Origin of the sequence: Synechocystis salina LEGE 00031 (assembly GCF_015207985.1) — a bacterium.
Taxonomy (GTDB): domain Bacteria; phylum Cyanobacteriota; class Cyanobacteriia; order Cyanobacteriales; family Microcystaceae; genus Synechocystis; species Synechocystis salina.
Window position 1 is genome coordinate 1 of sequence record NZ_JADEVV010000022.1, and the last position, 57,671, is coordinate 57,671.

Here is a 57,671-nt window from a genome sequence, read left to right on the forward strand (position 1 = left end):
TTCTCCCATCAAGACCCTGAACCGGCTATGGCTTCCCTTCGTCAGCACCACCGCCGCCTTTATGCCCTTGAGTTTACTCTCCAGGTCTATTCCTACGAGTCCTCTTAAACTTTTGTCAGTCAATCAGTTCTGCCCCATACAACTTTTGTCTTGTACTTAGGATTAAAATAGAAGATGAATTTAAAATATTACTAAAACGAAAAATTGATCTAGTCTCCAAAAAAGCGATTAAAAATAGCAAAAACTGGATTCGCCGTCAAAATATTCTTGATAATGCGGAGATTATTTATGTCCAGTGACCAAGAAGTCATTTTAGATCTTTATCATGCTCTCAATAAAATTCTGGCTTTTACTCAAAATATGGATAAATAGAAATTTATTGATGATGAAAAAACACAATCTTCAGTTTTATCCCAAATAGTGATTATGGGAGAAGCAGTGAATCGACTCTCTGAACAATTTAAAAATCAACATCCCCAAATTCCATTTAATGAAATCCGTGGAATGAGGAACAGAATTGTCCATGAATACAAAGAAGTTGATTGTGATATTATTTGGGAAGCCATCAAAAAAGATATTCCTGCGTTGATTAACTTTATTTCATCAGCCATTGATCATTGATTGATAGGATATAGCCTCCCCCTTACCAATCAAAAACTAATTTGCTTTTGGCATGAACCCAAAATTTGCCGAAATGAATTTCAAATCTCTCCGAACTTACGTCATTGAACATCAAGATGATGATGAAGTTTTTTATGCGTTTGTAGATCGTCTTAAGGCTAATCTTTCGTCTCGGGTTTATCCTCCTCCTAATACTCCTGAAAATGTTGCCATTATGGAGCAAGCAATACTAGTCTAAAGCAAAGTTAATTTACCGGCGATCGCCAAGCCTCTTTCAAACAAATCAAATCTTAAATGAATTTCATCATAAGTACAATGCTAAAACCAACATTCCGCAGGCTCTACCAATAGTTACTAAATTTTCGGGAAAACACTAAATATAGCGTAGTTTTTTCGTATTGACTGACTGGGGGGGCAAGAGGCAAACCCCGAAATAGGCTTGCCGTCGTACTCGATTTCAGACGAAGGTGTACTACGTGCGGAATGTAGGCTAAAAACATCAGAATTCCAAAAAGCCATAAAATCCGTTGAAAACTTGCCCCTTGACGATCAAGAAATTCTCCTTGATATTATCAAAAAAAGATTACATGCAAAAAGAAGAGAATAATTAACCCAAGATATCAAGGAAATCCGCCAAGAAGTTACAAACGGTGATGCTCAGTGTGATTCTGTCGCCCAATTTTTGAAAGCCCTTGATCAAGAATGAAAGAAGATATCAAAATAGCTTGGACATCGAAATCTTTACGCTCATTCAAACGTCTAATTCGTAAAAATCCAGATTTGAGGCCAATGATTGAGAAAGTCTTAAATCAAAAAATCTCAAGTTGACAATTACTTTTGACTTACTGCTACCATCCAACTGAGACACCCTATAGATGAATTATCGGCGATCGCCGTCCTATTTCAAAGAAACTTTCTTACATCTAATGTTGGTAAATATAGCCGGGTTGAGTGGAGAAGATCTATGTACTTTGTCCTCATTTAATGCTTTTTTCATTGGTCTTTCAAGTCCTGTCAGTGAAAAATTGGGGCGGCATTGAAGACTTTTTGCTTCACAATGGAGGGGTTAGGGCTATGTTGATAAAATTCTTTTCACGATCATGGTTAAAAATCAAAGGGTTTGGCTAACTCGGGGACTGGGGGGCTTACTAATCTGGGGGGCCATGGCCACGGTCTGCCGAGCAGAAACCATTCCCTTTACCCTGCTCCAGCTCAACGATGTGTATGAAATTGCCCCCATAGATAACGGCCGTTGGGGCGGCTTGGCTCGGGTGGCTAATTTACGCCGGCAGTTAGAACAAGCTAATACCCACACCTACACCGTGTTGGCAGGAGATTTTCTCAGTCCTTCCGCTTTGGGCACAGCCCTCTACAACGGCGATCGCCTAGCGGGGAGGCAAATGGTGGCGGTGTTGAATGCCATGGGGTTGGACTATGCTGCTGTGGGCAACCATGAATTTGACGTTAGTGCCCAGCAATTTAGGCAACGGATTGCAGAGTCGGATTTCCAGTGGTTATCAGCCAATATTGCCGATGGTGCGGGCAATCAGTTTACGGGCATCAAACCCTACGAAATCTTGACCATCCCCGGAGCGGAAGGGGGAGAAGTGAAGGTGGGCATTTTAGCCCTGACCATTGACAGCAATGCGGCTGACTATGTCACCTATAGTGATCCCATTTCCACGGCCCGCCGCTACATACAAAGTCTGGAGGGAGAAGTGGACGTTTGGGTGGCCCTGACCCATCTTTCCCTAGCCCAGGATTTGGCCTTGGCCCAGGCCATTCCCGAATTAGATCTGATTTTGGGAGGCCATGAACACGAAAATATCCAGCGCAACCATTTAATTATTAAGCCCGACAGTTCGGCAAGTTGTCCCCAGGCCCAAACGCCGATTTTTAAGGCCGATGCCAATGCCCGCACTGTTTATATTCACCAACTGACCTACGACACGGACCGGCAATGTTTGGAAATTGATTCCCAACTCCAACCCATCACTGCGGCGATCGCCGAGGACCCTGCCACAGCCCAAGTTGTTGACCAATGGCAAGAAATTGGCTTTACGGCTTTTCGTCAAGCAGGATTTGAGCCCATGGCGGTGGTAGTTAAAGCCCCCATGGCCCTCGATGCCCTCGATGCCCATGTGCGTAGCAGATCCACCAATCTCACACGACTAATTACCCGGGCGATGCAGTACGAATATCCGGCAGCGGCCATGGTGATGTTCAACGGTGGCATGGTGCGCCTTGATGACTTACTTAGTGCTGGTTCCATCACCCAATACGATATTATTCGCATCTTACCCTTTGGCGGCCGGGTGGTAACGGTGGATATAAGGGGGGATTTGTTACAAAAAGTTTTGACCCAGGGGGAAAAAAATCGGGGCACTGGTGGCTATCTCCAGCTAGCGGGCTTGGCTCCCGCTGACATTGAGCCAGACAAGGTCTATCGGCTGGCATTGATGGAATATTTGTTAACCGGACAGGAAGTGGGCTTGGATTACCTGACAGAAAATACCCCTGGATTAAAAGTGATTGGCTACGGTCGGGATATTCGTTCCATCTTGGTGGATTATCTACAAAATAATGCCCACCAAGCCTTTACTGATTTGGGAGAACCCTAGGTGGGGGGTCGTGGTCGTGAAGTCATTCCCATTCCAGTTAATCAATACAATAAAACCATCATCCAAGGAACTAGTCTGGGTACCAAAACATGCCCTTAATGCCTTCGGGATCCAGCACAAAGCCCAAACGTCGATAAAAATCCACCACCTGGGGATCGGCGAACAGGGTGATATTACTAATGTCGTAATGGCGTAATTTGCGGATGATATATTGCATTAGGGCCTTACCCAAACCCTTGCTCTGAAGACTGGGGTGAATGACCACGTCCCATACGGTGGCATTGAAAGCATGGTCAGAAGTGGCCCGGGCAAACCCCACCAGTCGCCGTCGATTGCCCCGCACTTCCCACATGGTAACCACCAAAAAACTGCACTCTACGGCCTTTTTAACTTTGCGAATCGGACGTCGGGCCCAGCCCACCGCATCACATAACTCCTCCAACTCGTAGAGGTCAATGTCCCGGTCAGTGGTGAAAAATATCCGGCCTTTATCACTGTCATCGGTGGGAAATTCTTCTGCCCCCGTTGGGCCCAGGGATGGTGAACTAGTTGAATCGGGATTGAAAAAGCGTTTCCAAAAAACCATGCCGTTGGGCGTTCAAGAACAAGCTGGGGTGGACAAAGGAAAAAGCAGTGGGGGGGATGGAAATGATGATAATTACTTTCAAACCTTAAGTATAAGCTTTGATCGCATCCCCCTGGTGAATCTCTAAAAGCCTATATCCTCCCTGGCGATCGCCGCTTCAGCCAATACTTCAGCATCGGTCATGCTCGGCCAATCTTGGCAACCAATTTCACTGTAAAACTGCTGGTCATAGGGACGGGTACGCACCACCACCGGCATGGGCACCGCATGGCCCAACACCAACGCCTGTTGTTTGGAATCTAGCTTGGCCAAGACGGAACGCAAATTTTGTCCCCCTGCCACCCCGGTAAAAATTGCTTCAATGTCCTTTTCGTCGTTGAGCAAGCAGGTAATGCGGGTACCAATTTGGGACATAACTTCGTTGTCAATGCCCGATGGCCGTTGATCCACCACCAACAGAGTGACAAAGTATTTCCGCATTTCCCTGGCAATGGTACCAAAAATGGTCTGATGGACGATGGCGGAGTCTAAAAAGCGGTGGGCTTCTTCAATGGTGATCACCAATTGCCTCGGGCGATCGCCAACGTGTTTAGTTTGGAGAAATTTTTCGGCTTTTTTAACGTAAATGCCATGGATACGTCTGGTGATCATATTGGTTGCTAACATATAAGAAAGCAAATTGGATTGAGAACCAAATTCAATCACCACATGTTTCCCTGCTTCCAAACATTGCAAAAGTTGGTCAATGTAGTTGTGGGCGCTAACCTGTTTGAGATACTTTAAATTTTCTAGTCGTTTCAACTTCCGTTGCAAAGACATAATGGAGCCGGGATGGCCCTGTTTTTCTTCACAAAAAACCTTAATTTCTTCATTGGTCATCACCAGTAAACGGGAAATCCAACCAGAGCCAAATTCAGAAAATAAAATATTGGCATTGTCCAACGCCGCCTCCGACAAACCCAACTCAAAGCCTACTAAACGAATATCTTCAATTTCAATTTGGTCAAAACTTAAATAGAGTTCCTGGGCTCCCCTCACCCCCCGCCGTTTGGTGGATTCTGCATCGAGGGTAAAAATTTCCACTTCCCCCGGAAAAAGTTGCCGTAACCCCTTCACAGTGGAAACGGTTTTGCCTTCCCTCATCGCTTCCCAGCCATACTCCGAGTGCATGTCAAACATCAAATTGACTGCCGCTTGCTTGTGGATAATGCCAGAAATAAGTAAGCGGGTTAAAAAGGACTTTCCGGTGCCTGATTTACCAAAAACCCCATTACTTCGTTCCACAAAACGGTCTAAATCTAAGCAGACTGGCACCGCCATGTCCAACGGTTCTCCAATGGCAAAATTGCGCCGAAATGGATCATCTTCCCAACCAAACACTAAACGAAAATCCCTTTCACTGGCTTCAAATACCTGGCTAAAGTGGGCAGGAATAGTTTTTACCGGCAACAATTCCACCTCGGCATTACTATTAGCTTGGTAGGAGGCGAGACCATTGCCATTACTCTGGCGATCGCCATGGCCGTTACTTTGTTCAGTTAAACTTTCGCCATAACCTGGTTCCGTGGCCGACTCCGTTAACATCAACATGGGCGCCAATTCTAACGTGCCGTAGGTACCACTGCCGGCCAAGACATCAATTAAAAAATCATCATTAATATGGGGGGGATTGGCCAAAATTCGGGGGTTGGCAGTGCCCAAGGAAACATCGGTAAGCAAACAAAAAAAGCGCGATCGCCTACCCTGAATAACTAAAAATTTGCCCACCCGCATTTCTTCCACAGAAACATCCGCATGAAGACGTACTTCCAAGCCCTTACTAAGGGAACCTTGGGTAACGGAGCCGAGGGCGTGGTCTGGCATAAATTCTGGGGCGGGTCAAAAATGGGGTGCAATTGTTGCCATCGGTTAATACTCAAACCTCAGCGTTGGTACTATTTTGCCACACTGACAACGGAGCGTGGAGAGGAAAAAATGACTAATTTGCCCTGTAAACCTCATTGTTTTCCCTGATTTTCTTGGGGTTGGGAAGGCTTAATCTTAGTTGGTTGAGCAAGGGGGCTTGGTGAAGTGGAAACAGAGGTGGGGTTAAGGGCCCCCCATTGTTGATAGTAGGAAGCCAATTGCTGTTGATGATCAAGCTGAAAGCGTAATTGTTGACCACTGCGCTCCAGGGTGTGGGCGGTGTAAACCTGGTCTTGGAAATTTTCCGTGGAGGACACCAATTGCCCCAGGCCATCCACCAATTTTCTCAGGTTGTTACGAAAGGCTGGATCGCCAGTTAATTGCTCCACATCGCTGGTGATTTTTTGGGCATTTTCAAAGGTAAGTCGGGCCGCATCCAGGGTTTGCTGGAGGGTCAGCATCAGGGTGGGGTCATTGAGGTCGGCGGAAATTTGCCGGATATTATTGCTGGTGACAGCCGCATTTTCCATCAGCAGGGCCAAATCGTTGGTTACTTTTTGGGCATCGATCGCCGCTAGGCCATGGTTGACGGTGGCGACGGCGGTTTGGATTTCTCGACCGATGGCCTGGAGGTCCCGGTTGGTGGTTTCAATGCTTTTCAGGGTGAGATTGACCTGGGCCCGGTTTTCCCCCACCAGTTGATTGAGGTTAACCATTAACAGGGAAGCTTCTTCGATAGTGCGGTTGATGTGGTCTTGGTTGGTCAGGACCACTTGATTAACTCGACTGGTTAACAGGGAAGCGTTATCGGCGGCCTTGGCGATCGCCTCGGAAGTAAGGCCAAAACCCCGCACCTGTTGATTAGCGGTTTTGCTAAGGGCAGTAATTTCAGCGCTCATGGTGGCAATGCGAGCCGCGGCCAGGTTGGCACTTTTCACGGTGGCGTTAATGTCGGCCACAAATTGCGGCTCACTATAGGCCTGGGCTAAACGAGCCATGCTGTTGGTCAACTGGGTCCCCGCTTGCCCCTTCAACTCGTCGCCATTGCAAAGAATTTTGCCACTTTCGGGACAGTCGGCGCTAAGGGGGTCTAAGGCCAGGGCCGCATCAGACAATTGGCGATCGGGAATCATATCAATGGCCGCTTCCCCCAATAAACCGTAGCGACTGATTTCCACCTGCACATCGGCGGGGATACGCAATTGGGTGGAACTAATCTCCAACTGGGCCAAAATTCCGTTACTGCCGGGGATTAATTTGGCCACCCGACCCACGGGCACTCCCCGATAACGCACTGCCCCCCCCACCTGGAGCCCACTGGCATCGCCAAATTGTACCAACACTTCATAGCCTGGATTGCCAAAACCGCCCCCCCGTAACCATAGGACAATACCACCAATAATAAATAGTCCCAACAGGGCAAACAGACCAACGGATCCTTCTTTGATGGTGCGGGGTCTGAGCATACGCAAGGTCTCAATAGGGCCGAAAAATAAAGCGATTTGCCTAGGGGGGGAGGAGTTCCTTGCCGGGAGGAACGTTCAAAAAGTTAGACCAGCCCACCATCGCCTCTTTTTCTAGGAAACGGTCAGGGGCCAACGGGTTCCCCCATCTTACCGCCGTATTGGTTAATCCAAAATGCGAATGGGACCATCCACTTTGGCTTCAAAGAATTGCCGCACCAAGGGGTTATCGGTCTGGTCGATGGCACTGACTGGCCCCTGCCATTGGATTTTGCCATCGTAGAGCAACACCACCCGATCCGCTGTCCGGCGAATGGTGCTTTCCTGATGGCTAACCATAATATAGGTTCCACAACCTTCCGGGGATTTTTGTAACCTCCGCACCAAATCTTCAATGACAGTGGAGGCGATCGGGTCTAAACCGGCGGTGGGTTCATCGTACAAAATCACCTCTGGATTGTCCTCCGGTTGATGGGGATTGGACATAATCGCCCGGGCAAAGCTAACCCGTTTACGCATCCCCCCCGATAGTTGGGCTGGATAGTAATCTTCAATGCCCGTTAACCCCACCAGGGCCAGTTTGTGGGCCACCTGCTCCCGGATGACTTCCCTGGATAGGGAGGAATGCTCCAGCAAGAAAAAGCCGACATTTTCCGCCACTGTCAGGGAATCAAACAGGGCTGACTGTTGAAACACCAGGGCGATGCGGATGCGCTCATTGTCGTCCTCCACCAAGCCCCGACGGGGTTCCGCTTTGATTAGCACCTGCCCACTGTCCGGTGGCAATAGTCCGGCGATGATCCGCAAAATGGTTGATTTCCCGGTGCCCGACGGGCCAATCACCACCAATGCTTCCCCCGGATAGAGGTCTAAATCCACATTGTCCAAAATTTGGCGATCGCCAAAGGATTTACTAATGCCCCGGAGTTGAATAAGGGGTTCCGTCATTTTGGATAATCCCGCCCCTAATCCACCCGCTCCAACTGCCAGAGAATTTGGTTCCCTTCCCTTCTCACTCTGGAAACAACCCAGTTGCGCCATGACCAATGATCCCCCCGGCTGGTGACGGCACTGGGGTTAATATCCATCAAATCTGCCAACTCTGAACTGGTGATTAAATACCCCTGCTTAGCAATTTCTTCGGCAGCCCGGAGGGTTTCTACTAAATTACGCACCTGGAGAATGCGTTCTTCCCTCGATAACAGATACTCTTCCACATTGTTGACAATATTTTCCATAGCAATGCCTGTAAATAACACTCCAAGAGCGATCTAGAACCATATTCAGGGGAATTTTCCCTTCCACATCTTAACTAGTTTCCCGAAAACAGATGCTCAAATAAAACACTTTTTGCTTTTCTTGGCTGAACCCAGCGAAAATCAGGGGTTTCATTAGAAGGGGGACAAACAAAAATAATTTACTTTTATTCATAGTTTCCCATGGTCAACTCCACCTAAGGGATGGCTATAATGGACAGGCCAAAAAGTCCCTACCCTGGGCTTTGTCGTGGAAATATCGTTCATTTCGCCCCTAATTGCTGTGTTGCACCATAATTTCCGCCTCTTTTGCCTAACTTTACTAGCCTGTTTGTCTGGTTTTGCCCCCCATGCCCTAGCCCAAAATGTCACTGCGGCGAACGATGGCACTGGCACCACCGTTGATACCCAGGGTAATCAATTCAATATTGGCGGCGGTAGTTTGTCAGGAGATGGGCAAAATTTATTCCACAGTTTGCAACAATTTGGTTTGGATCAAAATCAGATTGCCAATTTTTTATCCAACCCCGATATTCGCAATATTCTCACCAGGATAGTGGGGGGCGACGTTTCGATTATTAATGGTCTCATTCAGGTAAGCGGGGGCAATGCCAATCTATTTTTGATGAATCCGGCCGGCATGATTTTTGGGCCCAATGCCAGCATCAATGTGCCCGGAGACTTTGTGGTTACCACCGGTTCGGCGATCGGTTTTGGCAATGACCAATGGTTCCAGGCGATCGCCGACAATAACTATGGGGCGCTGGTGGGTAGTCCGACCCAATTTGCCTTTGATTTAGCGAACCCCGGTTTAATTATTAATGCGGGGGATTTGTCGGTAACGGAGGGCAAAAATCTCGCCTTTTTGGCGGGCAATGTGGTTAACACTGGTTCTTTGACAGCCCCTGGGGGCAATATTACTGTCGCCGCAGTACCAGGACAAAATCGTATTCGCATTTCCCAGCCTGGTAGTTTGTTGAGCTTGGAAGTGGAAGTTTCTCCCCAGATGAATCAGGGGGGATCTTTTTCCGTGTTGGATCTGCCCACCCTATTAACCCAGGGAGCAGGCAATCTCGATTTGGGTTTAGCAGTACAAGCTGATGGTACCGTGACCCAAAATTCCACGGACACGATGGTTTCCCCCCTACCCGGTTCCGTCACTGTGTCGGGCACCATTGATGCTAGTAATACAAATTCTGTTCTCACCCCTGGTGGGCAAGTGGCGATCGTTGGTAATCAAATAGCACTACAAGGAGCGGCGATCGATGTTTCTGGTAATGGTGGTGGCGGCACGGTGCGCATTGGTGGAGACTTCCAAGGACAACCTTCCCTCCCTACCGCAATCCAAACAGTGGTGGATAAAAATTCGGTAATTAAAGCCGATGGTCTACTCACAGGGGATGGGGGCACCGTAATTGTCTGGGCCGATGACTCTACCCGTTTTGGCGGTGCCATTTCAGCCCAGGGGGGAACCATGGGAGGAGACGGTGGCTTGGTGGAAACCTCCGGTGCCAAAAATTTAAGGGTGGATGACACTGCTAGGGTGAACACCTTATCCACCATGGGGGAAACCGGCACTTGGTTGTTGGATCCGGAGGAATTGATTGTTGGTCTTGTCAATAACCCCGGTGCTGAACCAAGCTTAATTTCTGCTTCAACCGTTCAAGGCAATCTAGTCTCAAGCAATGTTGTTCTCCAGGCAGATAAATCCATAGCTGTTATTCAGCGAATATTTCCCACAGGTTCGTCAAATAATCTTACTTTTGATTCACCCTTAATAACCTTAGATGAACGGGTCTCTATCGGAGACGGTTCAATCACTTTTACTAATACTGGCCCTATTAATACTGGCAATACACTAGTTACCTCATCTATCAACGATTTAAATTTTGAGGACAATGTTGAGCTGAATGCCAACACAACGTTTAGCGCACCAGGCTACGAAGTTGTTTTCTTTGACCCTGTAAATGGCAACTTTGACTTATTAGTCGAAGCAGATGGCATCATTTTTTTTGACGGAGCCGGCACCACTACTCCCCTGAAAAGTATTGGTGTTACCATCACCGCTACCACAGGTTTCAATTCTGGTAAAGCCATCTTTGTACAGGATGATATCCTTACCCAGGGAGATCAAGTTTTCGACGGGCAATTCTTTGCATCTGGATTGAACATGGAGTTTAATCCGATGATTAATTTGACGAGTAGTGCAGGCTCAGTGATTTTCACCGGGGATATTACTCTGACAGATGTAGCATTTAAAGTACAGGCCGCCCAAAATATAATTAGTCCCTCCACTTCTGACCTCCGGTTTTCTAGCCTTACAACAGTATCTGAAGTACTGCTTGATGCCGGGCAAAATGTTTCTTTCGGGAATATCAATACCAGTGGTGGAAATTTAGATATACAAGCTTTGGGCAATATTTCTACCGGATCAATAGTTACATCTTCATTTGCCGTACCTGGAGGAGAAATATTTCTCAATGCTGGTGGAAATCTTACGACTGGTTACCTAGAAACAGTAGGAACTGATGGAGGGAACGTCACTCTATTGTCAGGCGGCGATACCAATACCAGTTACATCGATGCTCGGGGAATTGGAGATGATGCGGGAGTAGGAAGCCTAAGCCTGGGGGGAATCATAGGGAGCCTAAACCTGGGGGGAGAAGTTGTAATCAAAAGTAAAGGAGATATTACCACTGCTTTTATTGATACTGGAGCTTATTCAGAGGAAATTCCAAATGAAGGTACAGGGGGAAATGTTTTTCTCACAGCGGACGGTAATATCACAACAAATTATATATTTACCGCTGGTAAAAATGGGGGTGATATTTTCTTTCAAGCCGGTGAAAATGTAGATATTATCGATTATTTAGATACCTTTGGAAGTGAAACTAGTGGAGATGTATATGTTGAGACACCGCTGGATATTTCAATTGGTTCCTACATATTCACTGGAGGGAATGGGGTACCCGGGAATGTGTTCCTGCAGGCGGGGGGAGATATTTCCACTAGCTACATAGATACTTCAGCGGCCAATGGTGGTGATATTTTTATTCAGTCAGGGGGAGACATTGAAGTTAGTTATTTATTCACCCAAGGGAATGAGGGAACAGGAGGGGACATCTATATTGAGGCTGCTCGTTATTTTCGGGCGATCGATGGCTTCTTTATTGGCCCAGAAGGGCCTTTTAGTATCTACACCGCTGGCGCCACAGCTGATGGAGGTGGAGATGTCTACATTCAATTTGGCGGAACTGAACCTTTCATCGTCGGTAATCCCATTACCAATGGAACCCTGGGGGCAATTAGTTCGGGAGACGACAATACTGTGCAAATTGGCACACCGCCAATTTTTGATACCTTTACTCTGGGCAATATAACTATAACTACTGATTCTGAGCCGGAACCTGAACCCGAGCCGGAACCTGAACCCGAACCCGAGCCGGAACCCGAACCCGAGCCGGAACCTGAACCCGAGCCGGAACCTGAACCCGAGCCGGAACCCGAACCCGAACCCGAGCCGGAACCCGAACCCGAGCCGCCAACTCCTCCCATCCCCGTCGAGCCTCCAACTTCTCCAGATGTTGAAGAAATCGATGATGAGAGGCAGATATCGTTTGACATTGAGAGGTCTACCGTTACTAATACCCCCAGTCTGGAAATCCAGACTCAAGACATAGCTCCGGGTATTAATCTTTTCAATACCAACGTTGGCGTTAACTTCCCTACCAATCAGGTTGTTTTGCAACAACAATTAAATCAAAATGTAGAGGAAGGAATTTCTGCACAGTTCACTACTCACCTTAATTTGAATATTGATATTGAGCTGGTCAGCCCCGTTGATGTTTTACAGGAGTTAAATCTCAATACTGGGGTAAACTCTGCCTTGGTTTATATCTATTTTTATCCTCCGGGAACCGCAGGAGAAAATCTTCCCGAATGGCAATTTTCTTCTAATAGTGGGCTGACCATTCCCCCCTTAGCTTCCTATCCCAAAATAAATCATTGGCAAGTAGCCTCCACTGAGCAACTGGTCATTCCCCCCAATAATGATCCGCAACCGGATGATCAGTTAGTAATCGTGCTAGTGACGGCAGATGGTATTGCTAAGCCAATTCCCCTCAATGTCAGCCGCCGGGAAGTGGTTCGTCAGGTGGAAATTTTGAACCGGAACTTAACTGCTCCAGGGCGGGGAGATGACTACCAAGCTCAAGCTTCCCAGTTGTACGACTGGTTTATCAGGCCAATTAAGCCAATTTTGGAGGATAGGAAAATTGAGAATATCAGCTTTATTCTCGACCGGGGATTACGTTCTTTGCCCATGGCGACAATGTATGATCGCCAATTGGAGAGGTATTTGGTTGAGGATTATAGCGTGGGGCTTATGCCTAGCTTGGCTCTGACCAATCGAGAATACACCCCCGTCCAAGGTTCCCAAGTATTGGCTATGGGGGCAGAAACCTTTGCCAGCCAAAATCCATTGCCAGCGGCGGCGGTGGAAGTGGATACCATTACCAATCAATTGTGGCGGGGTAGTGCTTTCCTCAATGACCGGTTCACGGTGGATAATTTTGTCCAGTCCTTGGCGACCAAAGAATATAGCTTAGTACACTTGGCTACCCATGGTGAATTTTTACCCGGCAATCGCAACAATTCCTTTGTGGTTTTCAGTGATCGGTCTTTAGATTTGGACGAATTTGCCAACGTTGGCTTGGATAAACCCATTGATTTGATGGTGTTATCGGCCTGTCGCACTGCGGTGGGAGATTTCGACGCTGAATTGGGCTTTGCTGGCCTAGCCGTGAAAACCGGAGTCAAAACGGCGATCGGTAGTCTGTGGTACGTCAGCGATGAAGGAACTTTTGCCCTGATGACCAGTTTCTACGATCAACTCCAACCAGCCCCCATTAAGGCCAAAGCCCTACAGCAAGCCCAATTAAGTCTGCTCAAGGGAGAAATTCGAGTTGTGGGGGACAATCTGATCCTTGGGGATGGCACAAATATTTCCCTTGTAGATTTACCATCGGATATCCGGCAACGCTTAGCAACGCAGGATTTAACTCATCCCTATTTCTGGAGCGGTTTCACCCTGGTGGGGAGTCCCTGGTAACAAGAACAGAACTTGGTCGGGCCAGTGCTCCCATTTCCTTTGCTTTGCCGTTAACCCATATCGCCATTTGTAATCGCTAAGGCCACTGGGGGTGCCGATCCGTGGCCATAATGGAGGCGAAGACGAATTACAGAAAAACTACCATGTCCTTTGCCAATGCCAATACTCCCCCCCAAGTTGTTGTGTTGGGGGCCGGAGCCTGGGGCTCTAGTCTTGCCTATGTGTTGAACAATAATGACATTCCTACCCAAGTTTGGTCTCGTCGATCGCCGCAGAGCCTAGAATCCATGGTGGCGGGGGCTGATGTAATTGTCTCGGCGGTTTCCATTAAGGGGGTACCATCGGTGGCGGCGAGGTTAGAGGCCATGGACCTCCAGAAGCGGACTATTTTGGTAACGGCCACTAAGGGTTTAGACCCCGAAACCATGGCTACCCCTTCCCAAATTTGGCAAGCCTCCCTACCTTCCCAGCCGATCGCCGTTTTATCGGGGCCTAATTTATCGAAGGAAATTGACCAAGGCTTGCCCGCGGCAACGGTGGTGGCCAGTAGTGACCAAGCCGCGGCGGAAGAAATCCAAACCATTTTTGCAGCGGATAACTTTCGGGTGTACACCAACAACGATCCCCTAGGCACAGAATTGGGCGGCACCTTAAAAAACGTCATGGCGATCGCCGTGGGAGTATGCGAAGGTTTGGGACTGGGAACCAATGCCAAATCCGCCCTCATCACCAGGGCCCTACCGGAAATCACTAGGGTGGGACTGCATTTTGGAGCGCAACCGGACACCTTTTGGGGCCTAGCAGGATTGGGGGATTTATTGGCTACCTGCTCCAGTATGCTCAGCCGTAATTATCGGGTGGGTTATGGTTTATCCAAAGGCCAACCCCTGGAGGAGATTTTAGCCAACCTAGGGGGCACCGCCGAAGGGGTTAACACCACCGACGTACTAATAAAAATTGCCAATCGAGAAAAAATTGCTGTGCCCATCACTAGACAGGTTTACCGTTTGCTCCACGGAAAAATTACTCCGCCCCAGGCAGTGGAAGCATTGATGGAAAGGGAATTGAAAGCAGAATTTGAAGACTTTGATCTTTGACATGATCCTGTTCCCCCATCAACATGATGATTCAGGCCGAGTTAGGGGTCTAAACAAGACGATGATTTTTTCATTGGGAGCAAAATCAGCTCAAAGCTCCCCCATTGCTAAAGTTTAAGCGGCTCCATGGCGACGGGAGCAACGGTTACCCCGATGAACAACTTTTGAGGCGTAGTCCCAAAATCAACAAATCCCGTTCCTGGCCCCCCAACTCCGCCACCTTGGGCAATAGGCCCCACTGCTCAAAACCATGGCGTTGAAACAAACGAATACTGGGCTGATTATGGGCAAAAATGTATCCCAACAAAGTTTTCAGCCCCAACTGGGGGGCCTTGGCGATCGCCGTTTTGAGTAAATACTGCCCCAAACCCCGGTGATGCCAGAGAGGGTCAAGGTAAATACTCAACTCCGCAGTGCGATGGTAGGCAGGACGACCATAAAACCGCTGAAAACCCAACCAGCCCACGATTTGCTTGTGCTCCGTTACCAACACCCAGAGGGGATAGGTGTCTGGCCCATGGTCCGCAAACCACTGACGACGGCTTTCCACCGTAATTGCATCGGTATCGCCGGTGGCTACATTTTGGGGAATGTTGGCATTGTAAATAGCAACAATAGAATCTAAATCCGTAATGATGGCATCCCGTAGGAAAAGGTCAGATGGGATCACAGCAATATTTTAGTACTTGCGGGGTTGATATAGGCACTAGTCTAAATGTTAATGGGAATTGCGATAGTTTCCGTCATTTCTAGGCGATCGCCAGAACGGAGTCGCAAAAATTGGTAGCGAAAAATACATTTTCTAACTACTTGACTCTTTACGATGGATACTCGACGCAGCGCAAAATTGTAATCTATCTGACTGCACTAAGGAGAAAAAATGGCTAAAACCCCCCAGGAAGTCCTCAAGTGGATCCAAGACGAAAAAATTAAGATTATCGACCTTAAGTTTATTGATACGCCGGGAATTTGGCAGCATTGCTCCTTCTATTACGACCAACTTGACGAAAACTCCTTCACCGAAGGTATTCCCTTTGATGGCTCCAGTATCCGGGGGTGGAAAGCCATTAATGAATCCGACATGTGCATGGTGCCAGACCCAAACACCGCCACCATCGATCCCTTCTGCAAAGAACCGACCTTGACCATGATTTGCAGTATCAAGGAGCCCCGCACTGGAGAATGGTATAACCGGGATCCCCGCACCATTGCTGCCAAAGCCGCCGAATATCTCCGTGGCACTGGCATTGCCGACACAGTTTACTTTGGTCCCGAAGCTGAATTTTTCCTCTTCGATGACATTCGCTTTGGCCAAACGGAAAATTCTAGCTACTACTTTGCCGACAGCGTGGAAGGGCGTTGGAACACCGGTCGGGAAGAGGAAGGGGGCAACCTAGGCTACAAACCAGGCTATAAACAGGGTTATTTCCCCGTCGCTCCCACCGACACCGCCCAGGATATCCGCACAGAAATGTTGCTCACCATGGCGGCCTTTGGCGTTCCCATTGAAAAGCATCACCACGAGGTAGCTTCCGGTGGTCAGAACGAATTGGGCATCAAGTTCGACAAGTTGGTCAATTCCGCTGACAACTTGATGATCTATAAGTATGTGATCAAAAACGTGGCTAAGAAGTACGGCAAAACCGTTACCTTTATGCCCAAGCCCATCTTCAACGATAATGGTTCTGGCATGCACGTACACCAGTCCCTCTGGAAAGATGGCCAGCCCCTCTTTGCCGGGGATAAATATGCCGGCTTTAGCCAAATGGGTCTGTGGTATATCGGTGGGATTTTGAAACATGCCCCTGCCCTGTTAGCCTTCACCAACCCCACCACCAACTCCTACAAACGACTGGTGCCCGGTTTTGAAGCCCCCGTTAACTTGGCCTACTCCCAAGGTAACCGTTCCGCTTCTGTGCGGATTCCCCTCTCCGGTGGTAACCCCAAAGCCAAGCGTCTGGAATTCCGTTGCCCCGACGCCACCTCCAACCCCTATCTCGCTTTTGCCGCCATGCTCTGTGCCGGTATTGATGGGATTAAAAATCAGATTGACCCCGGTGAACCCTTGGATGTGGACATCTACGACCTCAGCCCCGAGGAATTAGCCAAGATCCCTTCCACCCCTGGTTCCCTGGAGGCGGCCTTGGAAGCGTTGGAGAAAGACCATGAATTTTTGACTGGTACCGGCGTTTTCTCCGCTGATTTTGTGGAAAGTTGGATTGAGTACAAACTCGACAACGAAGTTAACCCCATGCGTCTACGTCCCCACCCCTACGAGTTCTCCTTGTACTACGACTGCTAAGTCAGTCCATCTCAGCGGGTTTTAGGTAGTAACTAAAATCTGTTTCAACGGCCGGCCCCATACACCGATGGTGGTACTAACTGGGTTGGCCTAGAACTGATTAAAAACCAAACGGCGATCGCCAACCGGACACTTTCTCTGTGGGAAATTCTGGGGGGCGATTTTTCTTTTAGAAAGATTTGTTGAGTCCAATCAATGGTCTAACCAGGGATTTATCATGGTTATAGTGCCACCGTGATGCGAATGAAATCTCCCCTGCGTCGTCTACTACTTTCCCCTCTACTACCACTTCTCATCGGGGCAGGGCTATCGGTCATGACTGTTAATACTTGGTTTTTTCTCTACAACCAAGTTCAACAGCGACTAAAACAAGTTTTGACCAATCGTTTGGTAAATATCCACGAACAAATTGAAAATCAACTCAATATTCACATCCGTCAATTGGAGCAGATGGCCGGACGTTGGGAACGATCGCCAACGGGAACGGAGCAAACAGATTGGGCGTTGGATGCCAGGGCCCAGGCGGAAAGTTTCAGTGGTTATCAGGCGATCCAATGGGTGGATTCAAAATTTGTGGTGCGGTGGGTTGAACCATTGCCCGGTAATGAACAGGAGATTGGCTATGCTAACCACTATCCCCGCCAAATCCAATCCCTAGAATTAGCAGCGAGGCAAAAAACTACCATCCTCAGCAGAGTGGTGGATTTAAATGAGGGAGAGAAGGGGTTTTTGGTGTATGTGCCCCTATTTATCGAAGATAGATTTGACGGTTTTGTAGTGGGGGTTTTCCAACTCAATCAGTTTATCGACGCCATTCGCCCCCTATCCAGTGAAAAACCAGGCCCAGATGGTAGTCTACGGAGCTTTGGCCTACGTATTTTTGAAGACAATCAACTCATATATGACGATATCCCTGCCCATTGGCGCCAGGATATTGTGGTTAACCAAGAATTAGAGTGGGCCGATTCCTTGCCCCAAGCGGAAGCCATGACTAGCCATTGGCAACTGCAATTGGTGCCGGGGCCAGTTCTGCTCGACCAGTACGGTTCCTTTTGGTCGGAATGGACTTTGTTGAGTGGTTTGCTCATGGCCTGGGCGGTGGCGATCGCCGTTCATTATCTGCAAAAAAGCCGTAAACATAGTGAGGAGCTGGGGGAACTAATCAAACAACAGCAAAAAGCTGAAGAGTTTTTACAGTCTACCCTCCAGGAATTAGCTGTCCAAAAAACCGCCTTGGATGAGGCGGCCATTGTGGCCATCACCGATACCGAAGGAGTCATCACCTACGTTAACGATAAATTTGTGGAAGTATCTGGCTATAGTCGGGAAGAACTGATTGGCAACACCCACCGTTTAGTTAACTCTGGCTACCATTCCCGGGAATTCTTTCAGCAGTTTTGGCAGACCATCAGAGCCGGAGAAGTGTGGCATGGACAAATCAACAATAGGACTAAAGCCGACAACACCTATTGGGTCGACAGCACCGTTGTCCCCTTTTTAGATGAAGAAGGCAACCCCTATCAATACCTAGCCATCCGCTTTGAAATCACCTCTAGCAAACAGGCTGAAAAAAGTTTGCGCGAAAGTGAAGCCCGGTTTCGGATGATGGCGGACACCTCCCCCATTATGCTCTGGGTGGCGGATCAGGATAAGAAAATGACCTTTGTCAATCAGTCCTGGTTAGAATTCCGGGGGTCTACCCTGGCGGAGGAATTGGACAATGGTTATCTAGAAGGCATTCACCCCGACGATAAAGGCCATTACCTGGGGGTTTATTACCAAGCCTTTGGCGATCGCCGACGTTTTGAATTGGAATATCGTTACCGTAGGGTGGACCAACAATACCGCTGGATTGTCAATGTGGGGGTGCCCCGTTACCTAGAAGACGGCAAATTTATGGGCTACGTGGGTTCTTGTCTGGACATCACTGACCGCAAACAGGCCCAGGAAATTTTGCAGAAAAAGCTCAATCAAATCCTGTTAATGCGAAAAATTAGCCAGGAGATCCGCCGGAGCTTACAACCAACTTTAATTTTCCAAACCGCCGCCCGCCAAGTGGGCAATGTCTTTGCCGTGAGCCGTTGCCTGATCCACAACTACTCAGAAGCTACGACCGTACAGGTGCCCGTGGTGGCGGAGTATTTGGGAGGACAATTTACTTCCCTGCTGGCCGGAGAAATTGCAGTGGAACATGCCTATGACCGGATTATCATCCAAGGCGATCGGGCCATGGCGGTGGTGGATCTAGACCGAGATTTAAACTCCACTGCAAGCAAAGAATTTTACCAACGGTTCCAAGTAAAATCCCTTCTGGCACTGCGGACTTCCTACCAAGGTAAAGCCAACGGCATCATTGCCCTGCACCAGTGTGACCGACAGCGGGTTTGGACAGCGGACGAAATTGAATTGCTAGAGGCGATCGCCGAACAAATGGGCATAGCCCTGGCCCAAGCCTCCCTGTTGGAAAAGGAACGGGAACGTCGTCGGGAATTGGCCCAGAAAAACCTGGAATTGGAAAAGGCTAAATGGGCCGCCGAAGCCGCCAACCGGGCTAAAAGTGAATTTTTGGCCATGATGAGCCATGAAATCCGTACCCCCATGAACGGGGTCATTGGCATGACGGAATTGTTGATGATGACCGATTTGAATTTACAGCAACTGGATTATGTCCAAACCATCCGCCAAAGTGGAGAGACCCTGCTGACCATCATCAACGATATCCTCGACTTTTCTAAAATTGAAGCCGATAAACTGGTGTTGGAAACCCAAGCATTTGAACTAAGACCCCTAATTGAAATGGTGTTGGAAATGTTTGGTCCCATTGCCCGGGCCAAAAATCTGGAATTGACCTATGGCATTGACCCCCAAACCCCCGCCCGCATTCTGGGAGACCAGGTCCGGTTGCGGCAAATTCTCTCTAACTTGATCGGTAATGCCCTCAAATTCACCGAAAAAGGGGAAGTGGTGTTAACGGTAAAAGTGCAGCCCTTTGACCCAGAAGAGCCATACCACACGATTTTGAATTTACCCCACCCCAGCCATCGCATCTGTTTCAGCCTCAGGGATACGGGCATTGGCATACCGCTGGAGCGCCAAGACCGTTTATTCAAATCCTTTAGCCAAGTGGATTCTTCCACCACCCGGAAATATGGTGGCACTGGATTAGGTTTAGTGATTAGCCAACGCCTCACCCAGATGATGGGAGGAGTGCTGACGGTGACCAGTGAACCAGGGGTGGGCTCCAATTTTCATTTCTGCATTCTCACCACGGCCCAGGCCCCCGCCTTGGCCGAAGCCGATTCGGTGCAACAGATGAAGGGCAAACAGGTGTTGATTGTGGATGACAACGAAACTAACCGGCGGATTTTGCAAGAGCAATGCCAGACTTGGGGGCTAGTGTGCCATTGTTTTACCAGCGGGGAATCGGCCCTGGATTGGTTTGCCCGTTGTTCGGACTTGGATGCGGCTATTTTAGATTTACAAATGCCCCAAATGGATGGCATCACCCTGGCTTACCATCTGCGGCAATTTGCCCAGGGCAAGAATTTGCCCATGATCCTGCTTTCTTCTGGGTTGGTGGCTGGTATAGATGACTTATCCCTCTTTCAAACGGTGCTCAATAAACCGGTGCGCCAATCCTTGATATTTGAAAGTTTAGTCAACCTTTTCCAGGGGTCGGTGGATCTGGCGGACTACCCCCTACAGTTTGAGCGGTTGGATTTACCGGAATTTATCCTGGACGGAGATAAGCCCCCCACAGAAGACAACGTCACCAGTCTGCAACCGGCCCTACAAATTCTCTTAGCAGAAGATAATCTGGTTAACCAAAAAGTAGCCCACCAGATGCTCAATAATTTGGGTTACCCAGTGGCGATCGCCAACAATGGCCAGGAAGTGATCCATGCCTTGGAGGAAAAGTTTTATGACCTAATCCTGATGGACATGCAAATGCCGGTGATGGATGGTCTGACCGCCTGCCGTCACATCCGTCAAACCTTACCGCCGGAACGTCAACCCCGCATTGTGGCTATGACCGCCAATGCCATGCCCAGCGATCGCCAAGACTGCTTGAATGCCGGCATGGACGGCTACATTAGTAAGCCAGTTTCTATTGCCCAACTACGAAAAGTATTACAAGATACTCCGGTCTTGATGGCTTCCCCCCAAGCTGGGGGAGATGCTGTTACCCCAGAGGTCGATATTATGACCGTAGAAGAACAAACCATCGTCAAACCCACCGCTATGACTGTGTCTCCCCTGGACCCCACGGCGATCGCCTTTTTGCGGGACGAACTCTGTGGCGGAGACTTGGACCTGTTTAGGGAAATGGTGGTGTGTTACTGCCAGGAAAGCCAAAAGTTAATACAGGAATTGCTGCAAGGGTTGGAGACAGGGAATTTAGATGTGGTCAAACGCGCTGCCCATTCTCTCAAATCCAGTAGTGCCTCCCTCGGGGCCCAGCAATTGTCTGCTTTCTGCCAACAACTAGAAAAGGATGCTGGATCAGGTAAACTAGGTTCAGAGTCTCCCACCCAGTTGGCTGACCATTGTCAACAATTACACACCGCTGTGGTGGAGGCCCTCACTCCCTTCGCTGTTCCCTAGCTATGAATCTGCCTAAGCCAACGGAAACCCCCGCCGCAAACATTTTAGTGGTGGACGATGATGGTTTTATGCGGATGCAACTGCGGGTTTATCTACAAAAAGAAGGACACCGGGTAGAACTGGCCGAAAATGGGGAAGAGGCCCTGGCCAAATTTGCTGAAATCAAGCCAGAAGTGGTGTTAATGGATGCCCTGATGCCCGTCATGGACGGCTTTGCCTGCTGTCAGACCCTGATGAAAAATTATCAAAACCCTTCTCCATTAGTGCTAATGATTACAGGGCTAGACGATGAAACTTCGGTGGATCGGGCCTTTGAGGCGGGGGCAATCGATTATGTGACCAAACCAATTCATTGGGCAGTACTGCGGCAGAGGGTAAAACGTTTGCTCTATCAAAGTCGTCTGCAACACCAACTGGAATCCGCCAACCAAATGTTGGAACGGTTAGCCAAAATCGACCAACTAACTCAGTTAGCAAACCGTCACCAGTTGGACTTATTTTTGAATACGGAATGGCCCGAGGCAATTCGAGAACAGTATCCTTTTTCTATTTTGCTCTGTGACATAGATTATTTCAAAAACTATAACGACCATTACGGTCACCAGGGAGGGGATGACTGTTTACAACAGGTGGCCAAGGCCTTAAGCAGAGTGGTGCACCGTCCCAAGGATTTGGCTGCCCGCTACGGTGGGGAGGAATTTTTGATGGCCCTACCCAACACAGACCTCGAAGGAGCTATTCACATCGGGGAAAACATCCAAGCAGAAATTGCTCGCCTCGCAATTCCCCACGCCCGATCGGCGATCGCCAACCATGTCACCCTGAGTATTGGTTGTGCCAGCACCATTCCCTGCCTAGGTAGCAGTTGGGAACAGTTGGTGGCGGCGGCGGATAAATATTTGTACGAAGCTAAGGCCCAGGGGCGCAATCGTTTGGTCAGTGGTCGATGGGGGGAAGAAGCCATGGGATAATCAGGCCAACGCTACTCTGAGCTGTTTTTTGATGAAATTTTTTACCGCTATGCGTGACGTTCTCATTAGTCTCACTGTTGTTGCTTTTTTTAGTTTGGTGTTAGTTTCCGTGGCCATTTTTGGTAAATCGTCCCCTCCGGCGATCGCCGCTCCCCAGGAAGTTAACCCAGTCCAAATTGCCCAAGCTTCTGCCCTACAAGCCCCAGAACCATCTCCTATGACTGCCGAAAATTCCGCCAATATTGTCACCACCGAATCTGGATTGCAATACATCGATGAAGTGGTAGGGGAAGGCCCCAGCCCCACTAAGGGCCAAAAGGTAGAAGTACACTACACCGGTCGCCTCACCGACGGCACTAAGTTTGATAGCTCCGTTGACCGCAATAAACCCTTTACCTTCACCATCGGCGTCGGCCAGGTGATTAAAGGTTGGGATGAAGGGGTGGCCACCATGCAGGTGGGTGGTAAGCGTAAACTAATTATTCCACCGGATTTGGCCTATGGTTCCCGGGGAGCGGGCGGTGTAATTCCCCCCAATGCCACCTTGGAATTTGAAGTGGAATTGCTTGGTATTAAATAGTTTTTAATTACCCATCGCTAATCTCAATAATCTGCTTTTCCGTTACTAGGGCTTGCAGAGGGATGTCCCAGGGGTCGTGGGGGAGCTTTTCCCTCAGCCCCGCCTCAAATAATATGCCGGCCTTGGGCACTGCCCGCCAGAGGGGATCGGTAAACAGTCGGTCATAATAGCCACCGCCATAGCCCAAACGGTATCCTTGGCGATCGCCTGCTAAGCAAGGCACCAGCAATAAATCCACTGTGGTCGGTGACCAGATTTCAGTTTGATCGGTGGGTACCTTAATGCCATAGGCTCCGGTGGTTAACGCTTGTCCCCATTGCCAGGGATGCCAAGCCAAGTTTTTTTGCACACAGCGGGGAAAGCCCCAATGTTTTGTTTTGCCTAGGCGCTCAAACAATGGCTCTAAATTCGCTTCCCGTTGGGTACTGAAATAGGCACAGATCCGACTGCTCTGCTGGAACACTGACCATTGCTGGAGGTTGGCACATAATTCCAGGCTTTGACGTTGCCATTGCGCTTCCGACAATTGCCGTCGCTGTTGCAGTGCTTTGGTTCGTAATTGAGCTTTGTCCACTAGCCTCCACGGCGGTCCAGAAAGGCAAAGATTGGCGTTGTTGTCCACATATTAGAATTGGGTCGATTGTGGTGGATTGATCCCGCTACCAATGGCCATAATATGGGAATTTTTCGGTTTAATCCTGGTTGTATAACTCAGGCGATCGCCGTTTGCAGGAGTTAATTTGGTTAGCATCACTATTCAAAACAAAACTTTTTCCCCGATCCAAGCCCTCATTTTCGATAAGGACGGCACCCTGGAAAATTCCAAAGTTTATCTGGAAAAACTCACCGTAGCTAGGTTGGCCCTATTGGAGCAGAAAGTACCTGAACCCAATTTTGGCGATCGCCTGGCTGGGGCCTTTGGCTTTAACCGGGGTAGTGCCCAGTTGGACCCGGGGGGACTAATGGCGGTGGGCAGTCGCCGGGATAACCTCATTGCTGCCGCTAGCTACATTGCCGAACAAGGCCATGGCTGGTTCCAGAGTTTGGAGATCGCCAACCAATGTTTTGACCAAGCCGATCGCCAAATTGTGGCCAATGCCGACACCTGTCCCATGTTCCCCACCGTGGTGAATTGCCTCCAAAAGTGGCGCAACCAGGGGGTGAAAATTGCTATTTTGTCCGCCGCCCGCCAAAGGAGTGTGGAACGCTTCATTGCCGATCACCAATTGCAAAACTTAGTGGACGTGGCTAAGGGGTCTGACCAAGGACTCAGTAAGCCCGATCCAGCTTTGTACCTTTTAACCTGCCAAGAGTTAGGGGTGAAACCAGCACACACTTTGATGATTGGGGATGCCCAGGGAGACATCACCATGGCCAAGGGGGCCAATGCCCAAGGGGCGATCGCCATTCACTGGCCTGGCTACCCCAAGGGAAATTTATTGGGAGCCGATGTCACCATCGCCGATTTAGAGCAAATTCAATGCCAGCCCTGAACCGCCCCAACGACCTCGCCCCAGCTTGAGCCAAGACAACAAACGTGGGAAGATAGCCCTGTCTTGCCCAGAGTCCTGGTTTTTAGTTTTTTTGGTTAGCCCCTATGCAGTGCCGTGTTTGTGATTCTACCCGTCTAGATTTGGCGATCGATTTGGGGGAACAACCCTGGTGTAACCATTTTCTCACCCCGGCAGAAGTGGGGCAGGAACCCTATTACCCCCTGCGGGTTTTGTACTGCCAGGACTGCGGCACCGTGCAATTGGACTACACAGTTAAAAAAGAAATCATGTTTGGGGACCACACCTATCTATCCGGTGTGACCAAATCCCTCAGTGACCACTTTGCGCGGGTAGCCCAGGAACTGGACGAACGCTTTTTTGCCGACACCCCAGAAAAATCCGTGCTGGACATCGGCTCCAACGACGGCACCCAGTTAAAGCATTTCCAAGCCCTGGGCTATGACGTGCTGGGGGTGGAATCTTCCAAAACCACCGCTAAAATTGCCAACGATGCCGGGGTGCCCACCCTCAACGATTTTTTCAACCTGGAGGTGGTGCAAAAGTTAGGGCGTAAATTTTCTGCCATTAATGCGGCGGGGGTATTTTTTCATTTGGAAGAACTCCATTCCGTCACCGAAGGCATTCGGGAAGCCTTGGCTGAAGATGGAGTATTTGTGGTGCAGTTTCTCTACATGAAACGCATTGTGGAAAACTTGGCTTTCGACCAGATTTACCATGAGCATTTGCTGTACTACAATCTCCAAACCATTGAGGTATTGCTCAATCGCCATGGGCTATCCATGTTCGATGCCTACCTCGCTCCCATCCACGGTGGTTCCATTGTCGGTTTTGTCACCCACCAGGGCAAACGGCAACCCTCGGAACGGCTCCAGGCCATGCGTCAGGCGGAAGTGGATGAAAAAAGCAATGACTACCAAACCTACCTCGACTTTGCCCAACGCATTGAAACCATGAAGGCCGAAAACCTCGCCTATCTAGACGAAGCTAAGCAAGCCGGTAAAACCATTTGGGGCTTTGGCGCTCCAGTCAAGGGTAATACGTTGCTCAATTACTTTGGCATCGGCACCCAATATTTAGATTATTTGGTGGAAAAAAATGAGCTACGGCGGGGCTTGGTTTCCCCTGGTATGCACATTCCGCTTTTAATTGAAAAAGAGCTAACCAGTTTACCTAACATTTATTACGTTCTCGCCTGGAACTTTAAGCGGGAAATTTTGGCCAATAATCAACATTTAATCGACCAGGGGGTAGAATTCTTCTTCCCCGTTAATCCCCCCGATGCTTGATAAACTAGTTTCCTAATGGCTGAAGTGGGAGCCTTCCTGCTTTGGTTTGTGATCCGGTTGGCTAGCAAAATAGGCGATCGCCCTTTCCATGTCCGTTAATAAAAGATCCGCCATATCCCGACTAAAACCCTCTTTCACGACAATGCGTTGCACCACCAAATCTTCACGATTTTTGGGCATGCGGTAGGCCGGCACTAACCAACCCCGTTCGCGCAATTTATCGGCCATGTCGTAGAGGGTATAAGAAGTATTGGCTAACACTTCGTCCTTGAGCTTCCAGGCAAATACGGGAATATCTCCACCATCGGTGAGCAGTTCAAAGGGACCTAATTGGGCAATTTTGCCAGACAAATAGAGGGCCGTATCCCGACAGGTTTGCTGGATTTTACGATAACCTTCTTTGCCTAGGCGGAGAAAGTTGTAATACTGGGCCACCACCTGGTTGCCGGGGCGGGAAAAATTGAGGGCAAAGTTGGGTAAATCTCCCCCCAAATAGTTGCAGTGGAAAATTAATTCTTCCGGCAATTCTTCTTTATCTCGCCAGATAATCCAACCTACCCCCGGATAAACCAAGCCATACTTGTGGCCAGAGGTGTTGATGGATTTCACCCAGGGTAAACGAAAATCCCACCGGAGGTCCGGGTCTAAAAAGGGCGCAATGAAAGCGCCACTGGCCCCATCCACGTGGAGTGGTACCTCCCAACCAGTTTTTTGGTTCAATTCTTCTAGGGCATCGTTCAAAGCTTCGATGGGTTCGTAACTACCGTCAAAAGTGCTGCCTAAAATACCAACCACACCAATGGTGTTTTCATCCATGAGCTTCACTGCTTCGGCGGGGCTGATGTGGTACCGATCGCCTTCCATGGGTACAAAACGGGGTTCCACTTCCCAGTAACGGCAGAATTTTTCCCAACAAACCTGGACGTTAATGCCCATAACCAAATTAGGGCGATCGGCCGGTTTACCCTGGGCCTGTCGTCGTTGCCGCCATTTCCACTTCATGGCCATGCCCCCCAACATAGCTGCTTCACTGGAACCAATGGTGGAACAGCCAGTGGCTTCAGCGCTGGCCGGTGCATTCCAGAGTCGGGACAAAATATTCACACAGCGCAACTCAATTTCAGCGGTTTGGGGATACTCATCCTTATCGATCATGTTTTTGTCGAAGGTATCCGCCATCAGTTGCCTAGCTTCTGGCTCCATCCAGGTGGTGACAAAAGTGGCCAAATTTAAACGAGAATTACCATCTAGCCCTAATTCATCGTGGATGAGGTTATAGGCGATCGCCGGTAGCATCTCGGTTTCCGGTATTTCATATTTACTGACGGCATTGGCCAAACCCCGGGCCGCATAGGTGGGGGTGAGTAGGCTTTCCGCTGGGCTGAGTTGGCTGAGGTCAATTTTTTTATGGACCATAATGATGATGACGATTTTGCCAATAGGGATTAACTTTCCCTTCAGAGTAACGGTTGACCGACTTTTGATACGGAAATTTTGGCAGGGGGGAGAAAAAATCGAAAAATGCGATGTAGTATAAAGGAATCTTACTTGTATGGAATCAATTCAGTAAAGTGAATGAATAGTCTACTGTCTCGTATTACTCAAATCCCCGGTCAGTGTGGTGGTCGTCCTTGTATCCGAGGAATGAGGATTCGAGTGAGCGACATTTTAGAAATGTTGGCTGAAAATGTTAGCACCTCTGAGATTTTAGAGGATTTTCCAGACCTAGAAATTGCAGATATTCAGGCTTGTCTCGTCTTTGCTGCACGGCGAACTGATTTTCCCCAGTTGACCGCATGAATATTTGGGTTGATGCTCAATTACCCCCAACATTGGCGGATTGGCTGTCCAGTAGTTTTGACTTAGAGGCTGCAGCTTTGAGAGATCTTGGATTACGGGATGCCAAAGACATTGAAATTTTTGATGCGGCACGAGTTGCCAACTCTGTAATCATGACAAAAGACAGCGATTTTGTTGATCTTGTCTGTCGGTTAGGAATACCACCTCAGATTATTTGGCTGACTTGTGGCAATGTTACGAATCGAAACTTACGTCGGATTCTTTCAAGTACCTTGCCAAAGGCTTTAGAAAAACTGCAAGAAGGCGAAATGATTGTAGAAATCAGCAGCCCATAAACAATCCCCTGTTGGTATGCTTCAAAATATGACATGCAGGATCTACCCTAGCTTTCAGCTGAGGTCAGTTTTTTTATGGACCATCGCAGTACTTTGGGTAACTTTTGTGGACTCCCTTTAGGTTAACCCCCAATTTCGTCTATCAACGTCCCATATAGATTCGGCCGGCGATCGGCTAGGTAATTGGTATTTTCCGGATGGGTGGAGCCATAATTTCCCGGTACACAATCAGCGATCAGTAAAGTTTCTTCGTTGCGGGGATGGAGCAGAATGTCCCCGTGGGGCCCAGCAATGACACTGTTGCCCAAATATTCCCCCGTTAGCACCGTTTCTCCCTGGGCATTTTGCCTAGTTTCACCACCAGCGCGATTACAGTAGGCGACAAAAATTACATTTTCCAAAGCCCGCACGGGAATAATATTTTGGGACACATCCGGGTAGGGCATCTTGGTTCTTTCGCCAGTGGAAAGCAACGTCCAAACGTCCGCCGCAGTGGGAATCACCACCAATTTTGCCCCCCTTAGGGCAAGGATACGACTCAATTCGGCAAATTCTGCTTCGTAGCAGTTCAACAAACCAATGGGAAAACCATTTACTTCATGGATGGTGAAAGCTTCCCCCTCCTCTTTATGGCAGTGGCCCTGGGAGTAAATTTTGCCTTCGTCCGGGCCCCAAAGATGGGTTTTGCGGTAGGTTTTGAGTAATTTTCCCTGGTTATCAAACAGGTTAATGCTGTCGTAGTAGTGGCTTTCCCCGTTAATAATTGCCTTTTCCGGGTAGGGACAAATGATGGCAATGTCATATTGTTTGGCCAGTTGCCCCACCTGGGCCATAACGTCCCCATCCTTGGCGATCGCCAATTGGTGTACTTCCTGGGGGGAAAGGGCGTAACCGGTGAGATAAAGTTCGGCAAAACTGATCAGTTGGGCGCCAAAACTCCGGGCGGCCTGGATCGCTTCCTCCATTTTCCCTAGGTAATAGGCGATCGCCTCGGTATTACCAATGGGGCCCCCTTGATTTTGGTAAATGGCTAGTCTTACCCCCGTGCCTGGAGCGGGCGGTTGGGGCTGGAGGCGGGTCAGATAAATCATGGGTAATAGGGGTAAATTAACAAAACTGACTGAGCTGGGTAAAAATATTCTTTGCTTCTTGGGTAGAATCTCCCCGGTAGCGGGCAATGAGACCCTGGGTGGCGGTCAAACTGAGGCCAAACTGTGGCGATTGCCCCTGGCCATTGATCATCTCCCGTGCTTGATTAACCAAATTCTGGTCAAAGGAACGACTTAAATCCACATAGGTACCTAAACAGGTAAAGCCCGCTAAGGCATTGGGGGATTCGTAAAGTTGTTCAGCGCCGATTAACTGTTGCCTTTCTCCCCAAATCAACCTCTCTCCCTGCCAAATTTCCCAACTCGATCGCCAATGACCTTGGGTAAATTTTTCTCCCCTGGCGGTGCGTCCCAAACGGACAATTTCCCAGCCTTTGAAACGGGCTTGCTCCTGGAGCCTAATGGAAAAATTCTGTTGATATCGAGCTTGATCAAAAATAATTGTTTCCTGGGGACACCACAGCACCGAAGCATCCACCCCCACCTCTAGGTTAACCCTCTGTTCACTCCAGGGGCCCAAACTACGGTAAATTTTTCCCGCCGAAGCACTGGTAAAGCACACATCACTCTGGGCCTCTAAGACAACGTCGTACCCTAGGCGATCGCCCCCTACCATACCGCCCCCAGTGTGTAGCAACATAGTCTGGCATTGGCCGGTGTTATCCGGATAAAAAGACCGTTGCACCTTGAGGGGAGCCTGTACCAAACATTCAACCATGCGGGTACGATGCCCAGGGCGGTCATAGCGGAGCCAAAGATTGGCTTGCCAGGGGGCGGAATTGTCGACAGTGGCAACAGTGATCAAAGAATTAAATGGCTGAATTGAGCTCAGAAAAAATAGCTGGTTTACTATTAATTTGTAGCCGGTTGGAAAAGTTCAAAAAAGAGGATTAATCTCCCCCTAATTTATCTTATTCAAGAAGGAGATTGACAAAAATTCTTCCTTGGTAAAGGAGAGATAGGGGGATTTCGTATTGCCAAGGCAACTTCTTCAACATTTATTTCAGGCTAAAAACCATGGCCGGGAAATTCCCAGCCAATGGGGACGTGGAACATTCAGGGGAACCTAACTAGCCTGGGGCAACAAACTGAGGAAAGCATCAAAATCCGCCAGTGCTTCTTGGTACTGGACTTTAGCTTGGGAACTATTGCGATCCTTCGCCGCCGCATCTAGCCGTTCCAAGTGACCAAAAACTTCCTTGGCTAAGGTGCTGGCCTTGTCTTGATCCTTGGGTAACAGGGAGCTGGCCAGCCCCAACATTTCCCGGCGTAGTTGTCCCAACGGCCCATGGATATAGGTTTGGGTGTCCACCCAATTTTGATCCGCAATCAAACCCTGCAACCGCTCTTCCATGCCTTCCCGGGCCACGGCGATCGGATTAACATAGACCTGTAGTTGGGCAATTTTTTCTGGGCTATAGGTGGTGGGAATTTCCACCTGGGGGCTACTGCAACTAACGAGGATCGTAGTTACTAAAACTAGAATGAGGGAAAGTAACGAACGTAAACGAGACATAAGCTTGGGTTACGGTGTTATTGACATTGACAGCAATTGACAAGGAAAAGTTATTCCCGCAATTTTTTCCAATGATACGTGCTTTTCAGGCCGAAAACGAATACCAGCCCCCAGTGGATTCCCAGGGGGGGATTAACCTACAAGTATATTTGAGTATAAATTACTAAATAACCAGATTATTTGATTGACCCAACCCAGACGTTAAAAATATTTACAAAAACTTTCCCAAGTCGCCATTGTTTACCTGGTAAACAATCCAGAAAAATGAGCTAGGATGGCCTCAACATGAGCATTAAGTAGGTTAACCATGGGTGCTGTTATCTCGGCGATCGCCGCTTTGGCTAGTTGGACAGTATTTATCAGCGTTAAAAATCCCGATAACCCGAAAATTCCTAAACTTTTACGGCCCCTAGTCTTTTGCATTGCCCTATTAATGTCCGCCTTGTTTTTACAACAAAGTTTAGGAAGGGCAGTGGTGGTTATTCCTGCTGGAGAAGTGGGAGTAATTGAAACCATGGGCACCGTGGACACAGTCCCCCTCACCTCCGGGGTTTATTTCCTCAATCCTCTTTCCAAAGTGGTTACCTACTCCACCCGTTTACAGGACATCAAAGAGACAGTGGACACGTCTTCTAAGGAGGGCTTGAATTTTAACATTGATGTGAGTTTGCAATATCGCCTCAACCCGGAAATGGCTGGGGAAGTTTTTTCCAGTCTTGGTAATGAAGAACAACAGAGGGAAATTATCATCTCCCGCTTCCGTTCCCTAATTCGTGAAAATACCGCTAAGTATGACCTAAGTTCCATTTATGGTGACAAAAGGGCCGAAATTTCCCTCGACCTGGCCCAGTCAATGAAAGAACAACTGGAACCCATTGGTTTTTTGGTGGAAGATGCCCTAATGAGAAATGTAATTCTGCCGGAAAATATCCAAAAAGCCATTCAAGCCAAGGTGGAGGTGGAGCAAAGTAATCAAAAAAAACAATTGGAATTAATTAGTGCCCAAAGGGATGCGGAAAGAAAAATCATCGAAGCCCAAGGGGTAGCGGATTCCCAAAAAATTCTCTCCCAAAGTTTGACCGATCAAATTATTAAATTAAAAGCCATTGAAGCTACCCAGAAACTAGCGGAATCGCCCAACACAAAAGTATTAATTATGGGCTCGGGAGAGGGAAATTTACCCATTATCATGTCCGATCCTTAGCTGGAAGTTCTTCGCCCCACTGCCGGAGCGGAACAGGGACGATTACCAGAGTAAAACAGTGGTTTGTTAGCGGTCTTCCCACCCCAACTACTACGAGCCTAACCTGAATTTATTGTCGGCCCAAACCTTCAGCGGCGTGGGCCTTAGCTAGACGTACATAATTTTGTCCGTGGTCTAGCAGGCCCTGAACTTGGTCTTCACTCAGCTGTTTAATAATTTTTGCTGGTACTCCCATCACCAAAGACCGGGGGGGCACATCTTTGGGGACCACTGCTCCAGCACCGATGATACTGCCGGCGCCAATTCGGACGTTATCTAAAATCGTCGCCCCAATGCCGATCAAGCTACCCCGTTCAATGTGAGCGGCGTGGACCACAGCCCGATGGCCAACGGTGACCCAATCTTCTAGCACGGTGACAATACCCGGATCGCCATGGAGTATGGCCCCATCTTGGATATTAGTACCCTCACCGATGGTGATGGCTTCTAAATCTGCCCGCACCACTGCTCCGTACCAAATACTACAATCCTTGCCTAGGTTGACTTTACCGATGACCGTGGCATTGGCCGCCACAAACGCTGCTGGGGACAAATCTGGGGGAGTAAGGTAAATGGGAAAGTTTGCGTCCATGGCGATCGCCGTTATGAGGCTAGGTTTTGAAGTTTAAGATAGGGGAGAACCTGTTGTATTGCCATAGTGCCATTGCCCATGACTGTTGATATTAAGACAACCATAGTTAATATTCCCAACCAAGATTTGCAAATTGCGAGCTATGTGGCCGAGCCAGTGGCCGTGGGTCAGTACCCCGTAGTGATTGTAATTCAAGAGATTTTTGGGGTTAATAGCCATATCCGAGACGTGACCGAACGCATTGCCAAAGAAGGTTACGTGGCGATCGCCCCGGCCATTTACCAACGTCAAGCTCCGGGCTTTGAAACTGGTTACACCCCAGAGAGCATTGAAGCAGGCAAAAAACTCAAAGATCAAACCAATAGTGCGGAAATCCTCAGCGACCTAGAGGCGACCATTGCCTATGGGCTGACTTTACCCAACGCTAAACCCGGCGGAGTAGGATTAATTGGCTTTTGCTTTGGTGGCTGGATCGCCTATTTAGGAGCTAGTCTACCCACCGTCAAGGCCACTGCTTCCTTTTACGGTGCAGGCATTCCCCATTGGGCTCCAGGGAACGCCGACCCCCCCATTGCTTATACGGATAAGATCCAGGGTACTTTATACGCTTTCTTCGGTTTGGAAGATGCCAGCATTCCCATGGCGGATACGGAGCAGATCGAACAGGCCCTAAGCAAGTATCAGGTGAACCATAAAATTTTCCGTTACCCCGGTGCGGACCATGGATTTTTCTGTGACCAGAGGGCCAGCTATAACGCCGAAGCGGCCACCGATGCCTGGCAAAAGGTAAAACAACTTTTTCAAACTGAATTGCGATGAAATTCCTGATTCTCAATGCCGGCTCCAGTAGCCAAAAAAGTTGCCTCTACGAGTTAGCTGGCGATCGCCTACCGGAAACAGCACCGGAGCCCTTGTGGGAGGCTTTTATTGACTGGACAGTGTTGGAAAATCAGGGGCGGCTAATGGTGGAAACCCCTGGTCAAAAACAGGTGATCATTCTGGAGACTGGCGATCGCCAACGGGGTATAGCCCGAATGTTGGACACTCTGGTAATCGGAGATCATGCTGTGTTGAAAAGTTTGGGGGAAATTGACCTGGTGGGCCATCGGGTAGTGCATGGGGGCACGAATTATGCTGAAGCCACCTTGATTACCCCAACGGTGCAACAGGCCATTGCAGACTTAATTCCCCTTGCTCCGGCCCATAACCCCGCCCACCTAGAAGGCATTGAAGCCATTGGTGAACAATTGGGAGACGTGCCCCAGATCGCTGTGTTTGACACTGCTTTTCACCGCACCATTGCTGCCCCCGCCGCCGAATATCCCATTCCCCAAGCCTGGACTGACTTGGGCATTCGTCGCTATGGTTTCCACGGCACTAGCCATAAATACTGCGCCCAAAAAACGGCGGAGATTTTAGGTAAACCTTTGACAGAGTTAAAACTCATCACCTGCCACATCGGTAATGGTGCCTCCCTAACGGCGATTAAAAATGGAGTCAGCATCGACACCACCATGGGTTTTACCCCCCTAGAAGGTCTGATGATGGGGGCCCGGAGTGGTTCTATTGACCCAGCCATTGTGCTATTTCTGCAGGAAACCCAGGGTTTAACCCCAGCAGAAATCAATGCCACATTAAATAAAAAATCTGGTTTATTGGGAGTTTCCGGGCGATCGCCGGATTTACGCGTCATTTTGCAAGCCAAAGCCGAGGGGGACGAACAAGCCCAATTGGCCTATGCCATGTATATCCATTGTTTTCGCCGTTGTTTGGGGGCCATGGTCGCCTCCCTCGAAGGTCTGGATACGTTGGTGTTCACCGCCGGGGTGGGGGAAAATGCGGCCACTGTGCGGGCTGATGTTTGCCAAGCTTTTCAATTCCTGGGTTTGAAACTTGATCCGGAATTAAACGACCGATCGCCGAGGAATGCCGTGATTTCTACCCCCGATTCCTTGGTAAAGGTGGTGATTGTCCACACCGAAGAAGATTGGGCGATCGCCCAGGATTGTTGGCAGTGGTGGCATAGCCAGGGACCAGGCAAGAAACCGTAAATTGCGAAAATGTTAGAAAATGGCCGTGAAAATAAATGTTGAATTAGGCTAAATTTCCTTGGCTAGAGTCCGCATCCGCCAACACGTTAATCCCCTCAGTCAAAAATATCGGCAGGTGTTGGCCTGTCCCGATTGGGCCACCGTTTACGACGATGTTCGACGACCATTGCACCTAGATATTGGCTGTGCTCGGGGTCGCTTTCCCCTCAAAATGGCCCAGCAACACCCCGACTGGAATTTTTTAGGGGTGGAAATTCGCCAGCCCTTGGTGCTAGAAGCCAACGAAACTGGCGATCGCCTGGGGTTACAAAATCTCCATTACCTATTCGGCAACATCAATGTGGAGCCAGAAAAATTCTTTTCCGCCCTGCCCCCCACTTTGCAACGGGTCAGTATCCAATTTCCCGACCCCTGGTTTAAGCAACGACATAATAAACGCCGGGTGGCCCAACCGGAACTAGTGACGGCGATCGCCAACGCCTTACCCCCAGGAGGAGAAGTTTTACTGCAATCCGATGTGGAGCCCGTCGCCCAGGACATGAGGGAACGTTTTGCTGAAAATGGCAATTTTAGCTTCACCCATGACACCCCTTGGTTAGCAGAAAATCCCCTCGGGGTACCCACGGAAAGGGAAATTGCCTGTTTTAATCTGCATCGCCCTGTATATCGCTGTCTATTACAACTACAACGAATTCCCTAATCGGCCCTTAATTTGATAATTCCAATGTATCTACTTCGGCTGGAGAAAGTCCGGTTAATTCGACGATCAATGACTTTGCCAACCCAGACCCCAGCATATTCAAAGCAATTTGTTTTTTTGCTTCCATTAACCCTTCCTGTAGACCTTCCACTTTGCCCTCCAACTTACCTTCTTCCAAAATGGCTTGATAGATGACAGATTCCTTCATGATGTCGCTCCTGAGCAACCGTTGAATCACTTGCTTGTCCAATGCTAACCCAGAAATGATTTCCGTTGCGGCAGTTAAATTGCGCTGTTGACGACATTCAGCAATGCAGTCAATCCGTTGGGCAATGTCCCGTAGGGTTTGAATCGGGTCAGGGGTTTGGGACAGGGCCGCTAGGGGCATTAAACCTGGATTTTGTAGGAAAATGTCCACCGGCTGTTCCCAGAGGCGAATAACAGTAAATTCATGCCGGAGGTTAGCTAGTTCAAATGTTGTTTGACCAACCAATGGGTCTTGACTAGGCAATAAGTACACCACAAATTGCTGGATCCGTTGCTGGGGATATTTACGGTATAGCCGCAGGTAGTAGTCGGCCATGCGAAAGGGAATGGCCTGATCTGGGCGGGTTTGAAATTCCAGATGGAGGATCACATCTTGGGAGGCTAAAAAGGTGAGGGAGTCGGCTCGAATGGGTTCAGACGATAATTCCCGTGGCTCTAATTTGGTCAGGGCAATGGGTTTCCCCAACAGCCAAGTGGCAAAATCAGCGGGATAGGTTTCGGCGAGGTATTTGCAGGTGTTGTCGTACATTGACCGGGGAGTTGTTTTCGGGCATGGCAGACTCAGTTCCCCCTGATATTAAAGGACGGGGGGGAATTTTTACTGCAATCCGATGTGGAACCCGTCGCCCAGGACATGAAAGACCGATTTGCTGAAAATGACAGTTTTAGCTTCACCCATGACACCCCTTGGTTAGCAGAAAATCCCCTCGGGGTACCGACGGAAAGGGAAATTGCCTGTTTTAATCTGCATCGCCCGGTGTACCGCTGTCTATTGCAACGAATTCCCTAGTCGGTGACGATTTTGCCCCGAAAAACCAGATAGTTATAGATGTTGTAGAACAGTAGGATCGGGATCAGGAAGCCGATGAAGGTCAACATAAACACCAGGGAACTGGGGGCCGCCGCCGCTTCATAGATGGTGACGCTGGGGGGAATAATATTAGGGAAGATAATGAAACCCAAACCGATGAAGGAAATGGAAAACACTAAAAAAGTCCAGATAATGGGGGTATTTTCTTCCCGCAGATACAAACTCCGCAACAGTAGGCCAATGAACAATAATCCCACCAGGGGAATGGTGGCAAAAATGTACACCAACGGAGCGGTAAACAATTGGGCCCTGGCCTCTTCGGAAAAAGCTGGGGTACTAATGGTGATAAACACCGCCCCCGCCAACGTAGTCCAAGTGGCGATCGCCGCTGTTTTGAAATAGGTTTTTTGCAGTTCCCCTTCGGTTTTCAAAATTAGATAGGTGGAGCCGATCAGTACATAGCCCTGGATGAGGGTGAGGGCCACAATGACCGATCGCCAAGTCAGCCAATCCCACATGGTGCCGGAAAAATGTCCCTGGGCATCGACGGTAATGCCTTCAAACACACTACCGAGGGCAAAACCCTGGCCCAAAGCGGCGAGGAAACTCCCCACCCCAAAGGTAATGTTCCAAACCAATTTACGATTAGCATTTTCCCGAAACTCAAAGGACACAGCCCGGAGAATTAACCCCACAACCATAATTACTGCCGGTAGATAGAGGGCATTCAAAATGGTGGCGTAGGCCAAAGGAAAAGCGCCAAATAGGGATCCCCCCATCAACACCAGCCAGGTTTCGTTGGCATCCCAGACATTCCCCAAACTGGTCATAAGAATGCTACGCCGTTCCTCCGTGGAAGCGGTGAGGGATAAAATACCTACCCCCAGGTCAAAGCCATCTAGCAGGACATAGAGAAAAAGGAAAAGCCCCAAAATGAAAAACCACACCTGGGGTAAAAAATGTTGTAACGGTTCTAAAGGTTCCATGGTTCCTACTCCTTAATCTCGGCAACTTCGGCAATGTCAGCGGGGCGGCGGTTCGTGGCGTGCTTGGTAATGTTGCCCCAGAGAGAGGCTTCGGAACCCCGGGGAGCAGCCAAAGTTAAATCTGGGCCGTTGCGAATAATCCGACTACCAAAGTAGAGAGTGGTAATTAAAAAGACAATGTACATCACACTCAACCCCGTCAGGGAAAAGAGAATTTCACCAGGGGGCAAATTGGAAGCGGATTCTGCTGTACGCATCTCTCCGTAAACGATCCAGGGTTGCCGACCTACGCAACGGACAATCCAACCCGTTTCCACGGCTAAGTAACCTAACGGAGCGGCGAAGACCCAGGCCCGCAATAACCATTTTTGTTGGCTAATGGTTTCTGGGCTCAGTTTACCCCGTAGCCATTGCCCCACCGTGACCGTCATCAAAGCGGCAAAGAATAGGCCAATGGCCACCATAATGCGAAAAGAATAGTAAATTAAACCCACCATGCGGGGGCGATCGCCGGGGGCCCATTCTTTCAAGCCCTGAATGGGTTTATCCAGTTGGGGTTTGAGTTCCAAAATATAGCTCAATGCTCCGGGAATGCTCAGTTCCCAGTCATTTTTCTCAGCTTTATCGTTGGGTAGAGCTACCACACTCCAGGGCGCTGGGGTTTCCGCTGGCACCGTTTCCCAGAGGGCTTCCATGGCGGCAAGCTTAGCTGGTTGATGCACCGATACCTGCTCCGCACTTAAATGGCCAATGAAAATTTGTAGGGGAGCCACCGCCATCACCACCACCAAAATTACCTGCAAAGAGCGGGCAAAAAATTGCGGTTGACGACCGGTGAGAATACACCAAGCACTGATGCCCCCAATGACAAACATAGAGGTTTCTAACGTGGCAAAAAACATATGCAGGAAACTGTTGACCATAAACGGATTGGCGATCGCCGCAAAATAGTCCTGCACCACAAATTTTCCGTCGACAAAAATGCCCCCGGCGGGGGTTTGTAACCAGGAATTAGCTGAGAGAATCCAAAAGGTAGAAAGATTTGCCCCAATGGCCACCAAAATAGTGGCAAGGTAATGAATTAATGGGGGAACCCGGTCCCAACCAAATAGCATAATGCCCAAAAAGCTAGCTTCGAGCATAAAGGCCATGGTGCCTTCAAACCCAAGCACTGTACCGAAAAAATCCCCTACGGATTCCGAAAAAGGGGCCCAGTTCAGACCAAATTGAAACGCCATGGGTAAACCGGTGGCCACCCCAATACCAAAATTTAAAACGTAGAGCCGAGCCCAAAATCGAGCATGGTGATAATAGTCTAAATTACGGGTTTTGAGCCATAATCCTTCGATAATTACTAAATAAATGCCCATACCCGTGGTTAATACCGGCCAGAGCATATGAAAAATGGCAGTGACGGCAAATTGTAGCCGCGACAACGCCACCGTATTACTTAAAAAATCCTGCATTGGCAAAAAGCACTCCTAAATAGTTTTCTGATAGTTAGAGTTTAAAAAAAATAGAGGGTTTTGCCCACTCTATCCCCTGCCCAAAACTAACAGAAACCAATGGGAAAGTCTCTGTATTATCAGCTACATTCCCCTTTTTTTGAATTACTGTTGCCAATATTAAGCGTTAAAAATCTGCTCCGGAGTTAGCACCAATTCCGAGAAAGTGGCCGAGACGAGGTTTTGTTGGCCCTGGAAACCTTGGCGATCGTAAACGCCTTCGCCATTGAGGGTATAGATAGAAACGGTGGGTTCCTTCGGTTCCCCCAAAATGTCCCGACTGCCGATCGCCAGATAGTCAACAATCCAGTATTCTTTGATGCCAAGACGCTGATACTCGTCCAATTTATCAAAATAATCCGTTTCCCAATTGGTGGAAACCACTTCCACTGCCAACTGAATCGGCTCGGTTAAGGCTTTGTAATCGCCGGGATCGGAGCGCCACACATCCCGATCAATCACGCTCACATCGGGGATGCGCCCATGAAAACCACCAGTCTTAATTTCGGTTCTGATGGTGGCCTGGGTGGTGACATCAAAGTTCAATGAGAGACGACGTATTTCGTCATGAAAGGCGAAGAGAATGAACTCGGCAATTAATTTATGTTCGCGAGTGTTAACCATTTCGATGATTTCTCCATGGACCCATTCAAAGCGGCCTTCCTCGGGGCACTGCTTCAAAAATTGCTCGAAGGTTTGGATGGCAATGGTTTTAACTACGGTGGGGGTAACCATAATGATCTGATTCTCTCCGCACAGTGCTGATTTTTCCTTGTCCTAATCTAACGACCCTGGGGCACGGTCTGGGGAGCAATGGCCGGACTTTCCGATGCTTGGGGACTAATCTCCACCGGCTCCTGTCCTGGGTCATCCGTGAGCAGACCCACACGGGGTACGGGCCAAAAACGGACAAAGGCACGGCCGAGCAATTTGTCCCGGGGGACAAAACCCCAGTAATGGGAGTCGTAGCTGTTGTTGCGATTATCCCCTAGCACCAAATATTGATCCTCTGGCACTTTCACTGGGCCGAATTCATAGCTGGGGGGGGCAGCAATGTAATTTTCTTCCAACATTTCGCCGTTGACGTAAACGTTACCTTGGGAAACCTTAACTTCGTCCCCCGGTAAACCGATGATGCGCTTGATGAAGGCATCATGAAAGTTTTTTGCCTTGAGGGCGTCGGTGGGGTTAAACACGACAATTTCCCCCCGCTCCGGACTCCGAAATCGATAGCTGACCTTTTCAATGATCAGGCGATCATTAATCTGTAGGGTGGGCTCCATGGAGGAAGAGGGGATGTAACGGGCTTCGGCCACAAAAGTCCGAATACCGATCGCCAGAATAACCGCGGTGACCATGGTTTTGCCCAATTCTAGCCAGGTATTTTCCGGGGGGCTTTCCTTTTTTTTTGTGGTTTCGCGGACGATATTTTCGGTCATAGGGGGGCGGGAAAAGTGGCGAAATTTATCTTAACCTGTTCCAGTCTAGTCGCAGTCTTCCTCTTCTTCCTCTTGGTGAGATTTTGGCGATCGGGCCAGCAACTGTTCCGCTTCTGGGCAATCTTCAGAAATTAATAATTCATGACCGAGACGGGAAACGGAGGCCAATTTACGGTTAACGGAGCCGATACTCTCCAGGCGCACCATTTCTTCCCAGGCACAGACTTCATCCTCTTCTTCGGTTTCATAGCGAAAAGTGACTAAATCCCCTTCCAGTGTCAGAATTTTGGCATTTTCCACCCACCTTTGTTGGTCCCTTAGGTAAAGGCTGACTTCGTGGCCATCGGTACAAAGTTGATAGATTTTCCGGTGTAGCATGGGCAAGCTCCTAGATAGCAGTGGGGGGACGGGACACGGCAAAACAAGGCCTTAGGGGATCCGTCTGGGGGGGTACTGGTGGGAGGTTGGTGCCGGATGGGCCAAAAAAAGTAACATATGGATCAAGAGAAAAATCCCTAGTGGGGAAAGCTTACGAGAATTTTAACGCAAATTAGTAGAAATCTGAGTCTAGGAGCTAGTTCCCTGCTATGGGGCGATTTTGAAAGGCCTTCTCCATGGTCCAATGGCGATCGGAGGATTGGTAAAGGTGTAGTCCGAAATCTGTATCCTCGTCATCAACCCAACCTAAATGCTGGAGATATGCCTGCACCTCTGTCATGGTGAGGGAAGCCTGGAGGGAGTCAGCAAAAAGTTTCCTCTGTTGATCATTGTAGTCGGAGCCGATCGCCGTTACCAGGGCAGCTAACTTTTCTGGGGATTCGGGGCGAATTAAATCCCTAATTAATAAAAAACCGTGGGGCTTGAGTACCCGTTTCACTTCCCGTAAAAAATCCAGGGGCTTTGGTAAATGGTGACAGAGGCTATTAGCAATTACCCCATCGAAGGAACCATTGGCATAGGGTAATCGTTTCGCATCAACAAATTCTAGGCAAATTTGAGTTTCACACCCCGCCGCCACGACATTTTCCTTGGCGATCGCCAACATGGAACGGGCAAAATCGATGGCGGTGATTTGCCATGCAGGACGTAACTGGGCGAGTAGAATGGGGATACGGGCCGTGCCAGTACCGGCATCTAACACTGTGGCTTTGGTGGGGCCGAGTTGGCAAGCTCTCTGGGCAAAGGCCAGATTAACCGCTTGAAAGTCCATGGCATCGTAGTCCATTGCTTCTGCTTCGGTGTCCATCACCTCTGGCTCCAGGATTCTTTCCAACATCGGTCAATTACTCCAACTGGTTGCCCTGTTATTGTAAACACCCCACCCCACCACCAATGGCTAATTCTCCCCCCCCCAGTAGCGCAGGTAAGTCAGTACCGATTTTGTTCTATGCTGGGGAAGCCCTAGGACAAAAAGGTCAGGGAGCGGCGGTGGCCATTTTGCTCTTGCCCACGGGGAAAAGGACCAGCGTCAAGCAGTTACTTGCCTCGGTCACCAGCGCCGAAGCATCCTATCAAGCTTTGTTAATTGGTTTGCAAAAAGCGCGGCAATTGGGCATCCACGAGATTGAAGTCAAGGGCCACAACGAAAAGGTCTTTAACCAGGTGAACGGGTTAGAAGAAATTGACCAACTGCCCCTGCGCCATCTCCATCGGGAAGTGGTAACGGTAATGAAGCAATTTGAGCGGGTGATGGTGGAATGGATTCCCCTCGATCAAAACCGTCCCGCCTACCAGACAGTGCAAAAATGTTTGGCAACGGCGGCAGCAGCACCCAAAATTAATGGATTGCCCCGACCGATTGCCCCGGAAATTGTCCGATTAGTCAAATTAGGCCATCGGGCCACAGCCAGGGATTTTCAGGCGTTACAGAGTCAACTCGACGAATTTTCCCGGCAATCCCTTGCAGCGTTGCGTCGCCGCATCCCCGTGCAGATACAGGATAGGTTGGCTCTGCAATGGAATGGTGATGAGTCCCAATTGGCAGAGATGTACCGCTGGTATTTAAGGGGACTGCCGCCCGACTTCATTGTCCGCAAATTTCAATTAGAAGCCCCAGCCCCCGGCCAGAATCAAAAATTACCCTGGGAAGACCAGTTACTGAACCAGGTTGCTGTCCAGACCTTTACCGATGCCAGGGATGAACTTGGCCATATTGAGTTTGCGCCCCCTCCACCGCCACCATTTTTTGCCGCCACAGAAGGCAGGAATTTGCCCCCTAGGGAAGGTTTTTCTCCCACGGAGCCTGGTCTTGGTGAACCGGCCATGGCTTCCACTGCCCCCGATCCCTTTGCCACTGACCACGACGACCTTTACCAAGAGCAGCTCAGTCGAGCCAAAGATACATTGCCCACAGTGGACCAAGTCCAACAAATTGTTAGCATGATTATGGACTTGTCCCCAGGGGAAAAAACTAGGCTAGTGAAGGATTTAGCCCAGTTGCCTGAATTAACCAATCAGTTCCTCACGGCGATCGCCGACCGCCTCAAACCTTCTGGAAATTGAAAAACCTATGAGCTTGAAAAAATTTAAGGAAGAATTCCTGCAACAGTCCCAGCAAGCGGAAGGGACCGGGGAAGAGAAAAAGGTGGTGCAGTTGGTGATGACTCCTCTGTTTGAGGAAATTGGCAAAAATCTGAATGTGGATAAGCTTTATATTTGGACTGGTCGCCACAATGACAATCTAGTCAAACTCACCCTGAGCGATAAAAGGGGGAGTAAAACTGCGACGGCCATATTTTGCTTTGGTAATAAGCAGGATGCCCAAAGACATCCCAATTTTTCCAAGGAAGAATATCAAATTCAGCCCATTGACATTTTTAATTTACTGCTCCACTTTGCCACCCTGCCCGAGCTTGATCTGTTGCTGGTCTACAACCAAAAAGGTCACCTAAATAAGTATTCTCAAATTGAGCGGAGTGGGTTGATCAAAGATTTCCAGAAACTCTGTTGGGAAACTGGCTTGGTGCCCCGTCCAGTGGCGGAAACAGGACATTTTGGTTTAGCTTAGGGTCAAACGTGGTTCATCCACGGGGTTCTTGTTCAATTCAACGGCCATTAACAACTCAATCCTGACCTTAATTTATCCAACGTTGTAACAATGACTACCAACAACAGCACTTTGTTAGATACCATCCAGCAAGGTTTTCGGATTACGGTGGGGGCCACCGCTACTTTGGTGGAAACATTGCAGGATCCGCAAAAACGCCAGGGCACTTTCCAAGATTTGCAACAGGAATGGGACCAACGGGCCAGCCAATGGGCCCAAAAGGGTACTACTACGGAGACGGAAGCCCGTCAGTACGTAGATCAACTGCTAGACCAATGGCGGCGTTCCATGCCCGGTCCCCTTGCTAAAACCACTGACACCGCTTCCAATAACATCATTGACTTTGCCACCGCCAAAATGGAACTCGATCGCCTGACGGAGGAAATTGCCACCCTGAAAGGGGAACTAGCTCAGGATCGTCCTGGCCAGGAGGGCTAATTCTTGACCGAGGGCACTTGCTTTACTCCCCAGTTAACGGCGGATGGATCTTTTACGTTTTATTCGCCCCAATTTGGGGAAGCTTTCCATTCCCAGCGGGGAGCGAAGGCGGAGGCAGAGGAAAAATTCGTTCATCCCTGTCTTTTGCCTCAGTTGGCAGGGGGACGCTCCCACTTAACTATTATTGATGTCTGCTATGGCTTGGGCTACAACACAGCGGCGGCCCTGACAGTCATTTGGCAGGTTAATCCCCATTGCCACGTCACCCTCTACGGCTTGGAAAATGACCGCCAAGTACCCCGTCAGGCGATCGCCGATGGACTCCTCCAGGGTTGGCCGGAGTTGGTACAGGAGATTTTGCAGGATCTAGCCCAAACAGAAACGGTTAACAGAGAATTTTTAACTGCCCACCTGGCGATCGGGGATGCCCGGCAAACCTTGCTGTCCGTTGTGCCCCGGCAGATCAACGCCGATGCCATTTTCCTCGATCCTTTCTCGCCGCCCAAATGCCCCCAACTCTGGACGGTGGAATTTTTACGTCATCTTGGCGATCGCCTGGCCCCAACGGGCCGTTTAGCTACCTATTGCAGTGCGGCGGCGGTGCGGAGTGGTTTGCAACTGGCGGGACTCCACTTGGCCACCATGGGGGATTGCCAACCACCCCATCCCCGTCGTCGGCCCCTGGGCACCCTGGCTAGCCCCCAACCTCTGCCCCCTTCAGACTTTGCCCCCTGGGAAATGGAGCATTTACAAACTAAAGCGGCCATCCCCTACCGTGACCCCCTGGGCACAGACCCGGCGGCAGTAATCCTGGCCCGTCGTCGGGCAGAACAGAGTCAGAGCGCACTGGAGCCCACTAGCCGTTGGAAAAAACGTTGGCTCAGTCCCGACCCGGAAACAATGGCCAGTGCCCTTTGATTGCCATACCTGAAAACCGGGGATTAATCTTGATCAATGCCCAGAATTTCCTTCGCTTGGGCCAATAAATCCCTAGGGCGAAAGGGTTTAGTCACATAGCAATCCGCCCCCACCGCTAACCCGGCCTGGCGATCGAATTGTTGCCCTTTAGCAGTGAGCAAAATCACCGTAGTGCCCGCTAGATCAGGATTTTCCTTAATTCCTTGACAAACCGCCAAACCACTAATTTTAGGTAACATCACATCCAAAATCACCAATTGGGGTTGATGTTCCACTGCCAAAGCCAGGGCTTTTTCCCCATCCATGGCGGTCAATAACTCCACCCCGTAATCTTCTTCTAAAAGCTCAAACACCTCTTCCAGGAGAATTACAATGTGGGGTTCATCGTCAACAATTAGGATTTTCAGTTCAGACATTGGTAAGGTTGTAGTGAATTGAGCGTCGCTGAAAAGTTAATTCCCCCTTAACTCCCCCAGCATAGAGCATCATGCACCATATTTCTATTCGTACTGCTAATATTCATCGGGCGATCGCCTTTTATGAACTATTGGGTTTTACCGTGGGAGAAAGGTTCACCACTGGTTATACCCTAGCCTGCTGGTTGACTGGCCTGGGGGGACGCATTGAATTAATGCAAATTCCCCAACCGAAACCAGCCCCCGATGCCTTCGCCGATGAACATTATGTGGGCTACTACCATATCTCTTTTGATTTAACAGACCAGGTGGAAAGTTTACCGGAATGGTTGACGAGTCTCAGTCAGAAATTCAGCCAGGCCCATCAAACCAATCCAGAACAAGTTGAGCCATTAAAAATTCTTTTGGCTCCCCAGCAACAACAAATCGGTGATCACATTTATGAAGTTACATTCATTGCCGACAGTGATAATCTCCCTTTGGAATTTATTCGTCGTCAGACTTCATCTAAGTAATAACAAAGGTTATATTCGTTGGCATCAAGGACTGAATTTGCTCAAATTAATTACCATTACTCTCCTCGTCTTTTTTTGTACCATAGGTACAGCCCAGGGACAAAATTTTTTCAGCCAATTACCAGATGCAATCAATCAAGTAGAACCCATAGATCTTAATTCTCCCGTCCAAAATAGGCCTTTTAGTTTGGGTTTCGATCCAAATTTGTCCGGTAGCATTGGCAACCTAGACTACACCACTGTTAGGGTGGATGGAGAGCCAATTTTTCTAATTGCTGTACCCACGGGTAACACCGATAAAGAAGGAGGCTCCGCCCTAAGTCCGATTGTTTATCGTCAACAACGAATTGAAAGTAAATTTAAAGAAATTATTCAACGGGGCTTTGATCCAGACACCTTAAGCGTTGCTAGTTCCATTCTCAATGGGGCGATCATTATTCAAATTAGCGATGACAAAAATCTCCGCCCCCAAATTCTCCGCACTATTACCAAAGCCGATGCTGACTTATATGCCCTCACCCCGGAAGACCTAGCTTCGGAAACCGTAGACCAGGTGCGTAATGCTCTACTGCGGGCCCAGCAAGAACGCCAACCGGAAGCTCGAAGAAAACAAACCAGAGTTGCCTTGGTGATTGTCTCCGTTGTGATCACAGTTTCCCTGACAGTACTATTTATTTATCGTTGGTTAGGCCATAGAATTTATCTGATCAAGATGGCCATCAATTGTTTGATTAAAGCCGAGGAGAAAAACCCTGATTTTGACTACAATCACATTGACCCGGCCATTTTCAACGATATTGTCACAATTCCCCGTTACTCCTTCGCTTTTCAAGTCCTAGACCGGATAGCCATTTTTCTTTACTATTTGAGCGCCTATTGTAAGGCCATATTATTTGGCGACATTAATCGGGGAGATAGCAAAAAAAATCCGCCGCTTAATTTTTCCTTAGATAACCAAAAGATTTTTGAAAATATTCTCGAACTTTTTCAAGGCAAAGATTTTTACGATTTTCTTAAAAATCGCCTCAAACAAGTGGTATTCAGCCGGAGATTATTGATTTTTTTCATATTTATTATTTGGATCCGTGGCAGTGCTTTTTTGTTGCAGGTTTTTCCTGATAGTAGAAGGTTGGGTAAACAATTATCCGGCACCCCCATTTCCCTCACTTTAATTTGGTTATCCGCCATAATTTTAATTAGAATATCCGACTTTCTAATTGAATCTTTTTTCCATACCTTGGAAAGTGACTATGCCATTTTACAAACTGCTAAATACACTAGACGTAAAATCAGAATTAACACCATCAGTAGCGCCGTTAGGGGCATTAATTTAGTGGTCTGTATTTTTACAGCTTTAGTTTTTTCCCTCAGTTTATTCGATGTGCCGGTGGCGACGGTGTTAGCAGGGGCCGGGATTATTGGTTTTGCGGTGTCTTTTGGTTCCCAAAATTTAATCAAAGATTTAATTGCTGGCATTTCCAATCTGATGAGCGATGCCTTTGCCATCAACGACTTTGTGCTAATCGGCGAATTTGAAGGGGTGGTGGAAGATACAAATTTATTTGTCACCCGTATCCGTTGTCCGAACGGGGATTTAGTCACCATTCCTAACGGTGCCATCGGTACGGTGTGTAATCAGACTAAGGATTGGTCCAGGGTAGATTATTCCGTTATGGTGGCGGCTGATGCTGACCCCAAAAAGGCGATCGCCGTTTTGCAACAGGTGGCGTTGGGTTTATATCACGATCCATGGTGGCATCCCAAAATGCTCCAGGCACCGGAACTAAAGGGCATTGAAGAAGTTTCTCATCAGGGCATTCGGATTCGTATTTGGCTTAAGACCCTGCCGGGGGAACAGTGGGACGTGGCCAGGGAATTGCGACTAAGGGTAAGGGTAGCTTTTGAATCCCAAGAAATTGCCATTGGGGTGCCCCAGCAACAGTGGTTAATGGCAGGGGCTTCTTCCTTCGACGAGAAAGAAAGTGCCATTACGGATGGGGAAAAATAGTCCCGACAATTCAGCCGTACAAAACTCCGGAATAGGTATGGCTCCCTGCATCTGTAGATTGCCAACAGTGCCAAAACCCAAAAAAGTTGAACGCCCAGACTAGTTTGGCGTCAAACCATAGCCTCGTAATAAAAAAGAAATTACGAGCTAAAACCCTTGCTGTATTTAGTGTTTTGATATGCCAGGAGGCGGACTTGAACCGCCGACACGAGGATTTTCAGAACTCGTACAGAAATTATAGAAAAGTAGATATATTAAGGCTTTTAGCGTTTTTACTCTGAGAGCTTTTCTCTTTTATGGCAGATTTATGGCAGATTTTAGGACAAGCCGTTCTGAAATTTGCGAGGAATTTTGCCCGATGCCCAAGAAAATTACCCCACAGAATAACAACGGGGCCATCCTGCTTAGATGGTCATTTCAGAAGAAACGTTACAGTTTGACCCCGGTACCTGGGGGTCGCTGGGAAAATGCGATCGACAAAAAACGAGCTGAGGCAGTGGCTAATCTGATCAGTGCCGATATTGCCATGGGCCAATTTGACCCAACTTTGGCCAAGTATGGGGGCAGTTTGCACAAAACCCAGTTGGCGATCGACGATGCCCAGGAAAGATTAATGCAATTACGCCAGCAACGCTCGGAGGCAGACTTAAAGGAGCTGTGGGAAAAGTACAGGGCTTTCAAGGCTCCCCAGTTGGCTCCTACCACTCTCAAAATTGATTACGGGCGACGGATGAATTTCTTGACCAGGTTGGAAGATTCCCGGTTATCCCAAGCCATAGCCATTCGGGATTGGATTATCACCAACACCACGACGGAACAGGCTAAGAAGATTCTCCAAAACCTCAATGCTTGCTGTGAGTGGGCGGTGAAGTCTGAACTAATTGAGCTAAACCCGTTTCAGGGCATGGCGGGGGAAATTCACGTTAAGCATGATGAGGAAGACATTAACCCGTTCAATCCCCTGGAAAAGGAGGCAATCATTCAGGGTTTTTATTCAAGTCCCCACTATGGGCATTATGGGCGGTTGGTGGATTTTCTCTTTGCTACTGGTTGCCGGCCCTCGGAGGCGATACCGCTGGAATGGGGGGACTTGCGGGGCAATAAGTTGACCTTTCAACGGACTTACAGCGATGGGGAAATTTCCCACCGGCTCAAGACTCAAAAAAAACGGACGATCATCCTCAATGAAAGGGCGATCGCCGCTGTGGGGTGTTGTATAAGCAATGCTCTTATTTTCCCATCGCCAGATGGTGAATACATAAGTTGGAATCACTTTGCCACTCGGGCCTGGGTTGGCGTTTTGGCGGAATTTCCAGAGATTGAGTACCGGAACCCCAAGCAAACTCGCCATACCTTCATTACTGAGCGCATTTTGGCGGGGGATTCCCCGGCGGATGTTAGCCGTTATGTTGGCAATTCACCGGGGACAATTTACAAAAATTACCTGGGAGCTAGTCGGAGTTATTCACCGGATTAAGATTGGCGATCACATTGATCAGGTCTAGGGCAAAAGCGGCGGCAATACAACCATCGTCGATCGCCAATCTCTCTAAATCAGAAACCATTTGACTTGTGCCATTGATCCGATCTTCCATTTCCATCCCCTTGAAAGAATTAAGGGGAAGTTTTGCTATCTCTTCAATTTGCTGATTAATGTCCATGACTAATTCCAACTCTCCATGTAATTGATTAAATCAAGCTGTTCTGATTCCTCAAGTTGCATAAATCCTGCCTTGCCATACCTTTCATGGCAAACACGCTTTATTTCTGCTTTATCCCACTCTAGGCGCTTCATTTCGGCTTTTATCGCCCGCCCAATCACCTTTTGAACGTCCGTTAATTCCACTTTTTTCCCGTTGGAAATTTCTGGTGAGACATAAACCCCCTCAAACTGCTTCACCTGCTTCACCAGTCCATCTGGCAAGGGTTTCAGAACGTCAACTGCTTCACTAACTGCTTCACCAACTGCTTCACCAACTTTTTGCCCTCCTCTTTTTTCTTCTTCTTCTTTTTTCTCTGGTGAAGAAGAAGTGAAGGAAAGTGAAGACATTGGTGAAGCTGTAACCCCTATGGAATAAGGCAGTGAAGCTGGTGAAGCAGTTTTATCTAGTTTGAGTCCAGCAAGATAAAAGCTACCTTTTTTATCTCGGTCGATCGTCTCCCGTTGCTTGGTAATTTTCGGGAATAATTGGCTGAAAGCGTCGAAAATTTGGTTAGCTCCCTTGATTGGACGATCAAAACGCTTTAATTGCTCGTGCCAGATTAATTTAGGTCGTCCTTTGTCCGTCTCAGGCTGAATTACTTCTAACGTTCCATTGGCTTCATACCATTCCCGCAGGATTAACCACAGATCAGATATGTAAATTTTTTCGCCCTGGGCTTCGACGATTCCGACTTCCTCTACAAATTCCCAGAGGTGATTCGATTTTTTGCGAATTTCGTGGAAGTAATGATCCAGCCCTTCGTAGGGAATGCCATCTTTGGCGATCGCCGGAATTTCGGCAAGAACACGATTCAGAAAAGCAGGGGAAACATTTTCTTCCACCCACTGCGGATCGTATTTGAAGCGGGGGTCAGCTTTCATTTCCCGGTCGTCGTCGGGGTTGGGATTGCGCTTAAAGGATTTTTGGAAGCGAATCACACAAAACCGTGAGGTCATGGCATTCAAGGAACCATCCATGCGGGGGGCTTCGTTGACGTTGAAGAAAAAGACTGCATTGGGGCGGATGGTGCGCTCGTCCCTTCCCTTGGGGTTGATTTTGACCTGTTCTCCAGAAATCAGACGGAATAGGGATTTTAGTTTTTCCACCTTGTATTGGTCGCTGTTTTCCGATGCCCAGCTCACCAATGCCCCGTCAAGGTCTGCAAGTCCACCGATTTGGCCTTGCTCAAATTGGTAGAAATTATTCAGGGCGGTATCCACCATGAATTGGCCAAAAATCTGTTCAACCACTAACCGCAGGGAATCCTTACCGTTTTCCCCAACCCCTTCTAGGAATAGGGCACGGGGGCGGCCGGTGAAGCGTCGGAAATTTTCCAGATCAAACGCCAGGGCCACGGATCGCAGGAAAATGGTCTGCTCTGCTGGGGAGATACAGCTTAAAAGGCGATCGCAGTTTTCGGGGTTGGCATTGGGGTCATATTTGACGGGGGAGCAATAGGTATAGAAAACTTTGGGGCTGTGGGGTTCTATCACCGCCGTTGGGGTGGATTGGTCCCATTGGATAATCAGCCGACCATTGGCCAGGTTTATTCCCGGTGGATTAATTAGGTCATCTTTGACCCGCTTGCGTTTCAGCGTCCACTCGTAAGCGCCATTGATGGAAGTGGGGGATAGGTGGGCGGCTACCCATTTCCCATTTTTTCCTTTAACCGGGTTTTGGTAGGCCCATTCGATTAACAGGGCTTCGGCTTCGGCACGGCTAAATTTTTCGTAGTATTGCCCGTTGTAGCGGTATAGGCCGAGCTTCGATTCATCCCCAAAGCTGATATATTCAGCATCCGAAAAGCAGTCAAGGTAAGCTTTTTCTTTCCAAGAAACAGCCGGATCTTTGTAGGATTCCCCTTTGCCCTCCTGGCCCGGTATGCCTTCCCAGTCGTCATATACGCTGGGTTCCTGCAATGGGATGGTGGTGGTAACTTCAACTTTTTTGGCCCCTGGTTTGGCCTCCGATTTCATTGAATCTTTCCACCATTGGGGATAATCCCAACCAACCATGGCCCTGGCATGGTGAACCAGAGTGCCAATGCCAAAATCGCCGTTGCTACTGGGGATAATTTGTTGCCAGTTCCGCTCTGGGGAATGGGCGGTCATCATCATGATCGCTTCCGGCTCACTGAAAATATTTTTCAGGGCCACGGCAATTTCCCTATATTCCCCATAGGTTCCACTGTCTGGAACTGTCGGCGGCAATTGCTCCAGAATTTCCAGGGCTAGTTGCTTGTCCCTTTCCAGATCATCCAAGGGGCTATCCCCGGCGATCGCCTTTTTCGTTGGCTTAGGTTTTGGCTTTTGTGGAAGTGGAAAATGGTCTGTCAATTTTGGCATCCTCATTAATGAGGATGCCAAAGCTTGCTCAATTTCTGCTTGGGTATAGCGGCGATCGGTGGGGTTGATCAGCTCACACTTAACCGGCTCTTCCCCCGGTTTGATATGCCAACCGCCGGCCACCCGTAGCACTCGACTGGGATTTTTCAAAGTGCGATCAGCATCCAGTAAATTCAGCAAATTGGCTTGTAAGAATTTCCATTCTTCAACGGGGATTGGCTCACTTAAAACCCAATAACAATGGATTGACTTTCTAGTACGCACCTGAAAGGTAGGTTCCAGAAATCCCTTTTCTTGCCACAGTTCTTCTTGTTCCTCCATGGGGCGATCGTCCCACTCGGCAAAGAACGCTCTACAGGTGGAAATTTCCTTGTCTGTTTGCCCCTGTCCATTAACCACAAAATACAACCCTTTATTGGCATTTTGTTCCTGTAAAATACTGGGTAAAATTCTTTGCTTTTTAACGGCGGAACCCTTGCCACCCTTGGGTGGAAACTCTCTATAAAAAATAGTGTCTCCGTCGTTATAGCCTAAAGCTTTTAACTGTAAATAATGTTGTGTCGTATCAATTTGCATGGTATAATTATCGCTAAGTAAAGTGTACGGTAAAAGATTGCAAAACCAGCAGTGTACAAATGGTGGTTTATAGGAAAGGGAAGGCGTTAAAACCCTCCCTTTTTTTGTGTCTTATTCTTCTTCAGGAACTAAGTGGGCGTTGTGAGCCGCATCAGCCAGATAGGTATCAATCATCAATGCGTTTTTTATTAGCGGAAAACTTGGTATGCCATTGGGAATAAACTCCCCAGCGTGGTAACTGGCGTACTGGGCTGTTTGGTGGATTGACCAGGCCTGTACAAGGCGATCACCTTCGCTTGCCTCAATCTGGAAAGCGTCACCATCTAAACAACTGACCCAATGCAAGTTCCTGTTTTGCTGGTAGATGGTGATCTGGGCAATGGCATCTAGGTTCAGAATCTTGGTCACGCCGTCGGGCAACTGACAGCGGAAAAGTGAGTAATGGAGGTTCATAGGGAAAAAGGGGCCAGTGCCCCATTGCAGTAGGAGATAACGGAGCGGTTCCCACAGATTCCCAGCGAAAAATATAATGTAATTATCCGCTTAGAAATAAGTGGGCGTTTTTGTTAGCCATGGGACAGACAGGAAAGCCTGGAAAACTTGAGCCTGTCTGCCTTCTGGCTTTTAACCCAGTCAACGTCAGTTAACGGAGCTATGCTCTCAGAGCATAGATAAATAGTAAAATGGAAGCGAAGGAAAAGCAATCCATTAATCCCCGTATGCTCAAACTTGTCAGAGAACGCACAGGATTAAGCCAGCGTGAGATTGGCTCTTTCTTGGGCTGTCATCAAACGGCTATTTCTCGAATAGAGCGAGGCGTTGAAACCCCAGATTGGCTGGTGAAGTTTGTCATGCTCTCCAAATTGCTGACCGATGCGGGGATGTCGTGGGAAGACGTAATTATGGAGTTTCCCGAAATTACCGATAGGAAGGCAAGCTAATGACCACCATTGAGACAGACCTAAAAGAAATTTTTACCAAGCTAGACCAACGGTTCGACCGACTAGAGCAACGACTAGAGCGGATGGAAGGGGACTTGAATGACCTTAAAGTTTCCCAGGTAGAAATTAAGGGAGACATCAAAGCCCTTGATGAGAAGCTCTCAGGGCAAATCAAATCTGTTGACGAAAAGCTCTCAGGGCAGGTTAAAACCCTTGATGAAAAAACCACCGGCATTGGTAAGCGTCTGGAAAATCAGGAATTTACCAACCGGGGCATTCTGACAGCCGTAATTATTGCCCTAATTGGTGGAGCGGCAAAATTCTTTGGCATATTCCCCAACCCGTAGATACCGAACCGTTCGGCATTTATTTAGTGTTTCCCTCAGTTGCCGCTGGGGGTTTTTCTTTGGGCCGGTTAGACCACCGCTGGAGCTTCAGGATTATGGCAACCGTCCAAAACCAAATAATTCCTAATCCCCCCGAAACATAGGGATTTTCAGAAATTTCTTCCACAGGAACATCAAAAAAGGAATAGTCAGTTATTAGAGCGACAAATCCCATTACCATCAACATGGCAAAGGTGACCAGAATTATTCCCATTGCCCCAGCTAAGCAGATCCAAAACGCCTCCCACCAACTGGGCCCAGTGGGAATCCAAGCCGGAAGCCATGAAGCCCGCTTTCCAAAAAAGAAATGGTGAATTGAAGCCACCATAATTGGAGGAAGTCCCAACACCAAAAAAGCCATTAGCCCTAAAAATAACCAATCTTGATGGGTGAAAAAGTAGGTGAAGACAGAAAATACTGCTCCCACCCGTAAGAATACTGTCCATGCCGCAAGTAGAAGGGTTACCCAAAGGGCTTTTAGTAAGTCTTTCCAGCCGGGAATAAACATAATTTTCGGGAGTGGTAATTCCTAATCATAGAAATTTCCCCACAAACTTAAAAGCCCCCACTGGTAGCGTAATGCGACAACCAATTACACTTGATTTAGTGTTTAGGTTTCCCCCATGGTTGCAATCCCCACCGCCCAAGCCCTAGCCGATGCAAATATTGATTCCCTAGAAAGGTTAATCGTGGCCCTGGGACTACACTTTTCCCAATTGTTGGGTAATCTTCCCAGCACTTCAGCGGTTAGTGAAGCGATCGCCGTTACTCTCCAACAGCGGCGATTATTCAACCAGGAAACCCAGGAGCAAGAAGAAAAAAGCACCATTAATTTTTCCTGTCGCTTCAATTTGGAAGGGGATTATGGAGACGATGGCGGGGAATTGCTTTCCAATGTTTTGCCCTTTCTAACTGCCACGGCTCCCACTTTTCCCACCACTCCCCCCAGCCTGGAAACGGAACCGGCCCTATCATCCCTGGACATCCCCGAAGCATTCACCACGGCAGAACAATTACTGGTTTGGGCATTGCTCACCCTATCGGCTTCCCTGCATCCTAATGGCCGGGACTATATTCAAATTGACCCCCGCTATGGGGATGGGCAATTACGCATCAATTGCCAATTACCAGGCGATCGCCAAGCGTTAGGGTTATCGGGATTCCAATTGGTTGCCGGAGTGCAACGGGTGGCCGGTCAATATGTGGCATTAAATTCTGGGGCAGTGGCGGCGATCGCCCAGGATGCGTTTTTTATTGCCCAGGCGGAAGGTTATCTGGGCACCAGGGCAGAATGGCTGGAAAGTTTGAAGGGAGAACCGGGGCCAGCCGGGCCACCGGGGGCAGATTCCACCGTTCCGGGGCCACCAGGGCCGCAAGGGGAACCAGGGCCAGCCGGGCCACCGGGGGCAGATTCCACCGTTCCCGGGCCACCAGGGCCGCAAGGGGAACCAGGGCCAGCCGGGCCACCGGGGGCAGATTCTACCGTTCCCGGGCCAGCCGGTTCAGTGTCGGCGGCCGGGGCTTTAATCCTTGATTTGGTGTCAGAACCAGCTACCCCAGACCCAGACAAGCTCATAATCTGGGCTTCTGCTCTGGATGGGCTGATCTACAAAAAAGATGAAAACGGCATCGTAGAGGCGATCGGCACGGGTAGCCCCGGCTCTGGCCCTGGCGGTGGTCGGGAATTATTGACCGCTGATCGCGCTTACTACGTTCGGACTACTGATGGCAATGACAGCAATGATGGTCTGAGCAATACCGCTGGCGGGGCATTTAAAACCATTGACAAAGCATTGGAAACTACTGTTAAGGTAGATGGGAATGGTTACATCATAACGATAAAAATTACAGGGACATTTACTACACAGTTAACTATAAATAAGACTTTTGTAGGTCTATCGTCTTTAATTATAGAAGGAGACATTAATACACCCACTAACGCAACAATAAATGTGTCATCTGGTGATTGTATCAATGTTTCTTGTAGTACGCCAATTTCAATAAAGGGCTTGCGTTTACTGAATTCAAGCTCAAGCGGTAATGGTATTAGTTTGCTTAGAGGATCTATTGAGATTGGTAATATAATTTTTGGCGCAATGGGTACCAGTGCAAGACATATTATGATTACAAATGGCACAGTAAATGTAATTAACAATTATACAATCTCTGGGGGAGCTTTTGAGCATATTCTTTCCCAAGGCGGGGTGTCAGTTTACCAAGCATTATCTAAAGTAATAACAATTACAAATACGCCTTTTTTCTCTGGGCAATTTATTTCTGCTAATACTACAGGTAGTGTAATTGCGTACCTTGTTAATTTTTCAGGTAGCGCAACAGGAAAAAGATATGACGTAGCTACCAATGGCGTAATTAATACTTACGGTGGTGGTGTTAGTTACTTTCCTGGTAACACCAGTGGAACAGAAGCAACTGGGGGGCGCTACGCATAATGCAATTCCTCGACCCAGACCAAACCTATGACATACTCTTTGCCCAAAAAATAAGTGGGCAAGTATTGGGGCTATTGGGTGCCCTAGAAAGCCATGGCATTTTCGGGGATTCCATCTGTTTTATTGACCGCATTGTGCCAAATTCCCTTAATCCATTCCCCTAACTTGTTCACAAATGACTATTGAATTTGACCCTATAAATTTTGAAGTTAAGCCAGCGTTATTTGTCTTAGACAATTGGCAAACTCACGATTTGCTGAGTATGCACCATACAAATTTTTATAGTCCTAGATTCATAGTTAACGGTTGGAACGTAATAGACCGCTATGTTCCCCATGATTTGCCGTGGTGTAATGGCTGGGCAGAAAAGGCTTATGAATTTGCCGAAAAAATATCAGTAGAACGCTATGTAAACTTTGGCAATGTTAGTGCCCCCGCTGGGGTACTACTCCATACTGCTTTTGGTGAAAACCTTGAAGCACTAACCGTGGCACCGCCAATTGTATCTAACCCTCAACCTTTCCCCTTAGAAGAACCAGAAGAAATAGAATTAATCATTGAACCAAAGAAAACGCTATACCTTACTTGGTTGACCATAAGTAAAGAAACAAGTATCCCCGTTGATGCTCCCAACGATAAATTACCTGGAAAAACAGGTGTTAATTCACAAGCATCATTAAGGATTTTTGAAAGAAGGTCTTTTAGTGTTAGCAATCCTACTGACGAAGAAAAAGAATATATCTTTACAGTGCCGATAGATATGGCTAACTTTTCCTTGGTGATAACCAATGGAAGATTAAAGGAAGAGGGAGAATCTAATGATTTTCTTTATTCTGCTATGTCTTCCAGGCTAGCGGCTTGGGTAGAAAGCTTTGATATTAATTTAACTACAATTGTGGGAGCTAGGTTTGGAATGTTAGTGCCCATACCTAGACAAGGTGCTGATGGTCGTTTGTTAGAAGTAAAATTTGCACAGCGTAACAGTGCTTTTCATTATGCAGGATTGTTATTTGCAAACAATAATCCTTGGGGGCAAGTATTGGAATTAGAAGATTTAGGCTTTCCACCACTGCTAAAACCTGAATATGGGTCGATTGCTGAAAAACCAATGCCTAAACAGGTAGACGTAAACAGGAATAAACCTATTGCCTATACAACAGCGAACATTGCAAACCCTATACCACTTCCAAAATATCCTGATGCCAGTTATCCCCCCAGCAAAAGCTTGGCTTTACACCCAGGGACAGGATACGCATTATTTTTAGGCCCCATGGATTTGCATTCAATTACTTATACGCCTTTAGATTCTTATGATTCTCAACAAGACACTGTTAGTTTTGATGAAATAGTAGAATTTTTAGAAAGTGAATTAGAAAGTGAATCTTCTTATTTAGAGGAAATAATGATGACAGATTCCCCAAGAATTAAAGAAATTCATGCGGCATTGGAGGCCGATCGCTATGGAGTCCACCCCAGCGACCCAGAGAAAAAACGATTTAACAACTTGGGGAGATACCTGGAAACTCTGGCCTATGCCACTGGCATCGCTTTCAATGAAGACGGCAAAAACATTCCCCAGCCAGAATCTAACTGGGTTGATGCGGATTACATTGCCACAATTAACGCCAATCAAAGTCTAAGGAACGGGCAATTCGCCG

At 48.4% G+C, this 57,671-nt stretch carries 53 protein-coding genes and 1 pseudogene (1 of these 54 running past the window's edge); 30 read left to right on the top strand and 24 right to left on the bottom strand.

Annotated features, from left to right (window positions below; genetic code table 11):
* Positions 1 to 378 precede the first annotated feature (378 nt).
* The 3 genes from IQ217_RS09180 (at position 379) to IQ217_RS09185 (ending at position 3,242) form a co-directional block, all read left to right on the top strand.
* Positions 379 to 621 carry a HepT-like ribonuclease domain-containing protein gene (locus IQ217_RS09180; RefSeq protein ID WP_338116551.1) on the top strand — a complete coding sequence of 81 codons (243 nt, stop codon included), beginning with the start codon at positions 379 to 381 and terminating at the stop codon, positions 619 to 621.
* Between the two features lie 52 nt (positions 622 to 673).
* Positions 674 to 859: a DUF6887 family protein gene (locus IQ217_RS18920; RefSeq protein WP_194074498.1), complete on the top strand. Its 186-nt coding sequence runs from the start codon at positions 674 to 676 to the stop codon at positions 857 to 859.
* 862 nt (positions 860 to 1,721) lie between these two features.
* Entirely contained in the window at positions 1,722 to 3,242 is a 1,521-nt protein-coding gene (locus IQ217_RS09185) for a bifunctional metallophosphatase/5'-nucleotidase (RefSeq protein ID WP_194019710.1), read from the top strand.
* Positions 3,243 to 3,312: 70 nt separating this feature from the next.
* Here the strand turns inward: IQ217_RS09185 and IQ217_RS09190 are convergent, their stop codons facing one another.
* From IQ217_RS09190 to IQ217_RS09210, 5 genes are all read right to left on the bottom strand, one after another.
* Positions 3,313 to 3,828, bottom strand: a complete 516-nt coding sequence (locus IQ217_RS09190; RefSeq protein ID WP_190599640.1) for a GNAT family N-acetyltransferase — start codon at positions 3,826 to 3,828, stop codon at positions 3,313 to 3,315.
* Between the two features lie 123 nt (positions 3,829 to 3,951).
* Positions 3,952 to 5,691: a helicase HerA domain-containing protein gene (locus IQ217_RS09195; RefSeq protein WP_194019711.1), complete on the bottom strand. Its 1,740-nt coding sequence runs from the start codon at positions 5,689 to 5,691 to the stop codon at positions 3,952 to 3,954.
* 134 nt (positions 5,692 to 5,825) lie between these two features.
* Positions 5,826 to 7,199 carry an MlaD family protein gene (locus IQ217_RS09200; protein ID WP_194019712.1) on the bottom strand — a complete coding sequence of 458 codons (1,374 nt, stop codon included), beginning with the start codon at positions 7,197 to 7,199 and terminating at the stop codon, positions 5,826 to 5,828.
* Positions 7,200 to 7,361: 162 nt separating this feature from the next.
* The gene (locus IQ217_RS09205) at positions 7,362 to 8,144 is read right to left on the bottom strand and encodes an ABC transporter ATP-binding protein (protein WP_194019713.1); all 783 of its coding nucleotides are present in this window, start codon (positions 8,142 to 8,144) and stop codon (positions 7,362 to 7,364) included.
* A gap of 17 nt (positions 8,145 to 8,161) precedes the next feature.
* Positions 8,162 to 8,434, bottom strand: a complete 273-nt coding sequence (locus IQ217_RS09210; RefSeq protein ID WP_041425911.1) for a hypothetical protein — start codon at positions 8,432 to 8,434, stop codon at positions 8,162 to 8,164.
* Positions 8,435 to 8,702: 268 nt separating this feature from the next.
* On the opposite strand from IQ217_RS09210, the gene IQ217_RS09215 reads away from it, so the two are divergent.
* Both IQ217_RS09215 and IQ217_RS09220 read left to right on the top strand, forming a co-directional pair.
* Positions 8,703 to 13,562, top strand: a complete 4,860-nt coding sequence (locus IQ217_RS09215) for a CHAT domain-containing protein (RefSeq protein ID WP_338117493.1) — start codon at positions 8,703 to 8,705, stop codon at positions 13,560 to 13,562.
* Positions 13,563 to 13,705: 143 nt separating this feature from the next.
* Complete coding sequence (locus IQ217_RS09220; protein WP_190599644.1) at positions 13,706 to 14,659, top strand: NAD(P)H-dependent glycerol-3-phosphate dehydrogenase; 954 nt, start codon at positions 13,706 to 13,708, stop codon at positions 14,657 to 14,659.
* A 145-nt stretch (positions 14,660 to 14,804) separates the two neighbouring features.
* On the opposite strand, the gene IQ217_RS09225 is transcribed toward IQ217_RS09220, so the two are convergent.
* On the bottom strand, positions 14,805 to 15,329 hold the full coding sequence (locus IQ217_RS09225; protein ID WP_190599645.1) for a GNAT family N-acetyltransferase: 525 nt from the start codon (positions 15,327 to 15,329) through the stop codon (positions 14,805 to 14,807).
* Between the two features lie 210 nt (positions 15,330 to 15,539).
* On the opposite strand from IQ217_RS09225, the gene glnA reads away from it, so the two are divergent.
* The 4 genes from glnA to IQ217_RS09245 all read left to right on the top strand — a co-directional run bounded on the left by glnA (position 15,540) and on the right by IQ217_RS09245 (position 23,117).
* A complete protein-coding gene (glnA, locus tag IQ217_RS09230) occupies positions 15,540 to 16,961 on the top strand; it encodes a type I glutamate--ammonia ligase (RefSeq protein ID WP_194019714.1) in 1,422 nt (473 codons plus the stop codon).
* Between the two features lie 243 nt (positions 16,962 to 17,204).
* A complete protein-coding gene (hik14, locus tag IQ217_RS09235) occupies positions 17,205 to 21,566 on the top strand; it encodes a high salinity-induced biofilm formation sensor histidine kinase Hik14 (protein WP_228024086.1) in 4,362 nt (1,453 codons plus the stop codon).
* A 2-nt stretch (positions 21,567 to 21,568) separates the two neighbouring features.
* Positions 21,569 to 22,537 (top strand): response regulator, encoded by a 969-nt coding sequence (locus tag IQ217_RS09240; protein ID WP_194019716.1) that lies wholly within the window; start codon positions 21,569 to 21,571, stop codon positions 22,535 to 22,537.
* Positions 22,538 to 22,586: 49 nt separating this feature from the next.
* The gene (locus IQ217_RS09245) at positions 22,587 to 23,117 is read left to right on the top strand and encodes an FKBP-type peptidyl-prolyl cis-trans isomerase (RefSeq protein ID WP_228024087.1); all 531 of its coding nucleotides are present in this window, start codon (positions 22,587 to 22,589) and stop codon (positions 23,115 to 23,117) included.
* Positions 23,118 to 23,124: 7 nt separating this feature from the next.
* Here IQ217_RS09245 and IQ217_RS09250 read toward each other — a convergent pair whose 3' ends face one another.
* Complete coding sequence (locus IQ217_RS09250) at positions 23,125 to 23,739, bottom strand: 5-formyltetrahydrofolate cyclo-ligase (protein WP_338117494.1); 615 nt, start codon at positions 23,737 to 23,739, stop codon at positions 23,125 to 23,127.
* Positions 23,740 to 23,857: 118 nt separating this feature from the next.
* On the opposite strand from IQ217_RS09250, the gene IQ217_RS09255 reads away from it, so the two are divergent.
* Both IQ217_RS09255 and IQ217_RS09260 read left to right on the top strand, forming a co-directional pair.
* The gene (locus IQ217_RS09255) at positions 23,858 to 24,610 is read left to right on the top strand and encodes an HAD family hydrolase (protein ID WP_194019718.1); all 753 of its coding nucleotides are present in this window, start codon (positions 23,858 to 23,860) and stop codon (positions 24,608 to 24,610) included.
* 104 nt (positions 24,611 to 24,714) lie between these two features.
* A complete protein-coding gene (locus IQ217_RS09260) occupies positions 24,715 to 25,917 on the top strand; it encodes a class I SAM-dependent methyltransferase (RefSeq protein ID WP_194019719.1) in 1,203 nt (400 codons plus the stop codon).
* Positions 25,918 to 25,929: 12 nt separating this feature from the next.
* Here IQ217_RS09260 and gad read toward each other — a convergent pair whose 3' ends face one another.
* Positions 25,930 to 27,333 carry a glutamate decarboxylase gene (gene gad, locus IQ217_RS09265; protein ID WP_194019720.1) on the bottom strand — a complete coding sequence of 468 codons (1,404 nt, stop codon included), beginning with the start codon at positions 27,331 to 27,333 and terminating at the stop codon, positions 25,930 to 25,932.
* Between the two features lie 159 nt (positions 27,334 to 27,492).
* Between gad and IQ217_RS09270 the strand changes: the two genes are divergently transcribed.
* Together IQ217_RS09270 and IQ217_RS09275 are read left to right on the top strand one after the other, a co-directional pair.
* Positions 27,493 to 27,717, top strand: a complete 225-nt coding sequence (locus IQ217_RS09270) for a DUF433 domain-containing protein (protein ID WP_190599654.1) — start codon at positions 27,493 to 27,495, stop codon at positions 27,715 to 27,717.
* A complete protein-coding gene (locus IQ217_RS09275; protein WP_190599655.1) occupies positions 27,714 to 28,052 on the top strand; it encodes a DUF5615 family PIN-like protein in 339 nt (112 codons plus the stop codon). Before IQ217_RS09270 ends, IQ217_RS09275 begins: the two co-directional genes overlap by 4 nt.
* 122 nt (positions 28,053 to 28,174) lie before the next feature.
* Here IQ217_RS09275 and IQ217_RS09280 read toward each other — a convergent pair whose 3' ends face one another.
* From IQ217_RS09280 to psbQ, 3 genes are all read right to left on the bottom strand, one after another.
* Positions 28,175 to 29,143 carry a carbon-nitrogen hydrolase family protein gene (locus IQ217_RS09280; RefSeq protein WP_194019721.1) on the bottom strand — a complete coding sequence of 323 codons (969 nt, stop codon included), beginning with the start codon at positions 29,141 to 29,143 and terminating at the stop codon, positions 28,175 to 28,177.
* Between the two features lie 16 nt (positions 29,144 to 29,159).
* The gene (locus IQ217_RS09285) at positions 29,160 to 29,879 is read right to left on the bottom strand and encodes an urease accessory protein UreD (protein ID WP_420826680.1); all 720 of its coding nucleotides are present in this window, start codon (positions 29,877 to 29,879) and stop codon (positions 29,160 to 29,162) included.
* A gap of 348 nt (positions 29,880 to 30,227) precedes the next feature.
* A complete protein-coding gene (gene psbQ / locus IQ217_RS09290; protein ID WP_194019723.1) occupies positions 30,228 to 30,677 on the bottom strand; it encodes a photosystem II protein PsbQ in 450 nt (149 codons plus the stop codon).
* A 307-nt stretch (positions 30,678 to 30,984) separates the two neighbouring features.
* Between psbQ and IQ217_RS09295 the strand changes: the two genes are divergently transcribed.
* Positions 30,985 to 31,881 (top strand): prohibitin family protein, encoded by an 897-nt coding sequence (locus IQ217_RS09295; protein ID WP_190599659.1) that lies wholly within the window; start codon positions 30,985 to 30,987, stop codon positions 31,879 to 31,881.
* A 109-nt stretch (positions 31,882 to 31,990) separates the two neighbouring features.
* Here IQ217_RS09295 and IQ217_RS09300 read toward each other — a convergent pair whose 3' ends face one another.
* Complete coding sequence (locus IQ217_RS09300; protein ID WP_194019724.1) at positions 31,991 to 32,512, bottom strand: gamma carbonic anhydrase family protein; 522 nt, start codon at positions 32,510 to 32,512, stop codon at positions 31,991 to 31,993.
* Between the two features lie 78 nt (positions 32,513 to 32,590).
* Between IQ217_RS09300 and IQ217_RS09305 the strand changes: the two genes are divergently transcribed.
* The 3 genes from IQ217_RS09305 to trmB are packed head-to-tail and all read left to right on the top strand — an operon-like array spanning position 32,591 to position 35,263.
* On the top strand, positions 32,591 to 33,331 hold the full coding sequence (locus IQ217_RS09305) for a dienelactone hydrolase family protein (protein ID WP_194019725.1): 741 nt from the start codon (positions 32,591 to 32,593) through the stop codon (positions 33,329 to 33,331).
* The gene (locus IQ217_RS09310; RefSeq protein WP_190599662.1) at positions 33,328 to 34,563 is read left to right on the top strand and encodes an acetate kinase; all 1,236 of its coding nucleotides are present in this window, start codon (positions 33,328 to 33,330) and stop codon (positions 34,561 to 34,563) included. Before IQ217_RS09305 ends, IQ217_RS09310 begins: the two co-directional genes overlap by 4 nt.
* 58 nt (positions 34,564 to 34,621) lie before the next feature.
* A complete protein-coding gene (gene trmB / locus IQ217_RS09315) occupies positions 34,622 to 35,263 on the top strand; it encodes a tRNA (guanosine(46)-N7)-methyltransferase TrmB (RefSeq protein ID WP_190599663.1) in 642 nt (213 codons plus the stop codon).
* A gap of 7 nt (positions 35,264 to 35,270) precedes the next feature.
* On the opposite strand, the gene IQ217_RS09320 is transcribed toward trmB, so the two are convergent.
* Positions 35,271 to 36,059 (bottom strand): Rpn family recombination-promoting nuclease/putative transposase, encoded by a 789-nt coding sequence (locus IQ217_RS09320; RefSeq protein WP_190599664.1) that lies wholly within the window; start codon positions 36,057 to 36,059, stop codon positions 35,271 to 35,273.
* Between the two features lie 48 nt (positions 36,060 to 36,107).
* On the opposite strand from IQ217_RS09320, the pseudogene IQ217_RS09325 reads away from it, so the two are divergent.
* Positions 36,108 to 36,320, top strand: a pseudogene (locus tag IQ217_RS09325) (class I SAM-dependent methyltransferase); the annotation flags it as partial.
* Here the strand turns inward: IQ217_RS09325 and cydB are convergent.
* The 6 genes from cydB to IQ217_RS09355 all read right to left on the bottom strand — a co-directional run bounded on the left by cydB (position 36,317) and on the right by IQ217_RS09355 (position 41,547).
* Positions 36,317 to 37,327 carry a cytochrome d ubiquinol oxidase subunit II gene (gene cydB / locus IQ217_RS09330; protein WP_194019726.1) on the bottom strand — a complete coding sequence of 337 codons (1,011 nt, stop codon included), beginning with the start codon at positions 37,325 to 37,327 and terminating at the stop codon, positions 36,317 to 36,319. The pseudogene IQ217_RS09325 and the gene cydB sit on opposite strands and share 4 nt — an antisense overlap.
* 5 nt (positions 37,328 to 37,332) lie before the next feature.
* Complete coding sequence (locus IQ217_RS09335; RefSeq protein ID WP_190599666.1) at positions 37,333 to 38,793, bottom strand: cytochrome ubiquinol oxidase subunit I; 1,461 nt, start codon at positions 38,791 to 38,793, stop codon at positions 37,333 to 37,335.
* Positions 38,794 to 38,952: 159 nt separating this feature from the next.
* A complete protein-coding gene (locus IQ217_RS09340) occupies positions 38,953 to 39,567 on the bottom strand; it encodes a Uma2 family endonuclease (protein ID WP_194019727.1) in 615 nt (204 codons plus the stop codon).
* A 47-nt stretch (positions 39,568 to 39,614) separates the two neighbouring features.
* Positions 39,615 to 40,271 (bottom strand): signal peptidase I, encoded by a 657-nt coding sequence (gene lepB / locus IQ217_RS09345; protein ID WP_194019728.1) that lies wholly within the window; start codon positions 40,269 to 40,271, stop codon positions 39,615 to 39,617.
* 45 nt (positions 40,272 to 40,316) lie between these two features.
* Positions 40,317 to 40,649, bottom strand: a complete 333-nt coding sequence (locus IQ217_RS09350) for a DUF6679 family protein (protein ID WP_010871811.1) — start codon at positions 40,647 to 40,649, stop codon at positions 40,317 to 40,319.
* A 196-nt stretch (positions 40,650 to 40,845) separates the two neighbouring features.
* Positions 40,846 to 41,547 (bottom strand): class I SAM-dependent methyltransferase, encoded by a 702-nt coding sequence (locus IQ217_RS09355; RefSeq protein ID WP_194019729.1) that lies wholly within the window; start codon positions 41,545 to 41,547, stop codon positions 40,846 to 40,848.
* 56 nt (positions 41,548 to 41,603) lie between these two features.
* Here IQ217_RS09355 and IQ217_RS09360 point away from each other — a divergent pair, with 56 nt between their 5' ends.
* The 4 genes from IQ217_RS09360 (at position 41,604) to IQ217_RS09375 (ending at position 44,673) form a co-directional block, all read left to right on the top strand.
* Entirely contained in the window at positions 41,604 to 42,773 is a 1,170-nt protein-coding gene (locus tag IQ217_RS09360; protein ID WP_194019730.1) for a reverse transcriptase-like protein, read from the top strand.
* Between the two features lie 7 nt (positions 42,774 to 42,780).
* Positions 42,781 to 43,278 carry a hypothetical protein gene (locus IQ217_RS09365; protein WP_194019731.1) on the top strand — a complete coding sequence of 166 codons (498 nt, stop codon included), beginning with the start codon at positions 42,781 to 42,783 and terminating at the stop codon, positions 43,276 to 43,278.
* Between the two features lie 90 nt (positions 43,279 to 43,368).
* Positions 43,369 to 43,755, top strand: coding sequence for a thylakoid-associated protein (locus IQ217_RS09370; protein WP_194019732.1), 387 nt, complete (start codon positions 43,369 to 43,371; stop codon positions 43,753 to 43,755).
* A 3-nt stretch (positions 43,756 to 43,758) separates the two neighbouring features.
* Positions 43,759 to 44,673 (top strand): tRNA (5-methylaminomethyl-2-thiouridine)(34)-methyltransferase MnmD, encoded by a 915-nt coding sequence (locus IQ217_RS09375; protein ID WP_228024291.1) that lies wholly within the window; start codon positions 43,759 to 43,761, stop codon positions 44,671 to 44,673.
* 23 nt (positions 44,674 to 44,696) lie between these two features.
* Here IQ217_RS09375 and IQ217_RS09380 read toward each other — a convergent pair whose 3' ends face one another.
* Positions 44,697 to 45,089: a response regulator gene (locus IQ217_RS09380; RefSeq protein ID WP_190599673.1), complete on the bottom strand. Its 393-nt coding sequence runs from the start codon at positions 45,087 to 45,089 to the stop codon at positions 44,697 to 44,699.
* 71 nt (positions 45,090 to 45,160) lie between these two features.
* Here IQ217_RS09380 and IQ217_RS09385 point away from each other — a divergent pair, with 71 nt between their 5' ends.
* The 3 genes from IQ217_RS09385 to IQ217_RS09395 all read left to right on the top strand — a co-directional run bounded on the left by IQ217_RS09385 (position 45,161) and on the right by IQ217_RS09395 (position 49,089).
* Entirely contained in the window at positions 45,161 to 45,604 is a 444-nt protein-coding gene (locus IQ217_RS09385) for a VOC family protein (protein WP_194019733.1), read from the top strand.
* Entirely contained in the window at positions 45,531 to 47,612 is a 2,082-nt protein-coding gene (locus tag IQ217_RS09390; protein ID WP_199309844.1) for a mechanosensitive ion channel family protein, read from the top strand. The genes IQ217_RS09385 and IQ217_RS09390 overlap by 74 nt, the downstream gene beginning before the upstream one ends.
* A 358-nt stretch (positions 47,613 to 47,970) precedes the next feature.
* Positions 47,971 to 49,089: a tyrosine-type recombinase/integrase gene (locus IQ217_RS09395; RefSeq protein ID WP_194019734.1), complete on the top strand. Its 1,119-nt coding sequence runs from the start codon at positions 47,971 to 47,973 to the stop codon at positions 49,087 to 49,089.
* Here IQ217_RS09395 and IQ217_RS09400 read toward each other — a convergent pair.
* From IQ217_RS09400 to IQ217_RS09410, 3 genes are all read right to left on the bottom strand, one after another.
* Positions 49,064 to 49,273 carry a hypothetical protein gene (locus tag IQ217_RS09400; RefSeq protein WP_194019735.1) on the bottom strand — a complete coding sequence of 70 codons (210 nt, stop codon included), beginning with the start codon at positions 49,271 to 49,273 and terminating at the stop codon, positions 49,064 to 49,066. The genes IQ217_RS09395 and IQ217_RS09400 overlap by 26 nt on opposite strands.
* A 2-nt stretch (positions 49,274 to 49,275) precedes the next feature.
* A complete protein-coding gene (locus IQ217_RS09405) occupies positions 49,276 to 52,236 on the bottom strand; it encodes a DUF5906 domain-containing protein (protein ID WP_194019736.1) in 2,961 nt (986 codons plus the stop codon).
* Between the two features lie 111 nt (positions 52,237 to 52,347).
* A complete protein-coding gene (locus IQ217_RS09410; RefSeq protein WP_194019737.1) occupies positions 52,348 to 52,689 on the bottom strand; it encodes a hypothetical protein in 342 nt (113 codons plus the stop codon).
* 230 nt (positions 52,690 to 52,919) lie between these two features.
* Between IQ217_RS09410 and IQ217_RS09415 the strand changes: the two genes are divergently transcribed.
* Positions 52,920 to 53,177, top strand: coding sequence for a helix-turn-helix domain-containing protein (locus tag IQ217_RS09415; protein ID WP_194017189.1), 258 nt, complete (start codon positions 52,920 to 52,922; stop codon positions 53,175 to 53,177).
* A complete protein-coding gene (locus IQ217_RS09420) occupies positions 53,177 to 53,524 on the top strand; it encodes a hypothetical protein (RefSeq protein ID WP_194017187.1) in 348 nt (115 codons plus the stop codon). The genes IQ217_RS09415 and IQ217_RS09420 overlap by 1 nt, the downstream gene beginning before the upstream one ends.
* 19 nt (positions 53,525 to 53,543) lie before the next feature.
* Here IQ217_RS09420 and IQ217_RS09425 read toward each other — a convergent pair whose 3' ends face one another.
* Entirely contained in the window at positions 53,544 to 54,071 is a 528-nt protein-coding gene (locus tag IQ217_RS09425; RefSeq protein ID WP_194019738.1) for a hypothetical protein, read from the bottom strand.
* Between the two features lie 115 nt (positions 54,072 to 54,186).
* On the opposite strand from IQ217_RS09425, the gene IQ217_RS09430 reads away from it, so the two are divergent.
* The 3 genes in view from IQ217_RS09430 to IQ217_RS09440 are tightly spaced (at most 11 nt apart) and all read left to right on the top strand, a layout consistent with a single transcriptional unit that may run on beyond the window.
* Positions 54,187 to 56,013, top strand: a complete 1,827-nt coding sequence (locus IQ217_RS09430; RefSeq protein ID WP_194019745.1) for a hypothetical protein — start codon at positions 54,187 to 54,189, stop codon at positions 56,011 to 56,013.
* A complete protein-coding gene (locus IQ217_RS09435; RefSeq protein WP_194019739.1) occupies positions 56,013 to 56,177 on the top strand; it encodes a hypothetical protein in 165 nt (54 codons plus the stop codon). The genes IQ217_RS09430 and IQ217_RS09435 overlap by 1 nt, the downstream gene beginning before the upstream one ends.
* Before the next feature lie 11 nt (positions 56,178 to 56,188).
* Positions 56,189 to 57,671: the 5' portion of a hypothetical protein gene (locus IQ217_RS09440; protein ID WP_194019740.1), read on the top strand. Its footprint extends 623 nt past the window's final position; only the first 1,483 of its 2,106 coding nucleotides appear in the window; its start codon is at positions 56,189 to 56,191; its stop codon lies off the right edge, out of view.

Coding starts and splice junctions, on each gene's coding strand:
- cydB (WP_194019726.1), bottom strand. CDS start 37,327: ATGGAACCTTTAGAACCGTTACAACATTTTTTACCCCAGGTGTGGTTT.
- IQ217_RS09320 (WP_190599664.1), bottom strand. CDS start 36,059: ATGTACGACAACACCTGCAAATACCTCGCCGAAACCTATCCCGCTGAT.
- IQ217_RS09210 (WP_041425911.1), bottom strand. CDS start 8,434: ATGGAAAATATTGTCAACAATGTGGAAGAGTATCTGTTATCGAGGGAA.
- IQ217_RS09305 (WP_194019725.1), top strand. CDS start 32,591: ATGACTGTTGATATTAAGACAACCATAGTTAATATTCCCAACCAAGAT.
- IQ217_RS09205 (WP_194019713.1), bottom strand. CDS start 8,144: ATGACGGAACCCCTTATTCAACTCCGGGGCATTAGTAAATCCTTTGGC.
- IQ217_RS09435 (WP_194019739.1), top strand. CDS start 56,013: ATGCAATTCCTCGACCCAGACCAAACCTATGACATACTCTTTGCCCAA.
- IQ217_RS09285 (WP_420826680.1), bottom strand. CDS start 29,879: ATGGTTGAATGTTTGGTACAGGCTCCCCTCAAGGTGCAACGGTCTTTT.
- IQ217_RS09410 (WP_194019737.1), bottom strand. CDS start 52,689: ATGAACCTCCATTACTCACTTTTCCGCTGTCAGTTGCCCGACGGCGTG.
- IQ217_RS09260 (WP_194019719.1), top strand. CDS start 24,715: ATGCAGTGCCGTGTTTGTGATTCTACCCGTCTAGATTTGGCGATCGAT.
- IQ217_RS09340 (WP_194019727.1), bottom strand. CDS start 39,567: ATGGTTACCCCCACCGTAGTTAAAACCATTGCCATCCAAACCTTCGAG.
- IQ217_RS09400 (WP_194019735.1), bottom strand. CDS start 49,273: ATGGACATTAATCAGCAAATTGAAGAGATAGCAAAACTTCCCCTTAAT.
- IQ217_RS09355 (WP_194019729.1), bottom strand. CDS start 41,547: ATGTTGGAAAGAATCCTGGAGCCAGAGGTGATGGACACCGAAGCAGAA.
- IQ217_RS09190 (WP_190599640.1), bottom strand. CDS start 3,828: ATGGTTTTTTGGAAACGCTTTTTCAATCCCGATTCAACTAGTTCACCA.
- IQ217_RS09385 (WP_194019733.1), top strand. CDS start 45,161: ATGCACCATATTTCTATTCGTACTGCTAATATTCATCGGGCGATCGCC.
- IQ217_RS09395 (WP_194019734.1), top strand. CDS start 47,971: ATGCCCAAGAAAATTACCCCACAGAATAACAACGGGGCCATCCTGCTT.
- IQ217_RS09425 (WP_194019738.1), bottom strand. CDS start 54,071: ATGTTTATTCCCGGCTGGAAAGACTTACTAAAAGCCCTTTGGGTAACC.
- IQ217_RS09365 (WP_194019731.1), top strand. CDS start 42,781: ATGAGCTTGAAAAAATTTAAGGAAGAATTCCTGCAACAGTCCCAGCAA.
- IQ217_RS09220 (WP_190599644.1), top strand. CDS start 13,706: ATGTCCTTTGCCAATGCCAATACTCCCCCCCAAGTTGTTGTGTTGGGG.
- IQ217_RS09300 (WP_194019724.1), bottom strand. CDS start 32,512: ATGGACGCAAACTTTCCCATTTACCTTACTCCCCCAGATTTGTCCCCA.
- IQ217_RS09415 (WP_194017189.1), top strand. CDS start 52,920: ATGGAAGCGAAGGAAAAGCAATCCATTAATCCCCGTATGCTCAAACTT.
- IQ217_RS09270 (WP_190599654.1), top strand. CDS start 27,493: ATGAATAGTCTACTGTCTCGTATTACTCAAATCCCCGGTCAGTGTGGT.
- IQ217_RS09275 (WP_190599655.1), top strand. CDS start 27,714: ATGAATATTTGGGTTGATGCTCAATTACCCCCAACATTGGCGGATTGG.
- IQ217_RS09240 (WP_194019716.1), top strand. CDS start 21,569: ATGAATCTGCCTAAGCCAACGGAAACCCCCGCCGCAAACATTTTAGTG.
- gad (WP_194019720.1), bottom strand. CDS start 27,333: ATGGTCCATAAAAAAATTGACCTCAGCCAACTCAGCCCAGCGGAAAGC.
- IQ217_RS09310 (WP_190599662.1), top strand. CDS start 33,328: ATGAAATTCCTGATTCTCAATGCCGGCTCCAGTAGCCAAAAAAGTTGC.
- IQ217_RS09420 (WP_194017187.1), top strand. CDS start 53,177: ATGACCACCATTGAGACAGACCTAAAAGAAATTTTTACCAAGCTAGAC.
- IQ217_RS09430 (WP_194019745.1), top strand. CDS start 54,187: ATGGTTGCAATCCCCACCGCCCAAGCCCTAGCCGATGCAAATATTGAT.
- IQ217_RS09380 (WP_190599673.1), bottom strand. CDS start 45,089: ATGTCTGAACTGAAAATCCTAATTGTTGACGATGAACCCCACATTGTA.
- IQ217_RS09390 (WP_199309844.1), top strand. CDS start 45,531: ATGAAGTTACATTCATTGCCGACAGTGATAATCTCCCTTTGGAATTTA.
- hik14 (WP_228024086.1), top strand. CDS start 17,205: ATGAAATCTCCCCTGCGTCGTCTACTACTTTCCCCTCTACTACCACTT.
- psbQ (WP_194019723.1), bottom strand. CDS start 30,677: ATGTCTCGTTTACGTTCGTTACTTTCCCTCATTCTAGTTTTAGTAACT.
- IQ217_RS09350 (WP_010871811.1), bottom strand. CDS start 40,649: ATGCTACACCGGAAAATCTATCAACTTTGTACCGATGGCCACGAAGTC.
- IQ217_RS09360 (WP_194019730.1), top strand. CDS start 41,604: ATGGCTAATTCTCCCCCCCCCAGTAGCGCAGGTAAGTCAGTACCGATT.
- IQ217_RS09185 (WP_194019710.1), top strand. CDS start 1,722: ATGGTTAAAAATCAAAGGGTTTGGCTAACTCGGGGACTGGGGGGCTTA.
- IQ217_RS09335 (WP_190599666.1), bottom strand. CDS start 38,793: ATGCAGGATTTTTTAAGTAATACGGTGGCGTTGTCGCGGCTACAATTT.
- IQ217_RS09370 (WP_194019732.1), top strand. CDS start 43,369: ATGACTACCAACAACAGCACTTTGTTAGATACCATCCAGCAAGGTTTT.
- IQ217_RS09245 (WP_228024087.1), top strand. CDS start 22,587: ATGCGTGACGTTCTCATTAGTCTCACTGTTGTTGCTTTTTTTAGTTTG.
- lepB (WP_194019728.1), bottom strand. CDS start 40,271: ATGACCGAAAATATCGTCCGCGAAACCACAAAAAAAAAGGAAAGCCCC.
- IQ217_RS09195 (WP_194019711.1), bottom strand. CDS start 5,691: ATGCCAGACCACGCCCTCGGCTCCGTTACCCAAGGTTCCCTTAGTAAG.
- IQ217_RS09405 (WP_194019736.1), bottom strand. CDS start 52,236: ATGCAAATTGATACGACACAACATTATTTACAGTTAAAAGCTTTAGGC.
- IQ217_RS18920 (WP_194074498.1), top strand. CDS start 674: ATGAACCCAAAATTTGCCGAAATGAATTTCAAATCTCTCCGAACTTAC.
- IQ217_RS09280 (WP_194019721.1), bottom strand. CDS start 29,143: ATGATTTATCTGACCCGCCTCCAGCCCCAACCGCCCGCTCCAGGCACG.
- glnA (WP_194019714.1), top strand. CDS start 15,540: ATGGCTAAAACCCCCCAGGAAGTCCTCAAGTGGATCCAAGACGAAAAA.
- IQ217_RS09295 (WP_190599659.1), top strand. CDS start 30,985: ATGGGTGCTGTTATCTCGGCGATCGCCGCTTTGGCTAGTTGGACAGTA.
- IQ217_RS09200 (WP_194019712.1), bottom strand. CDS start 7,199: ATGCTCAGACCCCGCACCATCAAAGAAGGATCCGTTGGTCTGTTTGCC.